The sequence below is a fragment of the Chishuiella changwenlii genome (assembly GCF_900142565.1).
GTDB lineage: Bacteria > Bacteroidota > Bacteroidia > Flavobacteriales > Weeksellaceae > Empedobacter > Empedobacter changwenlii.
In genome coordinates this window covers 173,015-230,685 of sequence record NZ_FRBH01000004.1, presented here as the reverse complement: position 1 = coordinate 230,685, position 57,671 = coordinate 173,015, and the positions used below count along the sequence as shown (strand labels likewise).

The window sequence follows — 57,671 nt, the reverse complement described above, 5'->3', positions numbered from 1 at the left end:
AATTTATTAGCGAAATATTTAAAAAAAAGTGTAAAAAAGGCTTGGAAAATTAAATTGTTTCCACTTATATTTGCACTCACAACGCGGGAATAGCTCAATTGGTAGAGCGTCAGCCTTCCAAGCTGAATGTTGCGAGTTCGAGTCTCGTTTCCCGCTCCAAAGAAAAAGCCAAAGATTAAATCTTTGGCTTTTTTATTTTCTAAACGTTATAGAAAAAATTATTTTTCTTCTGATAACAGTTGCTTATATTTTTTTCCTTCTATAAACTTTTTCTCAGCCCAAATTGTTCCTCCAGGAATTATTGCTGCTACAAAGAATATCCAAAAAATAGTCATACTCCAATTGTATTTATCTTTTAAGATGTAAAGAATAACCACATAAAGTACAAATAATCCTCCGTGCACTCTTCCGGCATGAGTAACCCATGTAGGATCTTCCCAAATATATTTTAATGGCATTGCGATAAAAAATAATACAATCGCAGAAATAGCTTCTAAATAGCCAATGATTTTAAAAAACTTCAACATTTACCTTAAATTTGACCGTAAAAATAATTTTTAAAATTAACACTATTGCTAATAGTTATCATTAATTGAGATACTTAACATAAAAATTATACGTTATTAGAGCTTATGATGCGTTTTTGGATTTATATATTTTTCTGTTTTTTGACCAATTTATTTGTTTTTGGTCAAGAAAAAACGTTTCATTTTTATCGTTTTAATGAGGATACAAATACTTATGTCAAAGATTTTGAAAATAGTAATCTTAAAACAACCTTAGATTCTTTACAAAAAATAGGTTATTATACCTTAACACTAGATTCTATACAAGACGAAAATGTTTATCTAAACAAAGGAAAACTTTACCAAAATATTTGGGTAAAAGACAACCAATTATTCAATAATAAAAACAATTTTTTCCCAACAAATAATCTCGATTCTATTTTAAGTTCTATTTCTAAAAAGAACATTCAGGAAGGATTTACTTTTGCTCAGATTAAAATTATACCAAACGGTTATTTGGAAAACGAACCTAAAGTTGAGTTAGTTTTAGATAAAGGAAATCAACGAAAGGTAGACGGTGTTCGCGCAGTTGGATATGATAAATTATCAAAAGGATATATTAAACATGGTTTAAACATTAAAAAAGGAGAAATCTTTAATGAAGAAAAGCTACAGAATATATCTTCGTTAATGCAACAAACACGTTTTATTGCAGAAGTACAGAAACCCAAAACATTATTTAAACAAGATTCTACCATTGTTTATTTATACCCTAAAAAAGTAAATTCAAATTATTTTGATGGAGTTCTTGGTTTTGGAACAGATGATAATGGTGATTTTAGATTAAATGGAAATATTCAACTTTCATTAAATAATGTGTTTAATAATTTTGAGGAAATAAAATTAAATTGGATTGGTACGGCAAATAAGAATACATCATTAGACATTGCTGTAAAAGTTCCATATTTATTTAAATCTGCAATTGGTTCCGAGACTAATTTTAAATTATTTAAACAAGACTCAGTTTTTGTTAACCTTAATTTTTCTGAACGATTGTATTACAATCTCAATTTAAACTCATCAATTGGTGTAAGTGGAATTATACAATCTTCAAACTTTCTGTTAGACGATAACGAATCTTTAAGAGCAAATTATGACGACTTTTCTAAGATGGGAGTTGGTTTAAATTATCAATACCTTTTACATCATCCATTTTTATTAATGGAAGGAAAATCGATGTTGAATGTTTTTGTAAATTCTATTCGTAAAAAAGAAAAGAATTTTTCTTGGACAGAGGATCTCGAGAATAAAAAAGTAAATCAGATAGAAGTTGGGTTGAAAACTTTTCGTTTGTTCGAATTAAGTTCTAAGCATTTCCTAAAAACATCGGCAGAGTTTACAGGGTTATTAACAAAAGACAACGATTTTTCGGAAAATGAATTATACCGCATTGGTGGTTTTGGAAGTTTTAGAGGATTTAATGAACAAAGTATTGTAGCCAATATGTACGGATTTCTTAGTGTAGATTATCGTTTTGTGCCCAACGAAGCATTTTACATAGGTCTGTTTTCCGACTATGGTTTCATAGAAAATAAACGAGCAAACATAAATACATCTTTATTAAGTTTCGGAACAGGAATTTCTTTTTTAACTAAATTAGGAATCTTTAATCTTAGTTATGCAGTAGGAAAAACAGACAATACCTCTTTTGATTTTAAAGAATCTAAAATCCATTTCGGAATATTAAGTCAATTCTAAATAAACCAACATTAAAAAAAAATCAAATTTATATAGGTTTATTGTTAACATTTTTTAGAAATTAGCTACTCATTATTTACTCACACAAAATTAAATTATAATGCGTAAAATATTTTACCCAATATTTGCAGCTTCAATCTTATTTGGAGGTGCACAATTGGCATCGGCACAAGACAACTTGGTTAACTCGTTAAATAAAAATGTTAGTGAAAACAGTAAAGAAGCATTTAAGTTTACAGATGTAATCAATTTAGTAAATACTTCAGTAAAAAATCAAGGATCTTCAGGAACATGTTGGTCATATTCTGGTAACTCTTTCTTCGAATCAGAAATGTTAAGAATGGGAAAACAACCAGTTCAGTTATCTCCAATTTTTAATGCAAGAAATACATATGTAGAAAAAGGAAGACAATATGTACGTATGCATGGAGCAACAACTCTTGGAGATGGAGGAGGATTTTTTGATGTTTTAAATACAATTAAAAAATACGGAGCAGTTCCAACAGATGTTTACACAGGATTAAACTACGGAACAAAGAACAATCAGTTCGGAGAAATGGCTGCTATCCAAGAAGGAGTTTTAAAAGCGGTAGTTTCTAATCCAAATGGAAAACTTACTCCAAACTGGGAAAAAGCCTACACTGCTGTTATTGATAGTTATTTAGGAGAATATCCAAAAGAATTTACTTACAACGGTAAAAAATATACACCTCGTACATTTGCAGATCAAGTCGTAGGAATTAATCCTAACGATTATGTTGCAATTACATCTTTCAAAGAACACACATATTATAAACCATTTGTATTAGCTATTCCAGATAACTGGTCGTACGAATCTTTTTACAATGTTCCAATGACAGAGTTAACAGATAATATAGATTATGCTTTGAAAAACGGTTATACTGTAGCTTGGGCAACAGATGTTTCTGAAAAAGGATTTAGCTGGAAAAATGGTGTTGCTTATGTACCAGAAGTAGATTTTGCGGATATGAATGCTCAACAAAAAGCAGATATGTTTAAAGGTCCAAAACCAGAAAAAGTAATTACAGAAGATTTACGCCAAGCTGCTTTTGATGATTATCAAACAACAGACGATCACGGAATGCACATTGTTGGTTTAGCAAAAGATCAAAACGGTAAAGAATACTATATTGTTAAAAACTCTTGGGGATTAACAAACGATTACGAAGGGTATTTATATGTTACAAAAGCTTTTGTACAATATAAAACAACAAATATTTTGATTCACAAAAATGGTGTTCAAAAACAAACATTAAAAAAATTGGGATTATAATTTAAATCTCATAACATTATAAAAAAGCTGTTTCTTCAATTTTAAGGAACAGCTTTTTATTTTTTGGGGCGAACTAACGGGCTTTCTCGCTTTATCTTTTGTTCGCTAGAACGCTCCACAAAAGGATGCCGCTTCAATCCCTGTCGCGATTTTAAAAACTGAAACAAAGAATAACCTCATAATCTAAAAACTTAATTCAAAATATTAATGTAATTTTGCAACTCATTTTTTAGTCAATAAACATGCCTCAAAATATCACTATTCGTATCTCTCCAAGAGAAGCAGCAAACGAAAAAATCTTAAAACAACGTTTAGCTTCTGCTGTAAAAACGAAACCAGAAAATATTAATTCCTATCAAATTATTCGTAGGTCTTTAGACGCAAGAAGTAAAAACATTGTAACACAATTACAAGTAAATGTTTTTATAAACGAAGAATTTTACGATGCTTTCGAGTTTAATCCTAATTTACAAAACGTAGAAAACCAACACGAAGTATATATTGCTGGAGCAGGTCCTGCTGGTCTTTTTGCTGCCTTAGAATTGATAGAACAAGGTCTAAAACCTATTATCATAGAGAGAGGAAAAAATGTTAGAGACCGTCGTCGCGATTTAGCAGGAATGAACAAAGAAGGAATTGTAAATCCAGAATCTAACTATTGTTTCGGAGAAGGAGGAGCAGGAACTTATTCTGACGGAAAATTATATACACGTTCTACAAAACGAGGAAATATTTTAAAGTCGTTGCAATGGTTTGTTCATTTTGGTGCAACAGAACGAATTTTACAAGAAGCTCACCCACATATCGGAACGAATAAGTTACCGGGAATTATCGCAAAAATGCGCGAAACAATTATCGAATGTGGAGGTGAAGTTTGGTTTGATACAAAATTAACTGATATTCTTATTGAGAACAATCAAATAAAAGGAATTGAAATCAATCACGATAAAAAAATAAAAACATCTTCTCTTATTCTTGCAACGGGACATTCGGCTCGTGATATTTTTAGAATGCTAGACGAGAAAAAAGTATTAATAGAGGCTAAACCATTTGCTTTAGGTGTTCGTGTAGAGCATCATCAAAGTTTAATAGATGCAGCACAATACCATTGTCCAATTGGAACAGAACGTAACGAACTTTTACCACCTGCATCTTATTCATTAGTTTCACAAGAAGCTGGTCGTGGTGTTTTTTCTTTCTGTATGTGTCCAGGAGGAATAATTGCTCCTGCTTCTACAGACGAAGGAGAATTAGTTGTAAATGGTTGGTCACCTTCTAAACGAGATGGGTTTTTTGCAAACTCTGGAATGGTTGTAACGGTAGATGAAAATGATTTTGCAAAATATGGTTTTACAGGACCATTGGCTGGAATGAAATTTCAACAAATGGTAGAACAAAAAGCGTGGCAAGTTGGTGGAGGAAAGTTAAAAGCTCCTGCACAACGTATGACTGATTTTGTTTCTGGAAAATTATCTAATTCATTAAATGATTGTTCGTATTTACCAGGTTTAACATCAGGTTTATTAAGTGACGTTCTTCCAAAAGAAATACATCAATCATTAAAACAAGGTTTTCAAACTTTTGGTAAAAAGATGAATGGTTATTTTACAGAAAATGCAAATGTTGTAGCAACAGAATCGAGAACTTCTTCACCTGTTCGTATACCACGAAACGAAGAAACGTTAGAGCATGTACAAGTTGCTGGGTTATTTCCTTGTGCCGAAGGTGCGGGTTATGCTGGCGGAATTATTTCTGCAGCAATGGACGGTGCGAAAGTAGCAATTGCTGTGAAGAGTTTTATTGAAAAGTAATAAGGTGTTTTTATTGAATTTAGAGACCTTTAATTAATAGTGCAACAAAATAATATCAACAATCTAGAAACTAATGGATATACACTTTAAGTATAAATATGACGATTTATTTAATCCAACATTAAAAGCACTTAAAAACTTAGGAAATTCAGGTTCAACTTCAGAAATAGAAGATGAAGTAATTAAAATCCTTAATTTGAGTGAAGATTCTATAAATGAAATCCATAGAGAAAGTACAACAAAACTAGCTTATAGACTTGCATGGGCAAGAAATTATTTGAAGAAGTATGGTTTAGTTGAAAATTCTTCAAGAGGAATTTGGGCATTAACTGAAAATGGTCAAAAAAATAATGAAGTAAATAAAGATAAAGTTAAAAAGTTTGTTGTTAAAAAAGATAAAGAAGAGAGATTAGAAAAAAGTACTAAAACTAAAGATTCTAATATTCCTAATATTGAAGAGATAACTGAAGAGATAGAAGAATTTTCTTGGCAAGATAAATTATTGGAAACGATAAGAAATATTGAGCCATCACAGTTTGAAAGACTTTGTCAAAGGCTTTTAAGAGAATTAGGTTTTATAAATGTAGAAGTTACTGGAAAAACAAATGATGGAGGAATTGACGGAAAAGGAATTTTAAAGATAGGTCAAGTTCTCTCTTTTCATGTTGTCTTTCAGGCTAAAAGATATCAAGGTACAGTTTCTTCCTCAGTAATACGTGATTTTAGAGGTGCAATGGATGGAAGAGCAGAAAAAGGCTTAATAATGACAACAGGAAATTTTAGCCGTGAAGCTCGTAAAGAAGCTCAAAGAGATGGAGCAAAACAAATAGATCTAATTGATGGAAATGAATTTGCTGAAAAATTAAAAGATTTAAGACTTGGTGTTAATATAGAACTTGTGGAAGAAGTGAAAATAAAAAATGATTGGTTTAGAAGCCTCTAAAAGATTCTTATTGTAATAATTTGGCAAATAATTACGTTTAAAAATTTAAAATAGTTAACTACTGATTACAGTCTATTTAAGAAATAAAAACTATTTTTGTGATACTATCATTTGATACTATCATAAAATGAAACCACCTTACGAAATAACAACAGAAATATTAAAGTTCATTACTTCAATTTCAGAAAAAATTGGAGAAATTAATGCAAAACATTTAATAAAAACCAATCCTACTTTAAGAAAACAAAATCAAATTAAAACGATTCATTCCTCTTTAAGTATAGAAGGAAATACTTTAACAGAAGAGCAAATAACTGCCATTTTGGAGAATAAGCGAGTTATTGGTCCACAGAAAGATATTCTTGAAGTTATAAACGCTTTAGATGTTTATAAAAATATCAATAAATTAAAACCTCATAGCGAAAAAGATTTCCTAAAGGCTCATAAACTTTTACTTCAAAAACTAATAGAAAACCCTGGAAGATATAGAAATCAAGGTGTGGGAATTGTTAAAGGTTCAAAAGTAGAACATATAGCTCCTCCATTTGGAAATGTACCATACTTAATGAAAGATTTGTTTGAATATTTAAAAGATAAATCTGAATTAACATTAATTAAAAGTTGTGTTTTCCATTACGAAATGGAGTTTATTCATCCTTTTTTAGATGGAAATGGACGAATGGGTAGATTATGGCAAACTTTAATTTTAATGCAAGATTATTCAATTTTTGAGTTTTTACCATTTGAAAATTTGATTTCGAAAAATCAAGAGGAATACTATAATGCTTTATCATTGTCAGACAAAGAAGGTAAATCAACAAAATTCATTGAATATATGTTGAAAATAATTGATCATTCATTAAGTGAATTACTTGAGAATTCAGGTAAAAAACTTTCAGAAGAAGACAGAATCAATATTTTTGTTGAAAACAATGTAAGTGAATTTACTCGTAAAGATTATATGAATTATTTCAAAGATATTTCATCAGCAACAGCAAGCCGTGATTTAAAAAATGCTGTTGAAATTGATTTAATATCGAAAACAGGAGATAAAAAAACAACTAAATACAAGAAAAGATAATTTATAGATACTATTTAATTAATATACCAATATTTGGTATATTTGAATATAAATAAAATGCTATGGCTAAAAATACATCAATTTTGTTAGGCGATTATTTTGATGATTTTATTAATAAGCAAGTGAAGAAAGGAAAATATTCTTCTGCAAGTGAAGTTATTAGAGCAGCATTACGCATGTTTGAGCATGAAGAAGCTAAAAAAGCAGAATTAATAAATGAGCTTAAGAAAGGAGAAAATTCTGGAATTGTAGAAAATTTTGATAGAAATTCTTTTCTTGAAGATTTACATAAGAAATATTCTGATAAATAATGAACTATATAATCAGTAAAGAAGCTTCTAAAGATTTAGAAAAAATTTGGTTATATACTTTTGAAAATTGGTCAATTCAACAAGCTGATCGATATATTAATTTAATTATTGACGAGATAGAATATTTAACTAATAATCCTAAATCTGGAAAAAATTATAATGAAATTAGGAAAGGATATTTTTGTTCTCGTGTAAAATCTCACTTTATTTTTATAAAATCAATTCCAAACTTAATCAAATTCAGGTTATGAGGATTCTTCATCAATCTATGAATATAGAATCGAGATTGAGCTAAAAACTTTACTCGTCATTAAAGCTTTACAGCAGATCATATTCTCCACGCAATTAATTTATTTTCTACTAATTTCCACTAATAAGATAGTAAATTAGTAAAATGACTTTTATTCTCTTATTGTTTATTTTAATTCACTATTTTTAAAGAATTAAAATTATCACACATGAGGAAATCTATTCTTGTATGCGGAATTCTTTTCAATTCCGTTTTAACTTATGCACAACTAAATACATTGAAGAAAACAGATAGTAAAGGATATACCTATGAAATGGTTGAAAACGATCCTTCAAATACTCGAATTTATACCCTAAAAAATGGGTTAAAAATATACTTAGCGCAATTAAAAGACGAACCAAGAATCCAAACGCATATTGCTGTAAAAACGGGTTCTAATAATGATCCAGAAGATAATACTGGATTAGCTCATTATTTAGAGCACATGGTTTTTAAAGGAACTTCTAAGATAGGAACGCAAGATTGGGCAAAAGAAAAACCATTAATCAAACAAATATCTGATTTATATGAGCAACACAAAGTAGAAAAAGATCCTGCTAAAAAAGTTGCACTTTATAAGAAGATAGATGAGGTTTCGCAAGAAGCATCAAAATATGCTGTAGCAAATGAATATGATAAATTAATTTCATCTTTAGGTGCATCTGGAACAAATGCGCATACATCTTTAGAAGAGACAATTTATCACAATAATATTCCTAATAATGAATTAGAGAAATGGTTAAAAGTAGAATCTGAGCGTTTTAGTGAATTAGTATTAAGACTTTTTCATACAGAATTAGAAGCTGTTTACGAAGAATTTAACCGTTCACAGGATAATGATGGTCGTTTAGTTTATTACAAAATAATGGAGACATTATTTCCAAAATCTCATTACGGAACACAAACTACAATTGGAACTTCAGAGCATTTGAAGAATCCTTCTATGGTTGCAATACATAATTATTTTGATAAATATTATGTGCCAAACAATATGGCTGTAATGTTAATTGGAGATTTTGATTTTGATACAGCTGTTCCATTAATTGACAAATATTTTGGATCATACGCAGCAAAACCTCAACCTGCACAATATGTTGCAAAAGAAGAACCTGTAAAGAAAATCGTTACAAGTGAAGTATCAAGTCCATCATCGGAGCGTGTACAATTTGCTTATCGTTTTGATGGTGCAAAAAGTGAAGATGCTAAATATGTTACTTTAATTGATTATATTTTAAGTAATTCTACAGCTGGTTTAATTGATTTAAATATTAATCAACAACAAAAAACATTAGGTGCTGGAAGTGGATCATCTTTCTTTAGAGATTATGGAATGCATTCTTTTTATGGTTCTCCAAAAGAAGGACAAAGTTTAGAGGAAGTTCGTGATTTAATTTTAGCACAAATAGAAAATATCAAACAAGGGAAGTTTGAAGATTGGATGATTGATGCTGTTGTAAATGATTTAAAAAAATCTCGTTTACAAAGTTGGGATAATTCTCGTGCTTTAGCTGCAAGTCTTTACAAATCTTATATCAACGATATGCCATGGGCACAAGTTGTTGATCAGTACGATGAAATGGGACGTGTAACAAAGCAAGAGTTAATGGATTTTGCTAAGAAACATTACAATCAAGATAACTATGTAATTGTTTTTAAACGTCAAGGAGAGAACAAAGATTTAGTTCGTGTTTCTAATCCAGGGATTACTCCAATTCAATTAAACCGTAGTGCTGAATCAGATTTTTATAAAGATTTTATGAAAATCGAAGTAAAAGACATTGCGCCAGTTTTTGTTGATTTCAAAAAAGAATTGAAAGAAGGAAAAATTAAAAATGCAAAATTTACTTCTATCGAAAATAAAACGAATGATTTAAGTTCTATTTACTATATCTCTGATATGGGATCTGATCACAGTAAGAAATTAGGCTTAGCAATTAATTATTTAGATTATTTAGGAACTTCTAAATATTCTCCAGAAAACTTGAAAAAAGAGTTTTATAAAATTGGAGTAGAATATGGTGTAAATGCAGGTACAGATAGAACGTATGTTTATTTAACTGGTTTACAGAAAAATTTACCTGACGGTATAAAATTATTTGAACATTTAATTAATGATGCTGTTGCAAACAACGATTCGTACCAAGAATATGTAAAAACAATCTTGAAATCGAGAGTTAATGCAAAGAAAAATAAGAATGCTATTGCAGTTGCATTAAATAATTATGCACAATATGGTGAAGATAATCGTTTTAGAGATATCATATCTGAAGAAGAATTAAAAGCAATTAATCCAAGCGAATTAACGCAAATAATTAAAGATTTCTTTAATTATAAACATCAAGTTTTCTATTTCGGAAATAATGTTGATGAAACGAAAAAGTTAATTGAAAAAAATCACAATTTTGGTAAAGGTTTAGCTTATCCTAAGAAGAAAGATTTTCCTCAACCAGTAACAGATGGGAAGGTATATTTTGCACCATATGATATGGTACAAGCAGAAATTAATTTTGTTGCTCGTGATACAAAATATGATCCAACAGTTTTAACACCATCTGGAATTTTTAACGAATACTTCGGAGGAGGTTTATCTTCTATCGTATTTCAGGAAATTCGTGAGTCTAAATCTTTAGCTTATTCGGCAAGATCAAACTATTCTAATGCTACTAAGAAAGATTTATATAACTATGTAAGAGCAAATATTGGAACACAAGCCAATAAATTACCTCAAGCAGTTGATGCTATGAATGAGTTGATGAATGATATGCCAAAAGCACCAAATCAATTTGAGAATTCTAAACAAGCCGCTTTAAAACAAATCGCAACTAAGCGTTATACAAAAGCAAATATCTTTTTCTACTGGTTGTCTTTACAAGATAAAGGTTTAAACTATGATATTAATAAAGATATTTATTCTCAAACATCTACATTAACATTAGATCAATTAAATAGCTTTTTCAATAAGCACATTAAAGGTCAGAAATTTAATGTTGGTTTAATAGGAAATAAAGAAAACCTAGATTGGAATGCTGTTCAGAAATTAGGTACAATAAAAGAATTAACGTTAGAGGATTTATTTAATTACTAAAATTAAAATCTTATAACTTTATAAAAATAATAAACGCGTTCTAGAAAAATCTATTACGCGTTTATTTAAATAACTAAACCATGAATGAACTTACTTCCTTAATCGAAAATTAAAAAAGGCTGTATTTCTTTGTATTTTTCGTCGCTAATTGCATAACATTTTTTTAGCGTTTTTATATTGAATTTTCCACCTAAGGATTTCTTATAATTAAATATTGTATTCACTTGTTTTTCTGTAAATCCTAATTTCAGCCATTCATCTCTTGTTAAATCATTTGGATTAAACTTCTCGGTTAAATTAACTTTCTGCTTAACAATTTCATTTTCTTCAATAGGTTTAATATCAGAGAAAAATAAATATGGTTCCATTTCTAGAAACTTCTCATCAGAAATCATATAACATTTTCGTAATTGATCTTTCGATTTAAATCTGCCTCCTAATATTTTTTTATAATTAAGTATAGATTCCGCTTGTTTAGAAGAAAAACCAATGTTTTTCCAATCTTTTATCGAAAAATCATTCGGATCAAATCTCTTATAAATTATAGGTTGATTAGCTTGTTTTTTATCAAGCTTTATATCTTGTTTAGATTTATTTGGTAATAGAATATAGGTATGCATTTCTGCATATTTAGTATCATCAATCACATAACACTTTCTCAATTGTTCTTTACTGGTAAATTTTCCTCCAACAATTTGTTTATATTTCATTATAACCTCTGCCTGTTTAGTAGAGAAGCCTAATTTTTCCCAACCTTGTTGAGGTAAATCATTTGGATTAAAATTTTTATAAACTTTTACTGATTTATTATTTGAATTAACTTCATTACTTTTTACAGCTTGATTGGGTAGAAATAAATAAGGTTCTAATTCTAAATATTTAGCATCATCAATCACATAACATTTTTTCAGTTGCTCTTTTGATGTGAACTCTCCTCCAACAATTTGTTTATATTTTAATATAACGTCAGCTTGTTTGGCAGAAAAACCTAATTTAATCCAATCATCTTTAGAATAGTCATTCGGATTAAATGATTCAATAGAATCTTTATAACTTGATTGAGGTTTATCTTTGTACTCAGCCAATAAAATTCTGTCAGCTTCATTTAATTCAAATAGCTGTTTTTTAAATGAAAAATTCTGAAAAATTTCAAATAAAATAATTAAAACAAACAATAAATACAAACCAAATCGTTGTGATTTATTGAGATAAAAAAATGACTTTTTTAAATATTTCATTGCATTTAGGTATTTATAGAGAGCAACAATGCAAATGTCTTTATTACTAAAAATAGTAATATAACTGTCAAATATTTAGCAAGTTATGAACAAAAAAATAAAGAAAAGGTTTTAAATATTTGTAATTGTTTTTTATAAATCAAAGACAGATTTTCTTTTGATAATAAAACAATCTTTTACCCAAAAAAAGAATAACATCATGAAGTATCCAACAAACGCTAAACCGAATGTGGCAAATGATAAATAAATAAAAATTAATCGTAGCATAGAAACTCTAACTCCCAGTTTATCTGCGAATCTAGAAATAACATTAAACCATTCAGTTTCGGTAAAGTTTCTAATTTGATCTTTCATTTTTTATCGTAAAATTTGATGTCCGATAGCGCAATTTAAACATTTTTTTTCGGAGCAATATCTTTTTTTCAGTTGAATTAATTGTTGAGAATCTTTTGCCGATTTATTTTTAAACCCAATTCTTTCATATTCATCTAAAATGGAATTACTTTCTGCTTTTATTTGATCTAATAATTCTAAGTAAAAGTCTATTTCTACCTCATCATTACTTCTTTCGTATGCATATCGTAAAGGAATAATTGTATTGATTAAAAGATTATTAATTTTATCTTTTGATATCGTTTTAATAAGAAACTTCGACTCATTTTTAAATGTATAATGATTTTCCCAAAATGGATTTAATTGTATTTTTTCGAAAGTTTGATAAAATGATTTCAAATCATTTTGCTTAATTATTAACGAAAATAAGTTTTGATAATTAGAGTAAATAGCTGACAATTGAGCTAACCGAATTGTAGGAAAACCAATTGGTCGCATTTTAGAAAATCTAAAAATTTGATTTGAAACAGCTTCTAATTTATATTTATTTTTTAGGAAATGGTATTCTGTTTTTAATACTTTATAATAATCATTTTCGATATTATCTTCTAAAAATCCTGCTTGACCAAAAAATAAAGCTTCAACTTTTAGAGGATTAAATTGTATTTTTTGTAAGATTTTAAAATCAAAAGAATTCGACCAAATTTCGAAAGCTTCTACATTAACTTTTAAACCAAAATTTGTAGCTAGACTTTTAAATAATGTTTCTTCCCAATTATTTTTATTCTTGGCTAAAACGTCTAAAATAACAGTTGTTTTTTCTTCAAAACGTTCAATTAACAAGCGTTCAAACCAAAAAGAAAACTGATTTAAATCTATTTCAGATAATAAATTTTCGCAATGGATAAGTTTTATTTTAGATTGAATAATATTTTGATAATTAAAGACAATTTCTGGTTTAACGAAATCTTGTAGAATTAAGGTTTGAACATTTCGTTGTCTAAGGATATCTATTTCGCAATCATGATTCCATACCACATGTAAGATGACATTTTGATAAGCTAAATTATCAGTATGTTGATGTAAATTCCAATCAGAAGAATTAACGTGCATTTCTACAGAGCCAATCCAAAGTTTATCACCAATTATAATTTCTGCTTCTGTAAAATCTGGTCCAGCATTAGAATTGATCTTTCCTACTTTTAAAATATCAAGGAAATCTCCATGAAAAGTCTGTAAATCTTCCCTAGAAAACAGGTTAAACTTCCATATATAATGCAAAAAAAACTCTTTCATAAATTAAAAGTAAAAACTTATTTAGAAAATATTTTAAAAATAAATACTTAAAAAATTTTAAATTAATTAAACGTTTGTTTAACTTTGCATCGTCAATTTTAAAAACTATGGAATTATCTGAAAAACAAATAGCTATTTTACAAGCCGCTGAAAAAATTTTTGCCAAAAGAGGAATTGATGCAGCAAGTGTAAGAGAAATAGCAAAAGAAGCAAAGATTAACATAGCGATGATTAGTTATTACTTCGGATCTAAAGAAAAGCTAGTTGATCATTTGTTTGGTTACAGAATAAAAAGTTTTCATTCACAATTAGAACAAATTATTCAAAATACAACAATGACATCTTTCGAGAAGTTGAGAGAAGTATTGAGATCATATTTAGATAGAATTTTAGAAAAACCAGAATTCCACCGAATCATGGTAAGAGAGTTTTCTAAACGTGAATCTATATCTGATATAGAAGAAAAAGTACACGAATTAAAATTAAAAAACCTTTTTTATATCAATCAAATTATAAATGAAGGTTATGAAAAAGGAGAATTTAAAAGAAAAGTTCCAGCAGAAGCCGTAATAATGGTTGTAATTGGTGGAACATCTTATTTAATACTAAATGAAAAAATATACTTAAAACAATGGGGATTAAAAACGCATGAAGAGTTTGCAAAATATGTTCATGCAGAATATTATCCTTATTTAATAGATTCTTTAAAAGCAATTATACAATACGATGAAAAATAAATTTTTCTTCCCGATTTGTTTGGTTATTGCATCTTTAGCTCATGCACAGGAAAATAATGTGTCGTTACAAGAAGTTATTCAACAAAGTTTACAGAATAATAAATCTGTAAAAGTTGCTGAAGCAACTAAAAGTACTAGTGAGTATAAAGTACAAAGTGCAAAAAATAATCGTCTACCAAACATCTCATTAAGTGGGCAATACATGCATTTGTTTCCAACAACAAATGTAGATTTAAAATTACCAACACAAAATTCTGGTAATGGAAGTGGAAATGCGATTGAACCAAGTCATTTACTTTTTGGACAAGCAAATGCATCTGTTCCTGTTTTTGGTGGTTTTAAAATAAAAAACGCAGTAAAGAATAGCGAATTAATGGTTGATTTATCTAACCTAGAAATTGAAGCAACAAAAGAAAGTGTTGCTTGGCAAGCTATTAATTTTTACTTCGGATTATATAAAACACAACGCTCAATAGAAGTTTTAAATGAAAACTTAGTAAGAGCAAATCAACGTGTAAAAGATTTTCAGAATTTCTTAGATAATGGAATTATTCCTAGAAATGATTTATTAAGAGCAAAATTGCAAGCTTCTAATGTGAAAATAGCGATTGAAGAAGCAGAAACTCAATACAAGAATATCAATTACAGATTAAATATTTTAACAGGACAAGATGAAAATAAAGTTGTTCATGTAGAAAATATAGACGGTTTAACAAGTATCGATCAGAATACTCAAAACTATCAAAACAGAAAAGATGTAAAAAGCTTTGATGTAAAAGAACAAATTGTAGATAATCAAATAAAAATTGCTCGTTCGGCTTATTATCCTCAATTATCTCTTTCTGCTGGATACATAGCAATGGAGATTGATAAATTAGCATCTGTTACTAATGCTACAAATGTTGGAGTAGGATTAAAGTATGATTTATCTTCTTTGTATAAAAACAAAGCAGAAGTTGATATTGCTAAATCTCAGAAGTTAGAAAATGAGTTACAAAGAGAAACTACAATAGATAACGCAAAGGTTGAGATGAATGAAGCTTATCAGAAATATGATTTAGCAAAAAAGAAAAATTTAGTTTACAAAGAAGCTGTAGAACAAGCGAATGAAAATTATCGTATTGTAAAAGACAAAAACGAAAATGGTTTAGCTGATACGAATGATTTATTAATAGCAGATGTTGAACAATTACAAGCTAAAATAAACCAAGTAGTTGGTGATGCTGATGAGCAATTATCAATTTACGAATACTATTATACAACAGGAATTTTATTAGAAAATATACAATAAGACACGCATAAAATGGAAGAAAATAATCAACAAAAGAAAAAGATAAACATAAAGTTTATTATTATTCTAGGAGCTCTTGTTATTCTTGGTGGAGGATATGGAGTTTATAAATATTTACATGGATTAGCTCACGAAACTACAGACGATGCACAGGTAGAAGCAAAAATAACACCTGTAATTCCTAAAGTTTCTGGTTACATTCAGAAAATTTTAGTTGAAGATAACCAAATGGTTCATAAAGGAGATACGTTAGTTGTTTTAGATGGATCTGAATTTGCGTTAAAATTACAACAATCTAATGATGCTTTGTTACAAGCAGAAGGACAATTGGGAGTTGCCAATGCAGGTGTTACAACAGCGGGTGCTTCTATTGGAGTTTCTGAAGCTGGTGCAGTTGCTGCAAATACAACAATAGAAACAGCACAAGCAAATATTAATACAGCACAAGCAAATGTAGAAGCTGCAAAAGTACAAGTTTGGAGAACAAATAATGATTTTGATAGATACAATAAATTATACCAAAATCAATCTATTACTAAACAACAGTATGAACAAGCTTTAGCTGCAAAAGAAACTGCAGATAAACAATTACGTGTTGTACAAGAACAATTAGGTGTTGCAAAAGCTCAATATGCTGCTACTTCTAAACAAGCACAAGCTACAGCTAAACAAGTTAATACATCTAAAGCACAAGCAGATGCTTCTAGAGCTCAAATAAAAATTGCTGAAGCTACAATTGGTCAAAGCAAAACGAATATAGATAATGCTAAATTATTCTTGTCTTATACGTATGTAATTGCGGCAGAAGATGGACAAGTTTCTAAAATTAATTTACAACCAGGTCAATTAGTACAAGCTGGTCAATCGTTATTTAATATAGTTAAAGTAAATAATCTTTGGATTGTTGCTAATTATAAAGAAACTCAATTAGAGAAAATTAGAGTAGGGCAGGATGCGGTTATAAAAGTAGATGCATATCCTCATCATGAGTTTAAAGCAAAAGTAACGTCTTTATCTCCAGCAACAGGAGCTAAATTCGCATTATTACCTCCAGACAATGCTTCTGGTAACTTTGTTAAAACAGTTCAACGTTTACCAATTAAAATTGAGTTTGTTGATAAAAACGACGAAATGTTAAAACTAATTCGTCCAGGTATGAATGTAGAGGCTGATATCCTTATAAAATCAAACTCAACAGAAAAATAATCAACCATAGAGCCTTGTTTAAAGAGGCTCTTATTCAAAAAATATTATGGAAGATAATAATTTAGTTGAATATGGTGCAAAACGTGTAATACTAACGATTACTGCCATTATGTGTGCGTTATTAGAAATTGTAGATACTACAATTGTTAATGTAGCCATGAATGACATGAAAGGTAGTTTAGGTGTTTCTTTAACAGATATTGCTTGGGTAGTTACTGCTTATGCAATTGCCAATGTAATTGTTGTTCCAATGACAAGTTGGCTTTCTCAGCAATTTGGTAGAAGAAATTATTTTGCGGCGTCTATTATCATATTTACAATATCCTCATTTCTTTGTGGAAATGCGACAACCTTGTGGGAAATTATTTTATTCCGCTTTATACAAGGACTAGGAGGTGGAGCTTTATTGGTAACTTCTCAAACAATTATTACAGAAAGTTATCCGCCAGAAAAACGTGGTTTAGCCCAAGCTATTTATGGGATGGGTGTTATTGTTGGACCAACACTTGGCCCACCATTAGGTGGTTATATTATAGATAATTGGTCTTGGCCTTATATATTTTATATTAATATTCCGATTGGAATTATAGCTACGTTATTGGCTATTTCGTTTGTAAAAAGTCCAAAATATGCTGAGAAATCAAAACTTAGTCAAGTCGATTTTCTAGGAATTATTTTATTAGCAATTGCAGTAGGATCTTTACAATATGTATTAGAACATGGGCAACAAGATGATTGGTTTTCGGATAGCACGATTGTTACATTAAGTATTACAAGTTTCTTTGGTTTTATTTTATTTATATGGCGAGAGATGGTTTTTGCTCATCCAATTGTAAACTTAAAAGTATTAAAAGATAATAATCTTGCAATAGGAACAATATTATCCTTTGTCTTAGGATTTGGACTTTATGGCTCTACATTCGTTATTCCGATTTATACACAATCTATTTTAGGTTGGACAGCAACAGATGCAGGTTTACTATTAATTCCATCATCTATAATGACAGCCTTTATGATGCCAATTATTGGTACATTATTACAAAGAGGTTTTGAACCGAAATATTTAGTAGCAGGAGGATTTTTTGTATTCTTTTGTTACAGTTTATGGTCTTATAATATTTTAACACCAGATACAGGATCAGAACATTTCTTTTGGCCATTAGTTGTTCGTGGAGTAGGTTTAGGATTATTGTTTGTACCAATTACAACTTTATCTCTTTCTAGTCTAAAAGGACAGCAAATTGGAGAAGGAGCTGCTTTTACAGGAATGATGAGACAATTAGGAGGATCTTTTGGTATTGCAATTATCACAACATTTATTTCACGTTGGACTGTAGATCATCGTAAAAATTTAGTGACACATTTAGATAGCTCAGATTATGATGTTCAAAGTTATATAGAACAAATGAAAATGAGTTTTATAGGAAAAGGATTTGCACCAAATGAGGCGTTAAATAAAGCTTATAACTTGTTAGATATGCAAGTTACAAAACAAGCAACAGTTCTTACTTATATGGATGTATTCTTATATTTAGGTGTAATGTTCCTTATTTGTATTCCATTTATCTTATTCTTTATTAAGAAAGGAGCAGGTAAAGTAATTAGTGCAGGACATTAAAAAATAAGTTGTTTTATTACAAACTATAATTATACTTACAAACTAAAAATCCGAAGAGAATTAATTCTTTTCGGATTTTTTTATTCAATTAAGATAGATTTAAATGTAATTTTATTAAATTAGAACTTTAAACAATATACTATGAATCGTAAAGGTTGTCTTCCTCCTCCAATTATTTAATTATTTCTTACTGATGTAGAAATATGAAAATCTGACTTTTATTAAAGCCGGTGTATTTCTGTGTCTAAAAACAAACAATTAAATAGTAATATAATAAAGGTATTTGTTCCAAGTCTTGGAACGAATAAGACAATTTTTTATGAAAAAATCATATTGGTTATTACACTTCGCTGTAATACTAGCCGGATTCACAGGTGTTTTCGGTAAACTAATCTCTTTAAACGAAGTATTATTAACATGGTATAGATTATTTTTCTCTGCCATCTTCCTTTTTATTCTTTTAAAAATTCTGAAAGTTGAGAAACTTAAAAATTCCAAAGAGAAATTAAGTATTGCAAAAGTAGGATTGTTAATTACAGCTCACTGGATTTTTTTCTATGCGAGTATCAAATATTCAACGATATCTATTGGTGTAATTTGTTATTGTTTAACAAGTTTTTTTACAGCATTATTTAAACCACTTATTAATAAAAAGCCATTTGTTGTATCAGAAATGATTTTAAGTGGAATTACATTAATAGGAATTAGTTTAATATTTCACTTTGATACTTCTTATCAATTAGGAATTGCATTTGGAGTTATATCTTCGGCTATAGGAGCTCTTTATACGATTTATAATGAACGTTTAGCAAAAAGTAACTATGATAGTAAAATTATAAATTACTATCAAATGATAGGAGGAACAATTGGTCTTGGAGTTTTATTACCAATTTATCTTTTTGTGTTTCCTACTTCTTATATAATTCCTAATGTAGAAGATATTATTTACTTAATATTATTATCCATCTTCTGTACAGTAGGTTTATATGTAGCAGTAACAGAAGTTTTAAGTAAGATTTCTGCGTTTACGGTTAATTTATCTTTTAATCTAGAGCCTATCTATTCGATAATTATAGCTTTCTTGTTTTTTAATGAAGGAAAAAATGTTCTTCCTTCGTTTTATGTTGGCGTATGCTGTGTAATACTTTCTGTAGTATTACAATCTTTATTCTTTGTAAAAAGAAGTAAATAAAAATGATAATAATAAAAAAATCCATTTCATTAGAAATGGATTTTTTGTATTTATTTTAAAGCAGCTTGATTCTAGAAATCTTCTTCAGCTCCTTTTAATTTTTCTGCATTTTCTGCCATTTTAAGTGCATCAATCATTTCATTAATATCTCCATTCATAAAATTATCTAAATTATAAATAGATTTATTAATACGGTGATCTGTTACACGACCTTGCGGGTAATTATACGTTCTAATTTTTGCAGAACGGTCACCAGTAGAAACCAATGATTTACGTTGAGCAGAACGTTCCGAATGTTTCTTTTCGAATTCTATTTCGTATAACTTAGTACGTAATAATTGTAAAGCTTTTTCTCTGTTTTTTAACTGAGAACGCGCTTCTTGACAAACAATTACAATACCAGAAGGTTTATGTGTTAATTGAACTTTCGTTTCAACTTTATTTACATTTTGCCCTCCAGCTCCAGATGAACGAGATGTTTGGTATTCTAAATCAGCAGGATTTATAACTACATCTACTTCCTCTGCTTCTGGTAAAACAGCAACAGTAATTGCTGAAGTATGCACACGTCCTTGAGATTCTGTTTCTGGAACACGTTGTACACGGTGAACACCAGACTCATATTTCATAGTTCCGTAAACAGCGTTACCTTCTACTTGCATTACCAATTCTTTGTATCCTTTTCCAGATGCTTCGGACATGTTTAAAACCTCATGTTTCCAACCTTTTTCTTTGAAATACATTGTATACATACGGTAAACATCTTCCACAAAAATAGCAGCTTCGTCTCCTCCAGTTCCTGAACGTAGCTCAACTACAACGTTTTTATCATCTTCAGGATCTTTTGGGATTAACATCATTTTTATTTCATCTTCTAATGGAGGAATCGCATTAATTGCTTCATCTTTTTCCATTTTAGCCAATTCAACCATTTCAGCATCAGAACCATCCGCTATAATTTCGTCTGCTTCTTCTATTGCATTAATGTAACCTTCGTAGGTTTTCTGAATTTCTACAAAATCTTTAAGATCAGAATATTCTTTATTTAATTTTGCATAACGAGCTTGATCCGTTACAATGTCTGGCTGGATGATTAAATCTGCCACCTCATCGAAACGCTGTTTAATTGCTCTTAATTTATCTAATAGACCTAAATCTGCCATAATCAATTATTGGTTTGCAAAGATACGATATATCAAGGGATTCAGAAAATTTGAACTAAAAAAAACCGATGATTATATCACCGGTTTATTTTTAGAATTGTCAAAAAAATTATTTTTTAATAATTTTCTTCACTGTTTTCGTTTTTCCATCATTTATTTCTAGAACGTATATTCCTGCTGGTAACGAAGAAATATCGTAGCTATTTGCATTTTTAAATGATTTTACTTTCACTCCATTCATGTTAAATAAATCTAATGAAAGTTTTGATTTATCTACACTTGTACCAAAATCTACTTTAAACGAATCTTGAACTGGATTAGGGTAAACCTTTGTTACATTTTTAATATTTGTCTCAGAAGTTGATAATGTAGATCCATCTACTGTAAAATCATCAACTATAAATCCGAACTGATCGTTAGAAATAGATTGAATAGCAATATGAATGTTTTGTCCATTGTAAGCAGATAAATCATATTTATATTCTGCAAATTGTACACTAGAGTCTATTGCTTCGCTTGCTATTTCTGTAAAACTTGCTAATTCTGTATCTGTTGTAGAAATTAATACTTTAAATTCTTCATAACCGTAATCAACATCTGCAGCTTTAGCATAAAAAGTTAATACATTATCAGAGCTTCCTAATGCAATGTTTGGTGAAATTAACCAATTATTGTTAACACCATTTACAGAAGAAAAAGATGTCATTGTTTTATCTCCAGTTCTTGCAGTCCAATTAGAATCAGCTGAAGGTGTTAATGCTGGTGTTGTAGCCTTAGAATTAAATACAATAAAAGATTGTGTAGCTCCAGCGTTAGGGAATGTTGAACCTTCAAAACCATAAGTAAATAGTCCGTCCATATCAACAAGTGTCCATTCTCCAATTTTTCCAGTATTAACAGTTTCTGTAATTCCACCAATATCAAAGTTGTTATAAGTTTCGAAACCATCATAGAATAAATGATCACCATTACCTCCCTCATCTGATACTCCAGCTACCACAGAAACATTATCAATATTAATACGGTACATGTCTGTAACATCAAAATGTCTAAATGTGATGTAAATTTTTTGTCCAGCATAGGTAGATAAATCAACAGTTCTTTCAGTTTCTAATCCTGGTAAGTCGAACTCTGTAAATAAAAGTGTAAAATCACTTTCATTTGTTGGATTATTTGTTGTTGAAACGTAAACTGCATAATTTTCTTGATTCCAATCTGGATCCGATGCAAAAACACCATATTTTAAAGTAACTGGACCTTCAGTAACAGCAGATAAATCAATCTCTGGAGATATAATCCAGTTATCTGGAGTTAAAGGACCTACATTATTAATATATGAAGCCGATGTAATAAGCGGACTTCCACTTGGATTTCCTACATCATCTACAGATTGTACTGCAGACCATAAATATCCATCACCATCTTTATCATATACTGTCCAATCAGATACATCTAAATCATTAAAATCATCCGACCATATTACAGTTGCATTAGCTTTAGCATATGTATGATTATTTGGATGAGAATTAGCGACAGATTTCGATCTCTTGAATTTTGAACTATTAGAATTCGATTGTTTAGAATTTAAGTTCTTAACGTTTTTTAATTGGCTAGAAGTTTTGTTGTTATTTAATTGACTTTTACCTACTTGGGCTGATAAAGTTGTAACAGCAAATACCATTAATAATGAGTATAAGTTTTTCTTCATAAAAAAGTTTTAATGTTAATTAATTATTAAATCTAATAAAAAATAAATTAACAATAACACTATTGTGTAATAAAATTTATGAATTATGTATTATGATACAATATTTTGTGAATATTTTCTTAGATTCATAAAATATAATAACAATAATTATTAATGGTTAAAATCGTAGTGTTTTTCTTTAAAAAACTATATATACAATTGGTGTATTCTTTATTATTGGTTTATAGTAACCTAGATTTTAAATTTAATAAAATGATTAATAGATAATAAAATGTAATACATATGCTTAGGAAAAAAGTGTTCAAGAAAATATTATCGATTTTAATGGTTACTATAATTCCCCTAATCTTAATTAATTTGTTTCTAACAAGCTGTTATAAAAATGAATTTGAAAGTAAAATAACTGAGAATAACTCTTTTTGGTATATATATGAATATGAAAGTATGAATAGCTCATATAAAAATATTAACTATGGTTATAAATTTTTACCCAATGGAGAATATAGATATATGCATTTTTGATTTTTCTACGAATAAACTATCTGAGTTTAAAGATGTCATAAATGATGTAAAGATGACAAATGAATGGACTTTTAATAAAGAAAGTAATTTATTTATTTTTAATAATTGGAAGTATAAAGTTGTTTATAACTCAAAGGATACTATAATAATTGAATATATAAATAATTCAAAAAAAGAAGTGCTTATTAATTTAGGGAAAAAGAATCCAGAAAGTTTTAAAAATTATAAGAAACTTAATTAAATAAAAAAAGCCTTCAATTTTGAGAACTATTTTTATATATAACTATAATTACAAATTATCTTGTAAATAACATTTCACGGTATTTTGATGGAGAGGAAATTAAACATTAATAATTATGAAGTACTTTTTTTATACATTAATATTTTTTTTATTTAGCTGTAATAAATATAAGGATGCCAAAATAAAAGAACAACTACAAGGATATTGGTATAATGATTTTAGTGACATAAGTCAATTTTCATACACTTCTTTTACAGATGATTGTAGAACATGTAATGTGGTTTTTGAAAATGATAGTCTGTTATTTTATAATGCGTTTTTCGATAAAAAAAATAAGTTTATAACTAATAAAGTTAATTTTAAAATTGAAAGTAAAAAGGTTATGTATTTTAATCCTATAAAACATCATCATGAATTTTACTTTGAGTTTAATCGTATTTCAAATGATACATTATATGTAAAAGATTCATTAAATAACAATTTTTATTTTTTAAAATCTAGTACTAAAAAATTAAATAATTTTGACGCTATAGTATATACAACATTTATAAATGAAACTGAATATTTTTCAAGTACAATTGTTTTAAATGATACGTCATATTATATAGATTTTAAAAATAATGAAGTATTAAAAGGATCTATAAATAAAAAATTTAATATGTACTTATTTAATAAGATTAATTATGAGGATCATTCTTTTATTAATGAAGAAAATATTCTTAGTGAACAAGAATCTGATTCAAGAGTAGAATTCTCAATGATTAATAAAAAAGAAGTGAAATCTACTAATACAATTAGTCTAGTTGGTTATCCTGTGATTGCTTATGTAATTCCAACTTTTTTATATAATATTTATAATGATATGGATAAAGTAAAGTATAATATTGATAATATTAAATCCTATAAAATTTACAAGAAAAAAGGCGTTTATTTATTGAAAAGCTCAAATAGTATAATTAATACTGATACAAGGAATGAAAGAGATTTAATAAAATATTTATATTCAATGTAATATTTAAGATATATTGTTTTTATATCAGTGATTTTATATAATTCAGAAAATTTGAACTAAAAAAAACCGATGAGATAATCATCGGTTTTTAATTTTTATAAATAATATTACAAATTATCTTGTAAATAACATTTCACGGTATTTTGTTAATGGCCATAAATTGTTGTCGATTAATTCCTCTAATTCATCAGAGTTATAACGAATATCATCAAATAATGGCTTAACTTTTTTGCTAAATGCTTCTGCTTGTTTCTGATGATTAGTAGTAGCTTTTGCTTTTTGCAATTCTTTTACTAATTTATCAGTTGCAGATTTAATAGAATTAATATGGGTAGATAATAACTTAATTAAATCAATTTGATCTTTAGCTAATTCTTTAAACTCGTCTCCAAAAATATCTTTTAAACCTTGTACGTTTTTCACCAATACATTTTGATAATTAACAGCAGCAGGAATAATCTGAGATAAAGCTAAATCTACATAAACATCTGCCTCAATAGCAATTTTAGTAGAATATTTTTCTAATTTAATCTCGTTACGAGCTTCAACCTCACGTGCAGAAAGTACACCAGTCGATTCGTAAATAGAAATATATTTAGGATCTAATTCTAATTTTAAAGCCTCTGGAGTTGTTTTATAGTTACTTAAACCTCTTCCTTCTGCTTCTTTAACCCAGTCGTCAGAATATCCATCACCTTCAAATAAAATATGACGAGAAGATTTTACATACTCACGTAAAACATTAAAAATAGCTTCATCTTTAGATAAACCACCAGAAATTAATCCATCTACCTCAACTTTAAAATCTCTTAATTGTTTTGCAACAATTGTATTAATTACAGTCATTGGCTCAGCACAGTTAGCAGAAGAACCAACAGCACGAATTTCGAATTTATTTCCTGTAAAGGCGAATGGAGAAGTTCTATTACGATCTGTATTATCTAATAAAATTTCTGGAATTTTGCCTACAACATTTAATTTTAGTTCAGTTTTTTCTTCTGGAGATAATTTGCCTTTTGTTACTTTTTCTAATTCATCTAAAACTCTAGATAATTGAGAACCAATAAAAATAGAAATAATCGCAGGAGGTGCTTCGTTAGCTCCTAAACGGTGATCGTTACCAGCTTCTGCAATTGCAGAACGTAACATATCTCCATATTCAGAAACAGCTTTAATTGTATTAACGAAGAACGTTAAGAACTGTAAATTTTTCTTTGGATTTTTACCAGGAGATAATAAATTCTCACCAGTATCAGTAGATAAAGACCAGTTATTATGTTTTCCAGAACCGTTTACACCAGCAAATGGTTTCTCGTGTAAAAGAACTTTAAAATCGTGTTTCTTAGCAATACGTCCCATTAAATCCATTAATAATGAATTGTGGTCAACCGCTTGGTTTGCTTCCTCAAACATTGGCGCACACTCAAACTGATTTGGTGCAACCTCGTTGTGACGAGTAGTAATTGGAATACCTAATTTCATAGATTCTACTTCCAATTCTTGCATAAATGACATTACACGCATAGGAATAGCTCCAAAGTAATGGTCATCTAATTGTTGTCCTTTAGCTGGAGAGTGTCCTACTAATGTACGACCAGTTAATTGTAAATCTGGACGAGAATTATATAAATTTAAATCAACTAAAAAGTACTCTTGTTCCCACCCTAAAGTAGATTGTACTTTTGTTACATTTTTATCAAAATATTTAGCAACTTCTGTAGCAGCATCATCAACAATTTGTAATGCTCTTAATAATGGAACTTTATAATCTAAAGTTTCTCCAGTATAAGAAATAAATACAGATGGAATAAATAATGTAGTTCCAATTATAAATGCATTCGATGTTGGATCCCATGCAGTATAACCACGAGCTTCGAATGTATTACGAATACCTCCATTAGGAAAAGAAGAAGCATCTGGCTCTTGTTGAACCAATGCAGAACCTTCAAAAGTATCCATTGCACGACCATCTTCTATAGGGCGAAAAAACGAATCGTGTTTTTCTGCTGTTGTTCCTGTTAATGGTTGAAACCAGTGTGTAAAGTGAGTTGCTCCTTTAGAAATAGCCCAATCTTTCATTGCAGTTGCAACCTGATCGGCAAATTCACGAGGTATTTTAGTTCCTTTTTCTTTTGCTGAAATAATAGCTTTAAAAGCTAATTTTGGTAAATATTCTCTCATTGTGTTATAAGAAAATACGTTTTGATTGAATAGAGTAGATAATTTTTCTTCTATAACAATCTTTTCAGCTTGTTTGTTTACAGTTTTCTCTAACGCTTTAAATCTTAAAGTAGACATTAAGTTAATTGTTTTTTTGTTTGACAACACAAAAATATAATAAAAAATATTACTAGCCCCTATTTTTTTAGGGGTTAACGAATATTTTTATTAATCTTAACTTTAAGATGGCTTTTTATGAGGGTTGGATTCTATTAAAATAATAAAATTTTATATTTATTATGTTTAATTAATGTTATTCTTTGGGCGATCCCTTCGGGCTGGGCTTTTTATTACAATCTTTTTACTTCGCTAGCACGCTACGTAAAAAGGATTTCCATTTCAATCCCTATCGCGTGATGTAGGTAAAATAAAAAAACTTGAAACTTTATAATGTAAAAAGTATAATGTAAAAAGTATAGAGTTTATTAGATACTATAAGATCACATATCATAATTTGAAATTAAGCATAAAAAAAAGCAGTTTCAACTAGTTGAAACTGCTTTTAGACACTCATAATATAAAAAGTTTTTGGTCTATCTGAAACGGTCTACCGATTTTACAAGATCGTCATCCTTCTTAATCAAACGATTGGCAATTGACAGAAGCACAATCGAAGCTAAAGGAACTAACGCCCAAATACCCTTCTCAGAATTATTTTCTCCAGGTAATGTTAGTAAACTATAAACAAAAGAACCAATTAATAAAACATTCAATATAATATTTAACCAATCTAGTTTTATTTGTAAACTACGCTTTTTGTAAAGCATAATGGTTAAAAATGAAATTAAAGCTGAAAAGAAAAAGGCTAATGAAAAAACATAATCTCCTTTTTCTGGATTAGATAACCATTGTAATTGTATATCAAACAGTTTGTCAAAATTCATGGCGAATATACTCGAAATTATCCCGCTTAGGAATAAATATATACTTTGCTTTCTTTGAATCATTTCTTTTATTTCAGTTACAAATGTAAAGTTTTTTTTTGAGTTTTTATAATTATTCGTAGTATTGCATTATTAAATCTCAAATTTATACGCTTTATAACAATTCTATTGTTATGATTCCCAATTACTTTACTGAATAATAAAAAAATAACATATTTAATACCTTACCAATAGGATTATGTTTGATATCGAAAAATTAAAATCGTTCAAATTACCAGATTTGCAGGAAGTTGCTGAGCAATTAAAAATCGACGGGTATAAGAAATTAAAAAAAGGTGAATTACTTAATGCAGTTTTAGCATTTATAGATAATCAACCAAAAGTTGTAGAGAAAGAAGAAGTAAAATCTTCTCCTTCTGAATCCAATGAGAATCAGCCAAAAGAAAATAAGAAACGTAAACGTGTTTCTACTCCAGAGGCTGAAGAACAAAAAGAGGTTATTACAGAAGAAAAGAAAGTAGAAGCAGAGCCTACTGAAAAGAAGGAAGAAAATAATCCTCGACAAAATAAATTTCAAGATAGATCCAATAAAGGACAAGATCTTAGAAAAAACAATCAAAACAATCAGCAGAAGAAGAACAACAATAATAATCAAGCTGAACAACGTCATCAAAATAATGACAACAATAACAACAACCATCACAATCAAAAAAATAAATACCGCGCTGCGAATTATGAATTTGATGGAATTATCAGTACAGAAGGTGTTTTAGAGATTTTACCAGATAACAATTACGGTTTTTTACGTTCTTCAGACTTTAATTATTTATCATCTCCAGATGATGTTTATGTATCTCAATCTCAAATTCGTTTATTCGGTTTAAAAACTGGAGATACAATAACAGGAGAAGTAAGACCTCCTAAAGAAGGAGAAAAGTATTTTCCTTTAATCAAAATAAAAGAAATTAATGGTCGTACACCAGACTACGTTAGAGATCGTATTTCTTTTGAGCATTTAACTCCTCTTTTTCCAAACGAAAAATTTAATTTAAGTAATTCTAAAGCGTTATCAAACCGTGTAATAGATCTTTTTACTCCAATTGGTAAAGGACAACGTGGAATGATTGTAGCACAGCCTAAAACGGGTAAAACATCGCTTTTAAAAGATATTGCAAACGGAATTGCACAAAACCACCCAGAAGTTTATTTAATTGTTTTATTAATTGATGAGCGTCCAGAGGAGGTTACAGATATGAAACGTTCTGTAAACGGAGAGGTAATTGCTTCTACTTTTGATGAAGAAGCAAATCGTCATGTAAAAGTTGCTAACATTGTTTTAGAAAAAGCAAAACGTATGGTAGAATGTGGACATGATGTAGTAATTCTTTTAGATTCTATTACACGTTTAGCACGTGCATACAATACAGTTTCTCCAGCTTCTGGTAAAGTTTTATCTGGAGGTGTTGATGCGAATGCATTACACAAACCAAAACGTTTCTTTGGAGCAGCTCGTAATATAGAAAATGGAGGATCATTAACAATTATTGCAACTGCATTAATTGATACTGGATCTAAAATGGATGAGGTAATTTTCGAAGAATTTAAAGGAACAGGAAACATGGAATTACAATTAGATCGTAAAATTGCGAATAAACGTATTTTCCCTGCTATTGATCTTGTTAATTCTTCTACTCGTAAAGATGATTTATTATTAGACGATAAAACACAGCAACGTATGTGGGTTTTAAGAAACCATTTATCGGATATGAATCCTGTAGAGGCAATGGAATTTTTACACAACAGAATTAAAAATACACGTAATAACGATGAGTTTTTAATTTCTATGAACGGATAAGATTTTAATTATAATATTTAAATAGCCATCTAAAGTGATTTAGATGGCTATTTTTTTATAGATGAATAATTTCTAAAATATATTTTAGAAATTATTTTAGGATTGTTTTAAATAATATTCGCTCTAAACTTTATAAAGCTAAAGCTTTTTTATATTTATCATGTTCAGATAAAAAACCTCTATCTGTAAAATCACCTCTTAGTATATTATCGCTTCCTATGTCAAAGGAAATTTCTAAATACCTATTATTTTTAAAGAGTGTTATGATTGCTTTTTTCCCATTATAACCATTACTACTTTCTGTTGCGGCATCTATGTCTGCTACAAAATATTCTGAACGATCTACAGGAGAACCCATTAAATTAAAAAATGTTTGAAGTGTTATTGGTCCATTTCTAAAAGGACGTTTTAATGCGTCTGGTATATTACTATCACTATGAATCATGATTTCATTACTTTTTATAAAAAAGTACAGGAAATAGTCTTTTTGAGCAACAACAAAAGCTGCATCTATATCTTTTGAAAATTTTGGATAAGGCGCTAACATTTTAAATTCTTCTACTATAGGTTTTAATCCTTCATAATATTTTGGAAACCAACCATTTTTATATTTAGTATCAATTTTAACACATTGACTGCCCTTAAAAATCCACATTTTTCCTCCTGAACTTGATGATGCAGCTGCATCTATATCACTCCAGTTAAGACCATTTTTACCTAATGTTGATGGAAAACCTATTGGAGAGTCAATAAGCTTTTTTGTAGGGTTATCATCAATAATAAAATTTTTACCATTAAATAATATAGATGTTTGTGCTGAGTTATAAATATCAAAATTTACAGCTGCTCCAATATACTTTTTATTGTACAAAAACTCATTTTTATAAAGATTATAATACTCTTCAGCATATTGTTGATTTGTTCTTTGAGGGCTACATTGGTCATTACTCTTATTTTGGTTCATATGTGATCTGCGCCAGCTACCGCCGCCGCCAATGGAAAATGCGTTCCAAGGAAATTGACACCATGCTGGATCTCCTTCTGGGAATCCAGCTAATTGAGGTTGAACTCCACCCGCATTAGTTAAATCAAATCTTGCATCATATTCTGGATTTCTCTCAAATGGTCCCATTCTTCCAAAATCAATTCTATGCCATCCAATAATTTGTTGGAATTGAATTCGACCTAAAGCAGCCCATTCTCTTTCTTGAGGATATGGATTATAATGTAACAAAGTCCCATCTACATCAATAAAATTAGCAGAAGGTCTAATAGCGTAAATATATCCATTTCCTCCATATCTATTTGCAATACGATTGATGGCATCTGTAATTATTTCAGTAGTGGCTACATACCCAGAATTATCTTGTGTATTTCCTGTACTTGATCCCCTTACATGGTTAAGTAGACTAATATCTGGTAAAATACCAGGTCTTGATGCATCTACTCCGTGTGCTACAATACCATTGCGTATTTCATCGGGACTTTCTCCTACGCCTACTGCACGATATACAATTCGAGGTGGAGGATTGTGACGTCTATTCATATTATTATGTGAAACATTACTCTCTGTTTCATTAGTAATAAAATTTTCTTCATCATTGCATGAAAATAGCAATATGAAAATACTAGGTAATAGAAATTTTTTCATGTTTTTTTAATTTTATAAATTTATTTTAAATGTAAAAAGGTTGAAGAGAATTATCAGATTTGAATTACCAAAAAAATAAATAATAATCTTAAACTTGTTAACTAATATAAGATAAAAAAAAAATGATTTATTGTTAGTTAAGTATAATTAAATGAATGGTTAATGGTGTGTTTTGTTTAGTAAAAGTAAGCACAGTTAATTTTAAAACGTTTAAAAAACAGGTTGTGAATGAGACAAGTTTTCAGTTAATCAGGTTTAAGTTGTTTACTACTATTTTAATAAATTGAGTAAAGACGGGCTCTTCCTTTAAAGTTTGGAAAAATTTATTATTAGCAAAAAAAGAAATTATTGGATATAGAAGTATTCAGCTTGAAGTAGGTTGTACTTGTTATCGATTATAGATGAAGAAATTTTCTTATTTTTTTAAAGTTGTGATAAGGATTATAGTGTTATAACATTTGCAAAACTTTCTAACTGACAAAAAATCCAGCAAAAATCCTGTAAAATATAAAGTAATAAAAAAAGCTCAAGAAATAAATTCTTGAGCTTTTAGTACCTCAGGCGGGACTTGAACCCGCACGTCCTAATGGACACAGGATTTTAAGTCCTGCGTGTCTACCAATTCCACCACCAAGGCAATCCAACTTATAAAAGTTAGAGCGAGAAACGGGACTCGAACCCGCGACCCCGACCTTGGCAAGGTCGTGCTCTACCAGCTGAGCTATTCTCGCAATAGGAGTGCAAATATATAAAATCAATTTTTAATAATCCAAATCAAATTTGGATAAAATCTACAGAATATATTTGCACTTTATTATAATTAGTTGATAGGCATTAACATATCAGCTACTTCCTTAATTTTGTCTTTCATTTTTTTACGATGAACAATCATATCAACAAAACCTTTTTCTAGTAAAAACTCAGAAGTTTGGAACCCTTCTGGTAAATCTCTACCAATAGTTTCTTTGATAACACGTGGTCCAGCGAATCCAATTAAAGCACCTGGTTCAGCCATAATAACGTCACCAATAGATCCAAATGAAGCTGTAATTCCTCCAAAAGAAGGATTAGTAAGAATTGTAATATAAGGAATGTTATTATCTGCTAAATGAATTAATTTAGCTTCAACTTTTGCTAATTGCATTAATGATATAGCAGCTTCCATCATACGAGCTCCACCAGATTGAGAAATAATAACAAAAGGTGTTTTATGTTTGATAGAATAATCTATTGCACGTGCAATTTTTTCTCCCATTACAGATCCTAATGAACCTCCAATAAATTTAAAATCCATACAAGAAATAGTAATATCTCTACCGTGTATTTTACCAGTAGCATTACGAACAGAATCTGTAAGACCTGTTTTTTTCTTGATTTCTTTTAAACGATCTTTGTATGGTTTTGTATCGGTCCAATTTAATGGATCTTTACTTTCTACTTTAGCATCTAATTCTGTGAATTTTCCTTCATCGAATAGGATATCGAAGTATTCTTGAGAACCAATTTGTACATGATGATCGTCTTCTGGACTAACATATGCATTTGCTTTTAGTTCTTCAGTTTCAATAATTTTTCCCGATGGTGTTTTATACCATAAACCTTTCTTTACGTCTTTTTTAGACTCTGTAGGTGTTGTAATATTTTTCTTGCTTCTAATAAACCAAGGCATACTATCTGTTTTTATTTGACTAGGAAAATCTTAAAAAAGATTATCCTAAAGTATTAACATTATTTAAATCGTGGCAAGCTTGGATTAATCTGTCTTTAAAAGTAACTTCTCCTGCTCTTAACCACACACGTGGATCGTAATATTTTTTGTTAGGAGATTCAGGTCCTTCTGGATTACCAATTTGTGCTTGTAAATAATCTGCATTTGCATCAAAATATTTACGGATACCTTCCATAAATGCAAATTGTAAATCTGTATCAATATTCATTTTGATAACTCCGTAGCTAATAGCTTCTCTAATTTCTTCTAAAGTAGAACCAGAACCACCGTGGAATACAAAGTTTACAGCATTGTCTACTCCGTATTTCTCGTTAATGTATTTCTGTGAGTTATCTAAAATTGTAGGAGTTAAAACAACATTACCTGGTTTGTAAACTCCGTGTACGTTACCAAAAGCTGCTGCAATCCAGAAATTATCTGAAACAGATTTTAAGTTTTCGTAAACATAAGCTACTTCTTCTGGTTGTGTATATAATAAAGAATTATCAACATTAGAGTTGTCTACACCATCTTCTTCACCACCTGTGATACCTAATTCCATTTCTAAAGTCATACCAACTTTAGACATTCTTTCTAAATATCTTTTACAAACCTCAACATTTTCTTCTAATGGCTCTTCAGATAAATCTAACATGTGAGAACTAAATAAAGTTTTACCATATTTATTGAAATGTTCTTCATTAGCGTCCATTACACCATCAATCCAAGGTAATAATTTCTTTGCACAATGGTCTGTATGTAAAATAACAGTAGCTCCGTAAGCTTCTGCTAAAGTATGTACGTGTTTTGCACCAGCAATCGCACCTTTAATGGCAGATAATTGGTTGTCACCTTTTAAACCTTTTCCAGCGTTGAAAGAAGCTCCTCCGTTAGAAAATTGTACAATTAATGGAGAGTTAACCTCAACTGCAGCTTCTAGTGCAGCATTTATTGTGTCAGAACCTATAACATTACATGCAGGTAAAGCATATTGATTTGCTTTTGCATCGTTGATGATATCTTGAACTAATGAACCGGTAGCAACACCGGCTGGAAATTTTCTGCTCATTATCTTAGTATTTTTGTGGAAACAAATATAGTTGTTTTTTTAGAAAGGATAATTAATTCCGAAATGTATTCTTGGTTTAAGGATATTAAAGTTATCAAATTGCCAACGTTTTCCTTCTTGATATGAAGGGTCATATATTTTATAACCAAAATCAAATCTTACAATTGCAAAAGTACCAATGTGATAACGAATACCTAATCCAGATCCTACACCAAATTCTTTATAAAAATCTTTAAATTGAAAAAGAGTCTCTTGTCTTTCTTTATTTGTTCCCCAAATATTTCCAGCATCAATAAAGTACGCTCCTTCTAAGCTTCCAAACATATTAAAACGGTATTCAGCATTAAAAAGTAACTTTAAACTTTCGAATTCTAAACTTTGTGTTCCAGAATTTACACGAGGTTTACTTCCTGGCCCTAAAGTTAAAGGTGCCCAACCACGTACATCGTTTGCACCACCAGCAGAATAACTACGTACAAATGGTGCAGCATCAGAATTTCCGTAAGGTTGTATAATACCAAATAAGAATCTTGCAGCAAAACTAGAATTAGAATCTATTTTAAACTTTCTTCTAACATCAACATCAAACTTAACAAACTGAGAGTAAGGAATACCAAAAATTAATCCTGTACTATGTCCTAAATTATCTTCGGAACGATTAAAACCAAATGTTTTATCTAATACTCTCAATAAATTTCCCGCTAACTCTATTCTTGCTTGTATAAACCAAGGGTTACTTCTTGTACGAAAAGAATTTTCTTGATTATATGTAAATTGATAGATGAACGAGTTAATTAATACATTTTGAGAAATGTTTGCTTTTCGATATAACATATTTTCAAAGTCAACAAACAAACGTGCATTTTCTCCGCTTAAAGAATTTTGAAAGCCACTGTCAGCAACAATTGCATTTGTTAATTCATCATCTGTAACATAAACAGGAGCTGATGGATTATATTCATAATATAAATTCTTAACACCATCTTTTAAATCTCTATCACGTGTAAAAACATCATAGTATCGATCTCTTTGACGGTTGTTGATAAATTCTGTATTAAACAATGAAACTTTATGTTGAAATTCTGAACTGGAAATATCCATATCATAACCAAAACCATAAGTTGTTTTATCTAAACCAACATTTTTTTGTGTACTAATATTTGTACGTATGGCAGATTCTGCCACAAAACGTTTAGGTAAAATATTTTCTAAATTAATAGGAGTTAGAAGATAAGGGAATTTTAATTTTGTTTCTAAAGCAATTTCGTAAGCATTTAAGAAACTTTGGTTAATAGAAAAATCTTTGTTGACAGACCCTAATGTTGCTTTAAGTGTTGTTTCTAAATTCTCTCCTCCTCCAAATAAATTTCTTGAAGTTAAAGTTGCTCCAGGAGATATAGCAAAATTCATATATCGAGAAGCATAACTTTCTACGAATAGATTTAAATCGTATCTCTTTTTAGGTGTAAAAAAAACATCAACATCTAAAATAGAATCTTGTTTGTTAATTTTAAAACCATGTAAATTGATATTTTCTCTTTTAAAAATATTACGTTTTGTTTGTATTTCTTGTCTTTGACGGTATAATTGCCCTGGACGAATTACAAAAGCATCTGTAAAATATGCAGGTTTATATTCAGGTTCTTGCGTATAAAAAACGTTATAATCTTTGTATTCTTTTTTTATTAATTTGCTTTCATCATCAACTTGAGATCTAGAATCTGCATAGATATTAATTTTTCCGAAGCGATATTGTGTAAATGGAGTTACAGTGTCTTTCTTTATTGTATCTTGAATATATTTATCGATATACATCGAAATATCTAAGCGCTTATTACTTTTTGTAGTGTCAGCTTCAAAATATAAATCTTCTCCAGAGTCATTAAAATCGTAATAACCTAAATTCTTTAATAAATCTATTACACGATCTCTTTCTTGTTCAAATTTACTAAAGTCATACTGATCTCCAGAATTAACAAGAGGGTGCTGAGCAAAAGGGCTATTTAAATACTCTTCTATTTTACTGTCAGAAATTTTTTGAGAATAAGTTTCGATATAAGAAGGTTCTCCAAGTTTAATACTATATAAAGTTTCAGCTTTTTTTGCTGTAGAATCTTTATCATAGGTTACATTTACTTTAGAGTCAAAATATCCTTTATCATGAAATAATCGATTTAAATTTTTTGCAGAAAATTCAGATTGTTTTTCATCTAGTAAAACTGGTGCTTCACCTTGGTTATAATATAACCTGTCTAACCATAGAGATTTACCTTTATATTCTTCTAAATTATTTTTAACTAATAAACTATCCAATAGTTTTTGATTACGCATAGAAGCGTCAACACGATAATATTCTTGAAAGGTTTCATCAAATTTCGGATTAGACCAATTGTAAACCCATTGCCAAAGAGGAAAAAAACCTAAAAACTTTGCCGCAGGCTTTTGTTTTACGTAATTTGATAAATCTTTATCAATAAATTTTTTCTTTTTCTTTATATCTGGATCCTCTTTATCGTACTCAAAATTGTTTTTTACAAACAAATACTCACCCTCAGGAACTTTTTTTGTTGTACTACAGCTGTAAAAAACTAATCCTAAACAGGAGATAAGTGCTATATTTGTTGTAATTTTTCTTTGCATAAATTATGTTATCAAATAATGTTATAAAAATAATAACATCTCTAAGTTCTAAAAAATATAGACAAAAATATAATTTGTTTGTCGTAGAAGGTGTTAAAAATATTGGTGAAGTTATAAAAAGTTCTATAAAAATTAAAGAATTATTTATAACAGAGGACTTTTGGCCAGATGAAAATTCTATTAAAAAAACGTATATAGATGAAAAAGAGCTTAAAAAAATAAGTTTTCTTTCAACTCCAAATGTAGGTTTAGCTTTATGTGAATTGCCAAGTAATGATGAAAATATAAAATTAAACGGTTTAACGATTGCTTTAGACGATATTAGAGATCCTGGGAATTTAGGTACTATTATAAGGTTGGCCGATTGGTTTGGTGTAGAAAATATTTTATGTACAAAAGAATCTGTCGATTTGTACAATCCAAAAGTGGTTATGTCTACTATGGGGTCTTTTACGAGAGTAAAAGTTCATTATATAGAGCTTGAATCGTTTTTATCTACTTATGAAGGGAATATTTTCGGGACTTTTATGGAAGGAGAATCCATATATGAACAAAAATTACCACAAGAAGGAATTTTGGTCATGGGAAATGAAGCTAATGGCATCTCTAAACCAATAGAAAATCTAACAACGAATAAATTAAGTATTCCTTTTTTTGGTAAAAATGGTTCTACAGAAAGTCTTAATGTTGCTGTTGCTACAAGTGTTATTTTAGGAGAGTTTAAATCTCAAATATCTAATAAATCATAAAAAAAACTTAATATTGAGAATGAAGCTAACTCATTTTTAAATTAATTTTTACTTTAGTGCGGCAAACAAAAGAATACAAATATAAATGAAGTATATAGGACTTATTCTTACTTCAGCAATACTAACATTAACAAGCTGTAGTAAGGAGAGTGAGAAAGTAATTGAAACAAGAAAGAAAGATCCGTTTGCTTTACGATACGATTCATTGGATTGGAGAGCAGATTTTAAAGCTAAAAAATCAAGACCAGAAGAAATTAATCAATACAAAAATCAAGTTGCAAAATTTTACAAAGATTTTTGGGTAGATGGTAAAGTAAGTGGTGGATTTTTAGTTGCAAAAAATGGAGAGATTATTTTTGAACAATACCAAGGAATGGCAGATTTACGCCATAATAGAGAAATAAAACAAAATACTCCAATTCATATAGCGTCAATTTCTAAGGTTTTTACTTCTATGGCAATTCTAAAATTAGTCGAGAAGAAAAAAATTAAACTTGATCAGAAAGTAAATACCATTTTAGAAGGTTTTCCATACGATGATATTACAATAAGAAATTTATTGAATCATAGAAGTGGATTACCAAATTATGCAAATGTTCTATGGAATGGTAGAAAAGCAATGATGGATCGTGAAAAACCGATCTCTAACCAAGATGTGTTGAATATTTTTGCAGAACATAATGTAAAACAGATTCGTCCTGCAGATAAAGGATTCTATTATTCGAACACAAATTTTGCTTTTTTGGCTTTAGTGATAGAAAAAATAACAAAAATGCCTTATCCAAAAGCAATGAAATACATGGTTTTTGATCCGTTAGAAATGGAGAATACATTTGTTTTTGAGTATGATAGAGATAAAGATACTGTTGCAAGATCTTACAAATACAATGGATACGAATGGGCTTGGGACGATTTTGATAGAACGTACGGAGATAAAAATATTTATTCAACACCAAGAGATTTATTTAAGCTTGATATAGCAATGTATTCGGACGATTTTTTACCTCGTAAAATTAAAAAAGAAGCTTTTAAAGGATACAGTTACGAGCAAAAAGGTTACAAGAATTATGGTCTTGGAATGCGTATGTTGGAATATGATAATGGTAAAAAACTATTGTACCACAATGGTTGGTGGCACGGGAACAATACCGTATTTGTTCACGATGTAAATAATCAGTTTACAGTAATTGCTTTAGGTAATAAACAAAATAAAAATATTTATGCAGCTTTTAGATTGGCTGGTTTAACAGGAACTTATCCAATGAAAGTTCCATCTAAAGATTCGTTGAGAATCCGTTAGTAAAAAATCCTTCATTTTATAATGAAGGATTTTTTTATTCCTCATAATTAAATTATTTCAAAATTTAAAAAATCGTTAATTATAAATTATTATTCAATTTGTTTGATAGTTAAGTGATTTATGTATTCAAAAAGATTGTAAACTTGCAAAAAAATAATTAACGATGAAAAAAATCTACTTACTATTAAGCTTATTAACAAGCTTTTCATTTGCTCAAAATACACAAACAAAAGATGATGCTGGAGCTAGTGGAGGTAACAGCGGTTTTTATGAAACTTTATATCCTAATTCAAATTATCCTTCTGGAGCATCTTCTTGGTGGCATTTATTAGATGTTAGACATAGTAGTAGTGATAATAATTATGCTATGCAATTTTCAGGAAGTTTTTTTGATCAAAATCTTTGGTTTAGAAAAACGAATAATGTCGCTAATCAAGCTTGGAATAAAGTTGTTTTAGAAAATCCTCAAGGAAATGTAGGAATAGGAATTTCTAATCCTACAGAAAAGTTTCAAGTACTTAATGGTAACATTTTAGTAGGTAATGATAATTTACAAGGTGGAGCTTTATATTTTGGAAATCCTAATCATGGATTTAAAAGAGATTATAATACTGTAACAATGTATACAGCAGGTAATTCTGAAAGTGCATTAACTTTTAATGGAGCTTCAGGTGAACAAATGAGAATTGACTATAAAGGAAATATAGGAATTGGAGTTTCTAATCCTCAAAATAAATTAGATGTTAATGGAGTAATTCACTCCAAAGAAGTAAAAGTAGATATGGAAGGTTGGGCTGATTATGTTTTTAAAAAAGAATATAATTTACCTACATTAGAAGAAGTTGAACAACATATTCAAGAAAAAGGACATCTTCCAAGTGTTCCTTCTGAGAAAGAAGTTGTTGAAAATGGTTTGTCGCTTGGTGAAAATCAAAAACTATTACTTCAAAAAATAGAAGAGTTAACGCTTTATATCATTGAATTAAATAAAGAGATTAAAGAATTAAAAAAGAATTAATCTTAGATTAAAGAGGTAAAGTAATATAAAAAAGAATCCCATTATCTATAGATAATGGGATTCTTTTTTATACTTTAATTAGTAATATTCTTAACTCTTAATATCCATAATATCTCGTAGAACGTTTCCGAAAATATTAAATCCGAGTACTAATAACATAATTGCTAAACCAGGAAAAATAGCTAAATGCTGTTTCCCTAAAATAATATGACTATAATGTTCTTTAATGATATTTCCCCAAGATGGAGTAGGAGGTTGAGCTCCAATTCCAAGGAAACTTAAACCGCTTTCTACTAAAATCGCAGAAGCAAAATTAGCAGCAGAAATAACAATAATTGGCGCTACAACATTTGGTAATATTTGATTGAATATAATTCTCATATCGGAAAAACCTAATGCTTTTGCAGCTTCAACAAATTCTTTTTCTCTATAAGAAAGAAATTGACCACGAACAACACGAGCAACTTCAACCCACATAGTTAATCCAACAGCAATAAAAATTTGCCAAAACCCTTTTCCAATGGCTAATGTTATTGCAATAACTAATAATAATGTAGGAATAGACCACACAACATTAATTAACCACATAATAAAATCATCTACTTTACCTTTATAGTATCCAGCAATTGCACCTAAAGTTACACCTACAAGTAAAGAAATAAATACAGCTATAAAACCAATTAGAAATGATATTCTTGTTCCGATAATTAAACGTGAATAAAAATCACGACCATAAGAATCTGTACCAAGAAGATATGTTTTGGTATAAACAAATTCTTTTTCAATTTCAGAAAAAGGAATATTATGTTTTGTCCAAGTTGAAGTAGCTATTTTTACAGGCTCTCCACTTAATCCATTTCCTAAATAAGGCGTGTATTCTACAAAATCCTGATTAATTTTTGCAGCAGTAATACTAATTTGTTCAGAATCGATTTCTTTACCAAAAAGATAATCAGCAAAACCAGTTTTACCAGTATAATTTGGTAATGGAATTTCTATTGTTTTTTGTTGATATCCAATAGGAGCAAAAGCAATTGTTACATCTTGTCTATTTGCATTTTCTGTTTTATCTGATGCAAATAAATAAGAAAAAATAGAAATAATTGCTGCTATTATTATAACGCAAAAAGAAAGAACACCAAGTGTGTTCTTTCTTAATTTATTGAATACGATTTGTGAAAATGAACCGTTTTCTTGTTTCATTATTTTATATCTCTTAAAACGTTAACCGCTTCGTTTAAATAAAAATCTTTTTGTAATCCTTTGAACCAGTTGTTACGTTTAGCTTTTAAAACTGTATCAGTTTTTGTTGTAACTAAATCGTTTTGATTCATCGAGATTTTAAAGCTATTCTTGTATTTATCTAAAGCTTCAAATTTTTTGATTTTATCTTCACGTGTTTTACGATAAACTTTATAATCTTCTAAATTTAATGGAATTTCTTTTACATCTTCTAATGATTTGATGAATTTGTAACTGTCATTCATTAAGTTTAAATGAGCATTATTTGCTAAACGCGCTTTACTGTTTGCTTTAATTTTTTCTAAATCAAATGATTTTGGCCATTTTGCAATTACTAATGGTTTAATTTGATCCCAGTTTAAAGCTTCTGGTCTAGCACCTTCGTTAATATCTTCGTACGTATATTGATCAACCATAGAAATGTCAGACTGAACTCCTTTTAATTGAGTAGAACCTCCATTTACACGATAGAATTTTTGAATTGTTAATTTAACAGCTCCGTATTCATCGCTTCCAGATTGACGATCTAATGGTAAAATAGTTTGTACAGTTCCTTTTCCAAATGTTTGTGGAGAACCAACAATAACTGCTCTTCCATAATCTTGCATTGCAGCAGCAAAAATCTCAGATGCAGATGCAGAAAGTTCGTTTACCATAACCACTAAAGGACCATCATAAGAAATAGCAGGGTCTTTATCTTCATGTATTTTTAACATTCCGTCGCTACGTCTTACTTGTACAACAGGACCTTGGTTGATGAATAATCCAGAAATTTTAATTACTTCTTCTAATGACCCTCCACCATTGTTACGCACATCAAAAATAAGCCCTTTGATATTTTCTTTCTTCAAGATTTCAATCTCTTTTTTGATATCTTCAGATGGGTAACGACCATTATCTTTTCCAAGTGGCGTATAAAATTCTGGTAAATAAATCATTCCATATTTATCACCTTTTTCGTCTGTAATTACAGATGAGCGAGCAAATACTTCATCGTACTCAATAACATCACGAATTAATGAAATTGTTTGTTGAGAACCATCTTTTTTCTTTACTGTTAAAACAACCTCAGTTCCTTTTTTACCACGAATTAAACGAATGGCATCGCTTAAAAGCATTCCAACAATATTTTTAGCTTCTCCTTTTTTACCTTGAGCAACTTTTATAATTTGATCTCCAACTTCTAATTTACCATCTTTCCAAGCAGGTCCACCAATTACTAATTCTGCAATTGTAGCATATCCTTTCTTGTCTTGTAATTTTGCTCCAATTCCTTCTAATTGTCCAGACATTTCGAATTCGAAATCTTCTTTACTTGTAGGAGAAAAATAAGTAGTGTGTGGATCATACTGCTCTGTAATAGCATTCATGTAAATAGAGAAATAATTTTCTCTTTTAGTTTGTTTAATTCTTCTGAAATAATCAGAGATTAAATCTTTCGTTTCTTCACGAGCTATTTTTTCAACCTCAGGGAATGGAGTGTCTTTTTGTATCTTTTTCTTTACATCAGCTAAAGGATCCTTTGGAGCTTTTTTCGCTAAAGAATCTTTTTTATCACCTTTTAATTCATCTTGTAAAGAAATAATTTCTAACATTACATTGTATTTAAGGTATTTTCTCCATAAATCTTTTGCTTCAGTTTTATCTTTTGCATATTTAGATGTTTTATAATCAATGCTAAAGTTTTCTTTTTTATTGAAATCAATAGGTTTTGACAAAACTTCCATAGAATATTTCTCAGCTTCTTCAATACGTTTGTAAATTGTATCTACAGTAGAATTGTAAAAGCTTAAATTTTCTGTTTTATAGTAATCATCTAGATTATGGTAATCTTTTTTGAATAAGTCATAATCAGATTGTAATAAAAAACGTTTACTTGGATCAATAAATTCTAAATATTTATTGAATACATTTTCAGAAAATTTATCATCTATCGTTGCAGGTTTGTAGTGAAGATAAGTTAATGTATTTCTTGTATTTTTTACAATTAATTTTTCTTTGTCATCACCGTTATCTAACATAGGTTTACAAAAGCAAAAAGCAAGTAAACTCATTGATAAAAACGATAATAAAACATACGTTTTTTTAATTAACATATTACGTTGTTGTTATTGAATTAATAATTTTAAGCGTCCTTCAAATATAAAACAAAAAAGAAATTAGAAGGAAGTTTTTTACATTTGTAAAAAACATAAATAAAAGTAATCATAAAATATGGAAAAACCGCTAATATTAGTCACAAATGATGATGGTATAACTGCACCAGGAATCAGAGCTTTAATTGATATTGCAAAAGAATTTGGAGAAGTTTATGTTGTTGCACCAGATAGTCCGCAAAGTGGAATGGGACATGCTGTAACATTAAATTCTACTCTTTTTTGCGATGAAATAGAAGTTGACGAAGGAATAAAAGAATATGCGTGTTCTGGAACACCAGTAGATTGCGTAAAATTAGCTGTTTCTCAGATACTACCTCGTAAACCAGATTTATGTATTTCTGGAATTAATCACGGTTCTAATTCTTCTGTAAATGTTATTTATTCGGGAACAATGTCTGCAGCTGTAGAGGCAGGTATAGAAGGTATTTCTGCAATTGGATTTTCTTTAGCAGATTTTTCTTACAATGCAGATTTTAATGCATCAGAAAAATTTATAAAAACAATTATTGCGCAAGTTTTAGAGCATAAATTACCAAAAGGGATTGTGCTTAATGTAAATATTCCTAAGCTAAAAGAATTTGATATTAAAGGAATAAAAGTATGTAGACAAGCTGATGCTAAATGGGAAGAAAAATTTGATAAGCGAGAAGATCCTCGTGGAAGAGTTTATTATTGGATGAGCGGAGAGTTTAAAAATCTTGATAAAGGTGAAGATACAGACGAAAAAGCACTTGCAGATGGATATATTTCTATTGTTCCAGTTCGTTATGATTTAACAGCACATCATTTTTTACCAGATTTAAGAAATTGGAATTTCTAGAATTTTTATTTAATTAGAGAAATTAAAGTAAAATAAAAAAAAGCTGCTTTCATTTTATGAAAGCAGCTTTTTAATTTATGTGATAATAACTTTATTTTACTGATTTTTTCTCAGCTTCACGATAGAAAGTTTCTTTTTTATCGTCTCCTAAAGTTTTATTTGCTTGAATTAAGTTACGAATTACAACACGATTAGTTGGTTCTATTTCGTACATTTTCTCAAGATAAGGAATTGCTTCAGAGAAAATAGCTTTACGTTTTGCTTCGTTAGCATTGTAAATTTCTTTTTCTTTTTTAGAGCTTCCTAAGTTATTGTTCATTACTTCAACAATATCTTTGTCTGGTCTTAAGATAGCTAAAACTAAGTTATTGTAAGCTTCTAAATGTTTTGGATTTAATTCAATCGCTTTTTTAAACATCTTTTTAGCTTCCTCAGCTTTTGAAGCATCATCTAAATATAAAACACCTAAGTTATAATAGTTTTGACCATCGTTAGGGTTGATTTTGATCGCTTCTTCAATACGTTGACGCATTTTATCTCCATTTCCAGAAACTTGGTAAATTCCTGTAGCAATAGAGTTAATATCTGCATCATTTGGATATTTAGCAGTCGCTTCTTCTACAATAGGATCATATTTTTTAGCAGTATATAAACCATTTAAAGCTAAAACATATAAATCTCTGTTATAGTTTTTTGTTTGATTTGCAGAAACTCCTGTAAAATCTTTTGCAGCTAATTCTTTTAAGATTGTTAATGATTTATCGAAATCATTTGCATTGTAAAAACAAATAGCAGCCTGATATTTATAGATTTCTTCTTTTGTACCTAAAGCCTCAACTAAGCTATAAACATTTAAGAATTTTGCACCAGCTTCTTGGAATTTTTTAGCTTCCATAGCTTTATTAGCACCTTCTAATTCTTTGTTTGCCAAGTTAGAAACTTCTGATTGTAAAAGAAAACCGTATTTTGGTTGTAAATCAACTTGTTTTGGTTTTGCATAATTACCTCCAGCAACAGCTTTATCTACATCTGCTTGAGAGTAGTAAAACTCATCTTTTTTAGAATCTTTATTTTTTACTTGCCAAACTTTTCCGTTTTCGTATTTAGCTAATTTAGCTAAATCTTGACTAGCTTTTGTTACATCACCTTTTGCTAAATTTTCTTTTGCTGATTTGTTATATTTTTCAGCTAAAGCAGATGGTTCTGTTGTTAATTCTTCTGTATTTGTTTGAGCGAATGAAGTTGTCATTGCTAAAACTAAACCTAAACTAAATAATAATTTTTTCATGATTATTCATTATTTGGATCCTCAGCTATGTTTTCTTCAGCTTGAGTTTCTTTGTTTTCGTTTTCGATTATAATTGGATTCCCTTCTTCATCAAGTTCTACTTCGTCCTCTAATTCTTCTTCGACAGCGATTTTTGCAACGGCAGCAATTTCATCATTCTTTTTCAAGTTGATTAATCTTACACCTTGTGTTGCACGTCCCATTACACGAATTTCATCAAGACCAGTTCTAATTGCAACACCAGATTTATTGATAATCATTAAATCATCTTCATCTGTTACAGCTTGTATTGCGATTAATTTACCAGTTTTATCTGTAATATTTAATGTTGTTACACCTTTACCACCACGGTTAGTTTCGCGATAATCTTCAATAGAAGAACGTTTTCCGTATCCTTGTTCAGAAACCACTAAAACTGTTTCTTGTTCAACATCAGAAACAACAATCATTCCGATTACTTCGTTATCTTCTGCATCACCTAAATTAATACCACGAACTCCAGAAGCAGTACGTCCCATTGGGCGAACTTTTTCATCTTCGAAACGAATTGCTTTACCATAACGAGAAGCAATCATAATTTGTGATTTACCATCCGTTAATAACGCTTCTAATAAAGTATCACCTTCACGAACAGTAATCGCATTAATACCGTTTGAACGAGGTCTTGAATATGCTTCTAAAGATGTTTTCTTAATGATACCATTTTTAGTAACCATAATTACGTAATGGTTATTTACGTATTCTTCGTCCATTAAATCGTGTGTACGGATATAAGCTTTTACTTTATCGTCTGGCTCAATATTAATTAAGTTTTGTATTGCACGACCTTTAGAAGTTTTAGAACCTTCTGGTATTTCGTACACTCTCATCCAATAACATTTTCCTTTCTCTGTAAAGAATAACATATATTGGTGATTAGATGCAGAAACGATATATTCTAAGAAATCTTCGTCACGTGTTGTGGCAGCTTTATTACCTACACCTCCTCTAGATTGTTTACGGTATTCAGAAAGTGGTGTACGTTTAATATATCCCATGTGAGAAATTGTTAACACAACATTTTCATCAGGAATTAAATCTTCAATATTTAAATCACCACCAGCATAATTAATATCTGTACGGCGTTCGTCACCATATTTTTTACGAACTTCTAACAACTCATCTTTGATAATTTGCATACGCAAATCTTCGTTTGCTAAAATCTCATTTAAATGATTAATCATTTTCATGATTTCTTCGTATTCTTCACGGATCTTATCTATTTCAAGACCAGTTAAAGTACGTAAACGTAAATCTAGAATTGCACGTGCTTGAATTTCTGATAAGCCAAAAGCTTCCATTAATCCAGAACGAGCTTCATCTGGTGTTGCAGACTCACGAATAATTCTTATTGCACGATCCAAGTCATCTTGTGTTCCGATTACTTTCATGTAACCTTCTAAGATATGTGCTCTTTCTTGTGCTTTTCTCAATTCGTATTCCGTACGACGAACAATTACTTCGTGACGGTGTTCTACGAAATGATAAATCATATCTTTTAGGTTTAACTGTTCTGGTCTTCCTTTAACCAAAGCAATGTTATTTACACTAAAAGATGATTGTAATTGAGTATATTTAAATAACTTGTTTAATACTACATTAGGAACAGCGTCCATTTTAAGAACATAAACAATACGCATTCCTTTACGGTCAGATTCATCACGAATTTCAGAAATACCATCTAATTTACCATCTTTTACCAATTCAGCAGTTTTAGCAATCATGTCTGCTTTATTTACTTGGTAAGGAATTTCTGTTGCAATAATACAGTCGCGTCCGTGTACTTCTTCGAAATTTGTTTTAGCACGTAAAACTACACGTCCACGTCCAGTTTCGAATGCTTGTTTTACACCGTCGTAACCATAGATTGTTCCTCCAGTTGGGAAATCTGGTGCTTTAATATATTGCATTAATTCGTCAATCATAATATCACGATTGTCGATGTAAGCAATTGTACCGTCAATAACTTCTGTTAAGTTATGTGGCGCCATATTAGTAGCCATACCAACAGCGATACCAGAAGCTCCATTAACTAATAAGTTAGGTACACGAGTAGGTAATACAGTTGGTTCCTGAATTGTATCGTCAAAATTTAATTGAAAATCGACAGTTTCTTTATCTAAATCAGCTAATAGCTCATCTGATATTTTTTGAAGCTTAGCTTCAGTATAACGCATTGCAGCTGGTGGATCACCATCTACAGATCCGTAGTTACCTTGTCCGTCCACTAGTAAGTAACGTAATGACCAAGGTTGCGCCATACGTACCATTGTATCGTAAACTGAACTGTCACCGTGAGGGTGGAATTTACCTAAAACTTCTCCTACAATACGTGCAGATTTTTTATAAGTTCGATTAGAAAAAACACCTAATTCATACATTCCGAATAAAACTCTACGGTGTACAGGTTTTAAACCATCACGTACATCCGGAAGCGCACGAGATACGATTACCGACATCGAATAATCGATGTAAGCGGATTTCATTTCATCCTCAATATTTATTGGGATTAGTCTTTCTCCTTCAGTCATATTGTTTTGATATAATAAGGTGGCTAATATACAAATTTTAAGCTAAAAAAAGAGTGATAAATACAAGATATTTGATGTTTTATGAAACTTTTAAGTATTATTTTTGCCTTTAATTAACCTATATTTAAAAGTGTTGATAAGTTTAGGAACTTATTGTTTTAATTTATCTTGTTTAACAGAAAAAAGTTTTTATATTTGCACTTCGAAAATTACAAATTGTAGAACGGACACGGTTTACTATTAATTCATTTTTTTTGTAATTTTCTAAATTTGATTTTTGAATTAATAATATTAACTGTATATTTGCAACCCCATTCGAGTAATGGATAAAACTTTGTAAAGATGAGTAAAAGAACATTTCAACCAAGTAACAGAAAGAAAAGAAACAAACACGGATTCCGTGAGCGTATGGCTTCAAAAAACGGACGTAAAGTATTAGCGTCTCGTAGAAAGAAAGGAAGAAAAGCATTAACTGTTAGTGCCGTAAGAGCTAAGAGATAATCGCTACAATTCATAAAAAATAAGCTTGAAGGTCTTTCTTTCAAGCTTTTTTTTTACATTTGTTCTAAAGACTGTAAAAAAGTATGGAAGCTAAAAATGTAATTGAGTTAACTCAGTCATCTATATATCAAAGAAATCATTTAGTATTATCGAATGTTAATTTTTCATTGGGACAAGGTGAATTTGTTTATCTTATTGGGAAAACGGGAAGTGGAAAAAGTAGTTTATTAAAAGTACTTTATGGAGATTTACCATTACAATCTGGTCAAGGTGCTGTTGTTGGAATGGATTTAAAATCTCTAAAAACAAGCAAAATTCCTGATTTGAGAAGACATTTAGGGATTGTTTTTCAAGATTTTCAATTATTAACTGATCGTACAGTTGAACAAAATCTAACTTTTGTTTTAAAAGCAACAGGTTGGAAAGATAAAGCATCAATAGAAAAACGTATTGATGAAGTTTTAGATTCTGTAGGAATGTTATCTAAAAAGAAAATGATGCCTTTTAGACTTTCTGGTGGAGAACAACAACGTGTTTCTATTGCTAGAGCCCTATTAAATCATCCTGAATTAATTTTAGCAGATGAGCCAACAGGAAATTTAGATCCAGAAACTTCTAATGATATTATGGATTTATTGTTGTCTGTCTCAAAACAAAATAATTGTGCAGTTGTAATGGCAACGCATGATTATGATATTATTCGTCGTTATCCTGCTCGTAAAGTTAGATGCGAGGAAGGTAGATTGTTCGAAGTAACAGAAGCAATTACTGAATAAAAATATGACCTATCTTAAGTGTAATTTTTTAATAAATTATCTTAAATTATCCTTCATTACAATATAATCAAATAATATGTATCAAGGTAAAGACCTCCATTTTGTTAGTATGGATGTTCCTTATCCTCCTAATTATGGAGGTATTATAGATGTTTTTTATAAGTTAAAAGCATTTAGTCATTTTGATGTTGAAATTCATTTGCATTTGTTTGGTTTTAAAGAGTGTGATGTTGATATTTTTAAAAAATATGCTAAAAATGTCTACTTTTATCCTATACATCAAAAACCACATTATATTTTTCAAAAATATCCCTTATCTGTAAGATCAAGGGATAGTAAACTGTTTTATGAGAGAATAAAAAGTTTAAAAGCACCTATTTTTTTCGAAAGCTTAAAAACTACTTTTATATTGAATAAATATAGCTTAGATGACTATCCAAAGTATCTGAGATTGCACAATATAGAGCAAAATTACTTTTCTGGTTTAGCTAGAAGTGAAAAAAATATTATAAAAAAAGCATTGTATAATATTGAGTCGAAAAAATACATTGATTACGAAAAAATAATTCATCAGTTCGATGAAGTTTTTACAATCTCTAAATTTGAACAAAATTATACCAAAGAAAAATTTAATAAAGGAAAGTTTATACCTGTTTTTCATGGAAATAAAGAATTTCAATTATTAAGTGAAGAAGGGAAATTTGCTCTGTATCATGGTGACTTAAGAACTTCAGATAATCGTAAGGTTGTAAGTTTTCTAATAGATGTTTTTAAAGAAATTGATTATCCATTTGTTATTGCATCAGGGACTAAAGAAGAATGGGTGAAATCTAAAATCCAAAATTTTGATCATATAAAATTTGTCAAATTAAAAGATTTTGATCATTTGAAAGAACTTTTCGGAGATGCGCATCTTAACGTATCTTGGTCTTTTCAAGAATCTGGAACAAAGCTCAAAATAATTAATGCTTTATTTAATAGTCGCTTCTCGATAATTAATAAAAATGTAATAGATGACGAGGTAATTAGTAGTCTATGTACAAAAGTTTCGAATAAATCTGAGTTAATTGAAGCTATTAATAAATTAAAAGATCAACCTTTTACAGTTTCAAATGAATATATTAATACTCTTGAGCATTATTTGAATAATAAATTGAATGCAGAAATTATTTTGAAACAAATTTTTAGTAAATTATAAAATAAAGATTATAAGCATACGATTCACTTTAAGGTATTGTTTTTAATAAATTATATTTTAAAGTGAATTGTAATTTTATCTACTTTTTAATTTGTTCAAAAATAGCTTTTAATTTCATTTCTTCATTTTCCCAACAAAGCTCTTTAGCAGCTATGGCTAAATTTTCTTGGTAACTGATTTTTCCTTCAGCTAGCATTTCTTGTAGTTTAATAGCAAGATGTTGTGGCGTATGATTATCAATTACTTTTCCTATTTTATAATCCAAAACAGTTTGTTTTATCTCAGGTAAATTTGTCGCTAGTACTGGAGCCTTTGCTTGTACAAAATCAAATAATTTATTAGGTAATGCATATCGATAGCTTAAACCTAAATCTTCTTCTAAGCTCATTCCAACTTCAGCTAAAGGGGTAATTGTTTTTAACGTTTTTGGCGGGATATTTCCTAAAAAATGAATGCGATCAGTTAAATTTAAATCCTTTACCAACTGTTCATATTCTTGTTTTTTAGGACCATCTCCAGCTATCCAAAATTGACAATTGTTAATAGAAGTAAATGCTTCAATCATTTTATCAATTCCACGACTAAGACTAATAGCTCCTTGATATAAAAGAATTTTTTCGTTATTTGGATTTTCTGGTAATTGAAAGAATATAAAATCTTGATTTTCGTTGAATTTTATGCGATTAGGAACATTTCTAATAACCGATGGGTTAACATTATATTCTTTTTTAAACCAATTCGCATAACCATCGCTAACAGTATAAAAATATTTAATCTTAGGAAGAAGAAATTTTTCTAAGATTTTCCATACTTTTTTAGTTTTTGGACGATCGTGCAAAGAAGGTAATTCCGAATAAATTTCGTGACTATCAAAAACAAGAGGTAGCTTTTTTATTTTACTAATCAAATAAAAAGGTAATAAACTATCTAAATCATTCGCAAGCAAAATAGTTTTTTTGTCAGCTTTTTTTAATAAAGTAAAAAATAATTTAAAGTTGAATTCTATATACTTTTTCATGGTTGATTGATTTCTCATTTCAATCAAATGTGTCGCATATAATTTGTTTAAAACTGGTTTACTATATAAAGTTGCACCAATTAATTCGACATCATATCCAAATTTTAATAATGAGTTACAAACTTTATCTAATCGTTGATCGGTCTCGATATTATTTAGAACTGCAGATAGAATTTTCAATTTAAAATGTTTTTAAATTACTTTCCAGGTTTAAATACAAGGTAATAAGCTTGTACTAAAAATAAAATTGCATTTGGTATAAGAACTGGCCAAGCTTCTATCATAGAAGCATAAACAACAAAGCAAATACAACCAATTCCATTAATAATACGTATTACTGTAATTTTAGAAAAAAAGAATCCTAAAATAATAAATATCGATGCTAAATAACCGAAAATATCGGCAAAACCTATGTTTGATAAAAAATCCATAGAATGATAAATAAGAATGATAAAGTATTGGCAAAATTATAAAAAATAAGTCGATAACTTTGTGTAAATTTGCACAATGATAGAAACTTTATCAAAAATAAAACACAAAGATTCGTCAAATTTCTTCTTAATAGCCGGTCCATGTGCTATTGAAAATGAAGATATGGCTTTAAGAATTGCTGAAAGAGTAGTGGAAATTACGAATAAATTAGAGATTCCTTATATATTTAAAGGATCTTTTAAGAAGGCAAATCGTTCTCGTATTGATAGTTTTACAGGAATTGGAGATGAAAAAGCATTAAAAATTATTCAGAAAGTTGGAGAAACATTTGATGTTCCTACAACAACTGATATTCATGAGCCTTTTCATGCCGAACTTGCAGCTGCTTATGTAGATGTTTTACAAATTCCTGCGTTTTTAGTTCGTCAAACAGATTTAGTTGTTGCTGCGGCTAAAACAGGTAAACATGTAACATTAAAAAAAGGACAATTCCTTTCTCCTGAAGCAATGAAGTTTCCAGTAGAAAAGGTAATTGATTCTGGTAATAAAAATGTTGCCATCATAGAAAGAGGAACTATGTTAGGTTACGGAGATTTAGTAGTTGATTATAGAGGAATTCCTGTAATGCAAAATTATGCACCAGTTATTTTAGATACAACTCACTCTCTTCAACAACCAAATCAAGCATCTGGTGTTACTGGAGGTAAACCAGAATTAATTGAAACAATTGCTAAAGCAGGTATTGCTGTTGGTGCAGATGGTATTTTTATTGAAACTCATCCAGATCCAAAAAATGCAAAAAGCGACGGGGCAAATATGCTACAATTAGATTTATTAGAAGGATTGATGACTAAATTAGTTAGAGTACGTCAAGCAATTTTATAAAAAAAAATAATAATTTATTAATGATACTTAATCTAATGATTAAGTATTTTTAATTTTTTAGATATGAATAATTTAATTCAGAAATATAATATTCCAGGACCACGTTATACAAGTTATCCAACTGTACCATTTTGGGACAATGATAGCTTTTCTAAACAACGATGGATAGAAACCTTTCAACAATCATTTGATGAAAGTAATGAAGAAGAGGGAATATCACTTTATATACATTTACCATTTTGTGAGGCTTTATGTACTTTTTGTGCATGTAACAAAAGAATTACAAAACAACATTCTGTAGAGGTACCATATATTGATACTGTTCTAAAAGAATGGAAATTGTATATAGATTTATTTTCATCTCGACCAAAAATAAAAGAAATTCACTTAGGAGGAGGTACGCCAACTTTCTTCTCACCAGAAAATTTGAAAAAATTAATGGATGGAATTTTTGAATATGCAGATGTTGCAGATGGATACGAATTTAGCTTAGAAGGTCATCCTAATAATACAACAAGAGAACATTTACAAATGTTGTATGATTTAGGGTTTAGACGTATTTCTTATGGTGTACAAGATTATGATCTAAAAGTACAGAAAGCAATTAATCGCGTTCAACCATTCGAAAATGTAAAGCAAGCGACAGAAGAAGCACGCGAAATAGGTTTTACTTCGGTTTCTCACGATTTAATTTTCGGATTACCTCATCAAACATTAGAAGGTATGACGGAAACAATTAATCTAACAAAAGCATTAAACCCAGATCGTATTTCATTTTACAGTTATGCACATGTGCCTTGGATAAAAGGAGTTGGTCAACGCGGTTTTCAAGATGAAGATTTACCTTCACCAGAGCAAAAAAGAGAATTATACGAAGAAGGGAAAAGAATGTTCGAGGAAATGGGATATTTCGAAATAGGAATGGATCATTTTGCATTAGAACACGATTCTATGTACCAATCTATGAAGAACCATACTTTACACCGTAATTTTATGGGTTACTCTTCATCTAAAACTCAATTAATGGTTGGGTTAGGAGTTTCTTCTATTAGTGATTCTTGGTATAGTTTTGCTCAAAATGAAAAAACTGTAGAAGAATATGAAAAATCAATTCATAGTGGAGAATTATCTGTTTTTAAAGGACATATATTATCCGAAGAAGATTTGATTATGCGTAAACATATTCTAAACTTGATGTGTAATTTAGAAACATCTTGGGAAGGAGAAAAAATGCAAATTAATAATATTGAACGAATCAAAATAATGTTAGAAGACATGATTGATGATGGTTTAATAGAGTTTAAAGAAAACGGTTTAATAGTTAAGGAAGAGGGGCGTCCATACGTTCGTAACGTATGTATGACGTTCGATAAAAGGATGATAGACAATCAACCAGAAACTCGAATTTTCTCGATGACGATTTAAGAAATTGATAAAGTTATTAGACATTATCAAAAAAAAGTATATATTTGAATATCTCAAACAATGAAAGAAATAGAAATTAACGGTAAAAAATTCGTGCCGTACATCGCTTTTGAAGAAATAGAACAAGCCATTAAAAATATGGCAAACGAAGTTTATGAAGAATATAAAGATGAAAGACCAATTTTTGTCGGTGTTCTAAATGGAGTTGTAATGTTTTTCAGCGATTTCTTAAAACAATATCAAGGTGAATGTGAAATTTCATTTTTAAAACTAAAATCTTACGAAGGTACAGAATCAACAGGAAGTGTTCAAATTGAGATGGACATACCAATGAGTGTTGAAGGTCGTCATGTGATTATTTTAGAAGATATTGTTGATACAGGTAATACTTTAGTAGAATTGCACCGAATTTTAAAAGAGAAAAAGGTAAAGTCTTTAAAAGTTGCAACATTATTATTTAAACCAGATGCTTATAACAAAGACTTAAAAGTTGATTTAGTAGGAATTTCGATTCCTGATAAATTTGTTGTTGGTTATGGATTAGATTATGATGGACTTGGAAGAAATTTACCAGATATTTATCAAATAAAACATTAAAACAAAATGCTAAACATTGTATTGTTCGGCCCTCCTGGAAGTGGTAAAGGAACACAAGCTAAATTCTTAGAAGAAAAATATCAAACTCCGCAAATCTCTACAGGAGATTTATTTCGTTACAATTTAAAAAACGAAACTGAATTAGGTGCTTTGGTAAAATCTTATATGGATAAAGGGCATTTAGTTCCAGATGAGGTGACAACAAATATGTTGATCGATCATTTGGATAATAATCCTAATACAAACGGATATATTTTTGATGGTTATCCACGCACAACAGCTCAAGCGGAAGCATTAGATAAAATCTTGGCAGAAAAATACGATAACGAAGTTTCTATTACATTAGCATTAGTTGTTGATGATGAGATTTTAGTTGAACGTTTATTAGAAAGAGGTAAAACTTCTGGACGTGCTGATGATATTGATGAAAAAATTATCAGAGATCGTATTACAGAATATTACGAAAAAACTGCAATTGTAGCTGAACACTACAAAAAACAAGGAAAATGGATTGAAATTGATGGAGTTGGTTCTATTGATGAGATTACAGAAAAATTGAACGCAGCAATAAGAGAAGTATTATAATTTTCTTATTATATCATAAACAAAAAGGTTTCTAATTAGAAACCTTTTTGTTTATTTATTAGTTTTTATATCAATTAAATAAGGTTTTAAGTGATAATTAGTCGTGCTTCTAAAACCTTTATCAATAATTAATTGAAGTTGCTTGTTTGGTTCTAAACTAACTTCTAGACTTAAACTCTTTCCGTCTTCAGAATAACCAATTACTTTAGTAATTCTTATTAAATTTTTTTCACCCAATGGACCTAATTCAAAACTTCGGAAGTTTTTATTCATGGGTTGAGAAAAATGTATCGTTAATTGTTTAATTGAAGAATCAACGTTTTGATTACCGTTTTCAAATTGTTCAATTTTTGTTACATATGGTCTATTATTCTCATACTCATTCTTATAATTTATAACAGATTTATCAAAATAATTTGCCTTGTCAACAAGTGATATCAAATCATTCTCATTATTATAATCCAGCTCTATTAAATTTTTTATAGCTTGTTTTTTATTATCTGCTTGCTCATAATATTTTTTACAAATAGCATAACCAACAAAATAACCTAAATCTCGCATTTTAAATTGGTTGTCAGGATTATTCCATAACCAATTGTAAACATTAGGCGAAAACATTTCTTTAGAATATTCCTGTTTTATCTTTTCTTCATTCTTAAAACCGAATTCAATTTGTGGATTTGGAGATTTAGTTTTAAGTGTTACCTCAGTTAAAAATTCTGCAACACCTTCCATCATTGTTTGTGCTAAAAGGGAATTACCTATTGTTGATTTTTGTTGTGTATGAATATATTCATGAACATTTAAAAACTCTAAATCATTTATAGGATTTGTATTGAAATAATTAATTAAATAAGGAAAGTCTTTTTTAATTTCCTCTGTATAAGTTTTGGTATCCGTCATTGCTATTTCAGCACCAATTAAAACTTTATCTTGCATTGTTGTACCATTAGTTCTTAAAGCACCAATAGTAAAATATATTTTTGCAGGTTTAGCTTCGGGATAAATTTTAGTAAATTTCTTTAATCCTTTTTCAATCTTCTTAGCATAATTATTAGCAGATAATGTGTTATTTCTAACAGAATTCCAAAATTTAGGGTAATTACGAATGGCATAAATATAACTTTCAGCGGTATAATTTCTTGCTTGCATAATAGCTGATAAGCCAGGAGTTCCTTTCGATATGTACATTTCTTTGATATGCTCAATTTGTTTTATAGAATCTTTTTCTTGTATAATAACATCGTAGGTATTCCAAAATCGCTGAATATCATCAGTAACTACCAGTTTTTTAGATTGACAAAAAGCAAACATGCTTAGAAATAAAGCACATAAATAAAATATTTTCTGCATATAAGTGTTAATTTAGTAATTAACGCAATATACAATTAGATATTATTGTAAAAATAAAACGGTTCCGAAATTTACGAAACCGTTTATATATGTATTATTACATTTTGAATTTTATAGTTTTTCAACTAAGCCTTTACAGATATTTTTTACAATACTTGGACCTTCATAAATAAACCCTGTATAAACTTGTAATAAACTTGCGCCAGCTTCTAATTTTTCTATCGCATCTTCTGTTGTATGTATACCTCCAACTCCAATAATAGGAAAAGCTTTGTTAGATTTTTCTGAAAGATATCTAATAACTTCTGTTGAACGGTTTGTTAATGGTTTTCCAGAAACACCACCAGTTTCTTTTATAATTTCTGGATCAGATTTTAATCCCTCTCTAGAGATTGTAGTGTTAGTTGCTATAACTCCAGCTATCTTAGATTCTAAAACAATTTCGATAATATCATCTAATTGAGAATCCGTTAAATCTGGTGCAATCTTTAATAGAATAGGTTTTGGTTTCTCGTGTTGTTGATTGTATTGTTGTAGATAATTTAATATGTATAAAAGTGGTTCTTTCTCTTGTAAATCTCTTAATCCAGGAGTATTTGGAGAACTTACATTAACTACAAAGTAATCTACATAATCAAATAAAGCATTAAAACATTTTATATAATCATCTACAGCATCTTCATTTGGTGTAAGTTTATTTTTCCCGATGTTTCCACCAATAATATATCGTTCTCTATGTTTTAATTCTTGAATTTTTTTTACAGCAAAATCAGCACCTTTATTATTAAATCCCATTCGGTTAATAACAGCTTCATCTTCTACTAAACGAAACATTCTTGGAGCATCATTACCAGGTTGTGGTTTTGGAGTAACAGTTCCTATTTCTATAAAACCAAATCCGAAGTGGTTCAATTCTTCTATGAATTCAGCATTTTTGTCGAAACCAGCGGCTAATCCGATAGGATTTTTAAATTTTATTCCAAAAACTTCTCTCTCTAAACTAGGATGATTGAATTGATAATTCTTATCTAATAGTTTTCCAACACCAGGAAAAGAAGTATAATTTTTTAAGTTTCTCATCACAAAATGATGA

At 29.3% G+C, this 57,671-nt stretch carries 47 protein-coding genes and 3 tRNA genes (1 of these 50 cut by a window edge); 28 read left to right on the top strand and 22 right to left on the bottom strand.

What is annotated here, in order from left to right:
• The first annotated feature begins 83 nt into the window (after window positions 1-83).
• Window positions 84-159 (top strand) — tRNA-Gly (locus BUA86_RS05910).
• Window positions 160-218: 59 nt separating this feature from the next.
• On the opposite strand, the gene BUA86_RS05905 is transcribed toward BUA86_RS05910, so the two are convergent.
• Complete coding sequence (locus BUA86_RS05905) at window positions 219-527, bottom strand: DUF3817 domain-containing protein (protein WP_072930748.1); 309 nt, start codon at window positions 525-527, stop codon at window positions 219-221.
• Window positions 528-668: 141 nt separating this feature from the next.
• Between BUA86_RS05905 and BUA86_RS05900 the strand changes: the two genes are divergently transcribed.
• From BUA86_RS05900 to BUA86_RS05865, 8 genes are all read left to right on the top strand, one after another.
• Window positions 669-2,264 (top strand): ShlB/FhaC/HecB family hemolysin secretion/activation protein, encoded by a 1,596-nt coding sequence (locus BUA86_RS05900; protein ID WP_229731908.1) that lies wholly within the window; start codon window positions 669-671, stop codon window positions 2,262-2,264.
• A gap of 100 nt (window positions 2,265-2,364) precedes the next feature.
• Window positions 2,365-3,558 (top strand): C1 family peptidase, encoded by a 1,194-nt coding sequence (locus BUA86_RS05895; RefSeq protein WP_072930746.1) that lies wholly within the window; start codon window positions 2,365-2,367, stop codon window positions 3,556-3,558.
• Window positions 3,559-3,800: 242 nt separating this feature from the next.
• Window positions 3,801-5,369: an NAD(P)/FAD-dependent oxidoreductase gene (locus BUA86_RS05890; RefSeq protein WP_072930744.1), complete on the top strand. Its 1,569-nt coding sequence runs from the start codon at window positions 3,801-3,803 to the stop codon at window positions 5,367-5,369.
• Between the two features lie 73 nt (window positions 5,370-5,442).
• Window positions 5,443-6,312, top strand: coding sequence for a restriction endonuclease (locus tag BUA86_RS05885; RefSeq protein ID WP_072930742.1), 870 nt, complete (start codon window positions 5,443-5,445; stop codon window positions 6,310-6,312).
• A gap of 127 nt (window positions 6,313-6,439) precedes the next feature.
• On the top strand, window positions 6,440-7,393 hold the full coding sequence (locus BUA86_RS05880; protein ID WP_072930740.1) for a Fic family protein: 954 nt from the start codon (window positions 6,440-6,442) through the stop codon (window positions 7,391-7,393).
• 62 nt (window positions 7,394-7,455) lie between these two features.
• Window positions 7,456-7,704 (top strand): type II toxin-antitoxin system ParD family antitoxin, encoded by a 249-nt coding sequence (locus BUA86_RS05875; RefSeq protein ID WP_072930738.1) that lies wholly within the window; start codon window positions 7,456-7,458, stop codon window positions 7,702-7,704.
• Window positions 7,704-7,955, top strand: coding sequence for a type II toxin-antitoxin system RelE/ParE family toxin (locus tag BUA86_RS05870; RefSeq protein WP_229731910.1), 252 nt, complete (start codon window positions 7,704-7,706; stop codon window positions 7,953-7,955). The genes BUA86_RS05875 and BUA86_RS05870 overlap by 1 nt, the downstream gene beginning before the upstream one ends.
• 207 nt (window positions 7,956-8,162) lie before the next feature.
• Window positions 8,163-11,078 carry a M16 family metallopeptidase gene (locus BUA86_RS05865; protein ID WP_072930736.1) on the top strand — a complete coding sequence of 972 codons (2,916 nt, stop codon included), beginning with the start codon at window positions 8,163-8,165 and terminating at the stop codon, window positions 11,076-11,078.
• A 98-nt stretch (window positions 11,079-11,176) separates the two neighbouring features.
• Here BUA86_RS05865 and BUA86_RS05860 read toward each other — a convergent pair whose 3' ends face one another.
• The 3 genes from BUA86_RS05860 to BUA86_RS05850 all read right to left on the bottom strand — a co-directional run bounded on the left by BUA86_RS05860 (window position 11,177) and on the right by BUA86_RS05850 (window position 13,945).
• Window positions 11,177-12,316: a ComEA family DNA-binding protein gene (locus BUA86_RS05860; protein WP_143147251.1), complete on the bottom strand. Its 1,140-nt coding sequence runs from the start codon at window positions 12,314-12,316 to the stop codon at window positions 11,177-11,179.
• Window positions 12,317-12,448: 132 nt separating this feature from the next.
• The gene (locus BUA86_RS05855) at window positions 12,449-12,670 is read right to left on the bottom strand and encodes a PspC family transcriptional regulator (RefSeq protein ID WP_072930732.1); all 222 of its coding nucleotides are present in this window, start codon (window positions 12,668-12,670) and stop codon (window positions 12,449-12,451) included.
• 3 nt (window positions 12,671-12,673) lie between these two features.
• The gene (locus BUA86_RS05850; RefSeq protein ID WP_072930730.1) at window positions 12,674-13,945 is read right to left on the bottom strand and encodes a DUF2851 family protein; all 1,272 of its coding nucleotides are present in this window, start codon (window positions 13,943-13,945) and stop codon (window positions 12,674-12,676) included.
• 107 nt (window positions 13,946-14,052) lie between these two features.
• Here BUA86_RS05850 and BUA86_RS05845 point away from each other — a divergent pair, with 107 nt between their 5' ends.
• The 5 genes from BUA86_RS05845 to BUA86_RS05825 all read left to right on the top strand — a co-directional run bounded on the left by BUA86_RS05845 (window position 14,053) and on the right by BUA86_RS05825 (window position 19,989).
• Window positions 14,053-14,682: a TetR/AcrR family transcriptional regulator gene (locus BUA86_RS05845; RefSeq protein ID WP_072930728.1), complete on the top strand. Its 630-nt coding sequence runs from the start codon at window positions 14,053-14,055 to the stop codon at window positions 14,680-14,682.
• On the top strand, window positions 14,672-15,973 hold the full coding sequence (locus BUA86_RS05840; RefSeq protein ID WP_072930726.1) for a TolC family protein: 1,302 nt from the start codon (window positions 14,672-14,674) through the stop codon (window positions 15,971-15,973). The genes BUA86_RS05845 and BUA86_RS05840 overlap by 11 nt, the downstream gene beginning before the upstream one ends.
• Before the next feature lie 12 nt (window positions 15,974-15,985).
• Window positions 15,986-17,179 carry an HlyD family secretion protein gene (locus BUA86_RS05835; protein WP_072930724.1) on the top strand — a complete coding sequence of 398 codons (1,194 nt, stop codon included), beginning with the start codon at window positions 15,986-15,988 and terminating at the stop codon, window positions 17,177-17,179.
• Between the two features lie 46 nt (window positions 17,180-17,225).
• A complete protein-coding gene (locus BUA86_RS05830) occupies window positions 17,226-18,797 on the top strand; it encodes a DHA2 family efflux MFS transporter permease subunit (protein ID WP_072930722.1) in 1,572 nt (523 codons plus the stop codon).
• 319 nt (window positions 18,798-19,116) lie between these two features.
• Window positions 19,117-19,989: a DMT family transporter gene (locus BUA86_RS05825; protein ID WP_072930720.1), complete on the top strand. Its 873-nt coding sequence runs from the start codon at window positions 19,117-19,119 to the stop codon at window positions 19,987-19,989.
• A 71-nt stretch (window positions 19,990-20,060) separates the two neighbouring features.
• Here BUA86_RS05825 and prfA read toward each other — a convergent pair whose 3' ends face one another.
• Together prfA and BUA86_RS05815 are read right to left on the bottom strand one after the other, a co-directional pair.
• Window positions 20,061-21,152, bottom strand: coding sequence for a peptide chain release factor 1 (gene prfA / locus BUA86_RS05820; RefSeq protein ID WP_072930718.1), 1,092 nt, complete (start codon window positions 21,150-21,152; stop codon window positions 20,061-20,063).
• 109 nt (window positions 21,153-21,261) lie between these two features.
• Window positions 21,262-22,860, bottom strand: coding sequence for a T9SS-dependent choice-of-anchor J family protein (locus tag BUA86_RS05815; RefSeq protein WP_083580312.1), 1,599 nt, complete (start codon window positions 22,858-22,860; stop codon window positions 21,262-21,264).
• 493 nt (window positions 22,861-23,353) lie between these two features.
• On the opposite strand from BUA86_RS05815, the gene BUA86_RS05810 reads away from it, so the two are divergent.
• Together BUA86_RS05810 and BUA86_RS05805 are read left to right on the top strand one after the other, a co-directional pair.
• Window positions 23,354-23,623 (top strand): hypothetical protein, encoded by a 270-nt coding sequence (locus BUA86_RS05810; protein WP_072930714.1) that lies wholly within the window; start codon window positions 23,354-23,356, stop codon window positions 23,621-23,623.
• Between the two features lie 115 nt (window positions 23,624-23,738).
• Window positions 23,739-24,635, top strand: coding sequence for a hypothetical protein (locus tag BUA86_RS05805; RefSeq protein ID WP_072930713.1), 897 nt, complete (start codon window positions 23,739-23,741; stop codon window positions 24,633-24,635).
• Between the two features lie 114 nt (window positions 24,636-24,749).
• On the opposite strand, the gene BUA86_RS05800 is transcribed toward BUA86_RS05805, so the two are convergent.
• Entirely contained in the window at window positions 24,750-26,933 is a 2,184-nt protein-coding gene (locus BUA86_RS05800; RefSeq protein WP_072930712.1) for a glutamine synthetase III family protein, read from the bottom strand.
• A 455-nt stretch (window positions 26,934-27,388) separates the two neighbouring features.
• Window positions 27,389-27,802: a DUF4293 domain-containing protein gene (locus BUA86_RS05795; protein ID WP_072930711.1), complete on the bottom strand. Its 414-nt coding sequence runs from the start codon at window positions 27,800-27,802 to the stop codon at window positions 27,389-27,391.
• Window positions 27,803-27,977: 175 nt separating this feature from the next.
• On the opposite strand from BUA86_RS05795, the gene rho reads away from it, so the two are divergent.
• Complete coding sequence (gene rho / locus BUA86_RS05790; RefSeq protein ID WP_072930710.1) at window positions 27,978-29,594, top strand: transcription termination factor Rho; 1,617 nt, start codon at window positions 27,978-27,980, stop codon at window positions 29,592-29,594.
• A 130-nt stretch (window positions 29,595-29,724) separates the two neighbouring features.
• Here the strand turns inward: rho and BUA86_RS05785 are convergent, their stop codons facing one another.
• The 6 genes from BUA86_RS05785 to tamL all read right to left on the bottom strand — a co-directional run bounded on the left by BUA86_RS05785 (window position 29,725) and on the right by tamL (window position 36,662).
• The gene (locus BUA86_RS05785; protein WP_072930709.1) at window positions 29,725-31,245 is read right to left on the bottom strand and encodes an enterotoxin A family protein; all 1,521 of its coding nucleotides are present in this window, start codon (window positions 31,243-31,245) and stop codon (window positions 29,725-29,727) included.
• Window positions 31,246-31,798: 553 nt separating this feature from the next.
• Window positions 31,799-31,882, bottom strand: a tRNA-Leu gene (locus BUA86_RS05780).
• A 21-nt stretch (window positions 31,883-31,903) separates the two neighbouring features.
• Window positions 31,904-31,976, bottom strand: a tRNA-Gly gene (locus BUA86_RS05775).
• A gap of 89 nt (window positions 31,977-32,065) precedes the next feature.
• Entirely contained in the window at window positions 32,066-32,914 is an 849-nt protein-coding gene (gene accD, locus BUA86_RS05770; RefSeq protein WP_072930708.1) for an acetyl-CoA carboxylase, carboxyltransferase subunit beta, read from the bottom strand.
• Between the two features lie 40 nt (window positions 32,915-32,954).
• Entirely contained in the window at window positions 32,955-34,022 is a 1,068-nt protein-coding gene (gene fbaA / locus BUA86_RS05765) for a class II fructose-bisphosphate aldolase (protein WP_072930707.1), read from the bottom strand.
• 39 nt (window positions 34,023-34,061) lie between these two features.
• The gene (gene tamL / locus BUA86_RS05760; protein ID WP_072930706.1) at window positions 34,062-36,662 is read right to left on the bottom strand and encodes a translocation and assembly module lipoprotein TamL; all 2,601 of its coding nucleotides are present in this window, start codon (window positions 36,660-36,662) and stop codon (window positions 34,062-34,064) included.
• Between the two features lie 5 nt (window positions 36,663-36,667).
• Here tamL and BUA86_RS05755 point away from each other — a divergent pair, with 5 nt between their 5' ends.
• The 3 genes from BUA86_RS05755 to BUA86_RS16265 all read left to right on the top strand — a co-directional run bounded on the left by BUA86_RS05755 (window position 36,668) and on the right by BUA86_RS16265 (window position 39,729).
• Window positions 36,668-37,411 carry a TrmH family RNA methyltransferase gene (locus BUA86_RS05755; protein ID WP_072930704.1) on the top strand — a complete coding sequence of 248 codons (744 nt, stop codon included), beginning with the start codon at window positions 36,668-36,670 and terminating at the stop codon, window positions 37,409-37,411.
• An 85-nt stretch (window positions 37,412-37,496) separates the two neighbouring features.
• Complete coding sequence (locus tag BUA86_RS05750) at window positions 37,497-38,711, top strand: serine hydrolase domain-containing protein (RefSeq protein ID WP_072930702.1); 1,215 nt, start codon at window positions 37,497-37,499, stop codon at window positions 38,709-38,711.
• A 163-nt stretch (window positions 38,712-38,874) separates the two neighbouring features.
• A complete protein-coding gene (locus BUA86_RS16265) occupies window positions 38,875-39,729 on the top strand; it encodes a hypothetical protein (RefSeq protein ID WP_072930701.1) in 855 nt (284 codons plus the stop codon).
• Window positions 39,730-39,819: 90 nt separating this feature from the next.
• On the opposite strand, the gene BUA86_RS05740 is transcribed toward BUA86_RS16265, so the two are convergent.
• On the bottom strand, window positions 39,820-40,932 hold the full coding sequence (locus BUA86_RS05740) for an ABC transporter permease (RefSeq protein ID WP_072930699.1): 1,113 nt from the start codon (window positions 40,930-40,932) through the stop codon (window positions 39,820-39,822).
• Complete coding sequence (locus tag BUA86_RS05735) at window positions 40,932-42,992, bottom strand: carboxy terminal-processing peptidase (RefSeq protein WP_083580311.1); 2,061 nt, start codon at window positions 42,990-42,992, stop codon at window positions 40,932-40,934. The genes BUA86_RS05740 and BUA86_RS05735 overlap by 1 nt, the downstream gene beginning before the upstream one ends.
• A gap of 193 nt (window positions 42,993-43,185) precedes the next feature.
• Here BUA86_RS05735 and surE point away from each other — a divergent pair, with 193 nt between their 5' ends.
• Window positions 43,186-43,950 carry a 5'/3'-nucleotidase SurE gene (gene surE, locus BUA86_RS05730; protein WP_072930695.1) on the top strand — a complete coding sequence of 255 codons (765 nt, stop codon included), beginning with the start codon at window positions 43,186-43,188 and terminating at the stop codon, window positions 43,948-43,950.
• A 91-nt stretch (window positions 43,951-44,041) separates the two neighbouring features.
• Here the strand turns inward: surE and BUA86_RS05725 are convergent, their stop codons facing one another.
• The gene (locus BUA86_RS05725) at window positions 44,042-45,238 is read right to left on the bottom strand and encodes a tetratricopeptide repeat protein (protein WP_072930693.1); all 1,197 of its coding nucleotides are present in this window, start codon (window positions 45,236-45,238) and stop codon (window positions 44,042-44,044) included.
• 2 nt (window positions 45,239-45,240) lie between these two features.
• The gene (gene gyrA / locus BUA86_RS05720) at window positions 45,241-47,808 is read right to left on the bottom strand and encodes a DNA gyrase subunit A (RefSeq protein WP_072930692.1); all 2,568 of its coding nucleotides are present in this window, start codon (window positions 47,806-47,808) and stop codon (window positions 45,241-45,243) included.
• A gap of 342 nt (window positions 47,809-48,150) precedes the next feature.
• On the opposite strand from gyrA, the gene rpmH reads away from it, so the two are divergent.
• From rpmH to BUA86_RS05705, 3 genes are all read left to right on the top strand, one after another.
• Window positions 48,151-48,309 carry a 50S ribosomal protein L34 gene (gene rpmH, locus BUA86_RS05715; RefSeq protein ID WP_072930690.1) on the top strand — a complete coding sequence of 53 codons (159 nt, stop codon included), beginning with the start codon at window positions 48,151-48,153 and terminating at the stop codon, window positions 48,307-48,309.
• Window positions 48,310-48,392: 83 nt separating this feature from the next.
• Entirely contained in the window at window positions 48,393-49,085 is a 693-nt protein-coding gene (locus tag BUA86_RS05710; RefSeq protein WP_072930689.1) for a cell division ATP-binding protein FtsE, read from the top strand.
• A 76-nt stretch (window positions 49,086-49,161) separates the two neighbouring features.
• A complete protein-coding gene (locus tag BUA86_RS05705; protein ID WP_143147250.1) occupies window positions 49,162-50,283 on the top strand; it encodes a hypothetical protein in 1,122 nt (373 codons plus the stop codon).
• A gap of 79 nt (window positions 50,284-50,362) precedes the next feature.
• Here the strand turns inward: BUA86_RS05705 and BUA86_RS05700 are convergent, their stop codons facing one another.
• Both BUA86_RS05700 and BUA86_RS05695 read right to left on the bottom strand, forming a co-directional pair.
• Window positions 50,363-51,481, bottom strand: a complete 1,119-nt coding sequence (locus BUA86_RS05700; protein WP_072930685.1) for a glycosyltransferase — start codon at window positions 51,479-51,481, stop codon at window positions 50,363-50,365.
• A 17-nt stretch (window positions 51,482-51,498) separates the two neighbouring features.
• Window positions 51,499-51,732, bottom strand: a complete 234-nt coding sequence (locus BUA86_RS05695; protein ID WP_072930683.1) for a uroporphyrinogen decarboxylase — start codon at window positions 51,730-51,732, stop codon at window positions 51,499-51,501.
• A 76-nt stretch (window positions 51,733-51,808) separates the two neighbouring features.
• Between BUA86_RS05695 and kdsA the strand changes: the two genes are divergently transcribed.
• The 4 genes from kdsA (at window position 51,809) to BUA86_RS16255 (ending at window position 55,225) form a co-directional block, all read left to right on the top strand.
• Window positions 51,809-52,618 (top strand): 3-deoxy-8-phosphooctulonate synthase, encoded by an 810-nt coding sequence (kdsA, locus tag BUA86_RS05690; RefSeq protein ID WP_072930681.1) that lies wholly within the window; start codon window positions 51,809-51,811, stop codon window positions 52,616-52,618.
• A 63-nt stretch (window positions 52,619-52,681) separates the two neighbouring features.
• Window positions 52,682-54,043, top strand: coding sequence for an oxygen-independent coproporphyrinogen III oxidase (gene hemN, locus BUA86_RS05685; RefSeq protein WP_072930679.1), 1,362 nt, complete (start codon window positions 52,682-52,684; stop codon window positions 54,041-54,043).
• 60 nt (window positions 54,044-54,103) lie between these two features.
• Window positions 54,104-54,640, top strand: coding sequence for a hypoxanthine phosphoribosyltransferase (hpt, locus tag BUA86_RS16260; RefSeq protein WP_072930676.1), 537 nt, complete (start codon window positions 54,104-54,106; stop codon window positions 54,638-54,640).
• Between the two features lie 6 nt (window positions 54,641-54,646).
• On the top strand, window positions 54,647-55,225 hold the full coding sequence (locus BUA86_RS16255) for an adenylate kinase (protein ID WP_072930674.1): 579 nt from the start codon (window positions 54,647-54,649) through the stop codon (window positions 55,223-55,225).
• 51 nt (window positions 55,226-55,276) lie between these two features.
• Here the strand turns inward: BUA86_RS16255 and BUA86_RS05670 are convergent, their stop codons facing one another.
• Together BUA86_RS05670 and BUA86_RS05665 are read right to left on the bottom strand one after the other, a co-directional pair.
• Window positions 55,277-56,578: a DUF2268 domain-containing protein gene (locus BUA86_RS05670; RefSeq protein ID WP_229731738.1), complete on the bottom strand. Its 1,302-nt coding sequence runs from the start codon at window positions 56,576-56,578 to the stop codon at window positions 55,277-55,279.
• A 111-nt stretch (window positions 56,579-56,689) separates the two neighbouring features.
• A protein-coding gene (locus BUA86_RS05665; protein WP_072930670.1) for a quinone-dependent dihydroorotate dehydrogenase crosses the window boundary here: on the bottom strand, window positions 56,690-57,671 show its 3' portion. It continues 50 nt past the right edge of the window; 982 of the gene's 1,032 nt are visible here — the last part of the coding sequence; the start codon falls outside the window, past its right edge; it ends in the stop codon at window positions 56,690-56,692.

What these genes read in the sequence shown, in the direction of transcription:
- BUA86_RS05870 (WP_229731910.1), top strand. Translation starts at nt 7,704, where the DNA reads ATGAACTATATAATCAGTAAAGAAGCTTCTAAAGATTTAGAAAAAATT.
- BUA86_RS05890 (WP_072930744.1), top strand. Translation starts at nt 3,801, where the DNA reads ATGCCTCAAAATATCACTATTCGTATCTCTCCAAGAGAAGCAGCAAAC.
- BUA86_RS05800 (WP_072930712.1), bottom strand. Translation starts at nt 26,933, where the DNA reads ATGTCTACTTTAAGATTTAAAGCGTTAGAGAAAACTGTAAACAAACAA.
- BUA86_RS05750 (WP_072930702.1), top strand. Translation starts at nt 37,497, where the DNA reads ATGAAGTATATAGGACTTATTCTTACTTCAGCAATACTAACATTAACA.
- prfA (WP_072930718.1), bottom strand. Translation starts at nt 21,152, where the DNA reads ATGGCAGATTTAGGTCTATTAGATAAATTAAGAGCAATTAAACAGCGT.
- BUA86_RS05840 (WP_072930726.1), top strand. Translation starts at nt 14,672, where the DNA reads ATGAAAAATAAATTTTTCTTCCCGATTTGTTTGGTTATTGCATCTTTA.
- BUA86_RS05670 (WP_229731738.1), bottom strand. Translation starts at nt 56,578, where the DNA reads ATGCAGAAAATATTTTATTTATGTGCTTTATTTCTAAGCATGTTTGCT.
- BUA86_RS05755 (WP_072930704.1), top strand. Translation starts at nt 36,668, where the DNA reads ATGTTATCAAATAATGTTATAAAAATAATAACATCTCTAAGTTCTAAA.
- BUA86_RS05835 (WP_072930724.1), top strand. Translation starts at nt 15,986, where the DNA reads ATGGAAGAAAATAATCAACAAAAGAAAAAGATAAACATAAAGTTTATT.
- fbaA (WP_072930707.1), bottom strand. Translation starts at nt 34,022, where the DNA reads ATGAGCAGAAAATTTCCAGCCGGTGTTGCTACCGGTTCATTAGTTCAA.
- BUA86_RS05705 (WP_143147250.1), top strand. Translation starts at nt 49,162, where the DNA reads ATGTATCAAGGTAAAGACCTCCATTTTGTTAGTATGGATGTTCCTTAT.
- BUA86_RS05860 (WP_143147251.1), bottom strand. Translation starts at nt 12,316, where the DNA reads ATGAAATATTTAAAAAAGTCATTTTTTTATCTCAATAAATCACAACGA.
- BUA86_RS05875 (WP_072930738.1), top strand. Translation starts at nt 7,456, where the DNA reads ATGGCTAAAAATACATCAATTTTGTTAGGCGATTATTTTGATGATTTT.
- BUA86_RS16265 (WP_072930701.1), top strand. Translation starts at nt 38,875, where the DNA reads ATGAAAAAAATCTACTTACTATTAAGCTTATTAACAAGCTTTTCATTT.
- BUA86_RS05845 (WP_072930728.1), top strand. Translation starts at nt 14,053, where the DNA reads ATGGAATTATCTGAAAAACAAATAGCTATTTTACAAGCCGCTGAAAAA.
- BUA86_RS05795 (WP_072930711.1), bottom strand. Translation starts at nt 27,802, where the DNA reads ATGATTCAAAGAAAGCAAAGTATATATTTATTCCTAAGCGGGATAATT.
- BUA86_RS05885 (WP_072930742.1), top strand. Translation starts at nt 5,443, where the DNA reads ATGGATATACACTTTAAGTATAAATATGACGATTTATTTAATCCAACA.
- tamL (WP_072930706.1), bottom strand. Translation starts at nt 36,662, where the DNA reads ATGCAAAGAAAAATTACAACAAATATAGCACTTATCTCCTGTTTAGGA.
- accD (WP_072930708.1), bottom strand. Translation starts at nt 32,914, where the DNA reads ATGCCTTGGTTTATTAGAAGCAAGAAAAATATTACAACACCTACAGAG.
- gyrA (WP_072930692.1), bottom strand. Translation starts at nt 47,808, where the DNA reads ATGACTGAAGGAGAAAGACTAATCCCAATAAATATTGAGGATGAAATG.
- BUA86_RS05865 (WP_072930736.1), top strand. Translation starts at nt 8,163, where the DNA reads ATGAGGAAATCTATTCTTGTATGCGGAATTCTTTTCAATTCCGTTTTA.
- BUA86_RS05805 (WP_072930713.1), top strand. Translation starts at nt 23,739, where the DNA reads ATGAAGTACTTTTTTTATACATTAATATTTTTTTTATTTAGCTGTAAT.
- BUA86_RS05785 (WP_072930709.1), bottom strand. Translation starts at nt 31,245, where the DNA reads ATGAAAAAATTTCTATTACCTAGTATTTTCATATTGCTATTTTCATGC.
- rho (WP_072930710.1), top strand. Translation starts at nt 27,978, where the DNA reads ATGTTTGATATCGAAAAATTAAAATCGTTCAAATTACCAGATTTGCAG.
- hpt (WP_072930676.1), top strand. Translation starts at nt 54,104, where the DNA reads ATGAAAGAAATAGAAATTAACGGTAAAAAATTCGTGCCGTACATCGCT.
- BUA86_RS05710 (WP_072930689.1), top strand. Translation starts at nt 48,393, where the DNA reads ATGGAAGCTAAAAATGTAATTGAGTTAACTCAGTCATCTATATATCAA.
- BUA86_RS05880 (WP_072930740.1), top strand. Translation starts at nt 6,440, where the DNA reads ATGAAACCACCTTACGAAATAACAACAGAAATATTAAAGTTCATTACT.
- BUA86_RS05895 (WP_072930746.1), top strand. Translation starts at nt 2,365, where the DNA reads ATGCGTAAAATATTTTACCCAATATTTGCAGCTTCAATCTTATTTGGA.
- rpmH (WP_072930690.1), top strand. Translation starts at nt 48,151, where the DNA reads ATGAGTAAAAGAACATTTCAACCAAGTAACAGAAAGAAAAGAAACAAA.
- BUA86_RS05815 (WP_083580312.1), bottom strand. Translation starts at nt 22,860, where the DNA reads ATGAAGAAAAACTTATACTCATTATTAATGGTATTTGCTGTTACAACT.
- surE (WP_072930695.1), top strand. Translation starts at nt 43,186, where the DNA reads ATGGAAAAACCGCTAATATTAGTCACAAATGATGATGGTATAACTGCA.
- kdsA (WP_072930681.1), top strand. Translation starts at nt 51,809, where the DNA reads ATGATAGAAACTTTATCAAAAATAAAACACAAAGATTCGTCAAATTTC.
- BUA86_RS05850 (WP_072930730.1), bottom strand. Translation starts at nt 13,945, where the DNA reads ATGAAAGAGTTTTTTTTGCATTATATATGGAAGTTTAACCTGTTTTCT.
- BUA86_RS05905 (WP_072930748.1), bottom strand. Translation starts at nt 527, where the DNA reads ATGTTGAAGTTTTTTAAAATCATTGGCTATTTAGAAGCTATTTCTGCG.
- BUA86_RS05695 (WP_072930683.1), bottom strand. Translation starts at nt 51,732, where the DNA reads ATGGATTTTTTATCAAACATAGGTTTTGCCGATATTTTCGGTTATTTA.
- BUA86_RS05855 (WP_072930732.1), bottom strand. Translation starts at nt 12,670, where the DNA reads ATGAAAGATCAAATTAGAAACTTTACCGAAACTGAATGGTTTAATGTT.
- BUA86_RS16255 (WP_072930674.1), top strand. Translation starts at nt 54,647, where the DNA reads ATGCTAAACATTGTATTGTTCGGCCCTCCTGGAAGTGGTAAAGGAACA.
- BUA86_RS05830 (WP_072930722.1), top strand. Translation starts at nt 17,226, where the DNA reads ATGGAAGATAATAATTTAGTTGAATATGGTGCAAAACGTGTAATACTA.
- BUA86_RS05825 (WP_072930720.1), top strand. Translation starts at nt 19,117, where the DNA reads ATGAAAAAATCATATTGGTTATTACACTTCGCTGTAATACTAGCCGGA.
- BUA86_RS05735 (WP_083580311.1), bottom strand. Translation starts at nt 42,992, where the DNA reads ATGTTAGATAACGGTGATGACAAAGAAAAATTAATTGTAAAAAATACA.
- BUA86_RS05810 (WP_072930714.1), top strand. Translation starts at nt 23,354, where the DNA reads ATGGAGAATATAGATATATGCATTTTTGATTTTTCTACGAATAAACTA.
- BUA86_RS05740 (WP_072930699.1), bottom strand. Translation starts at nt 40,932, where the DNA reads ATGAAACAAGAAAACGGTTCATTTTCACAAATCGTATTCAATAAATTA.
- hemN (WP_072930679.1), top strand. Translation starts at nt 52,682, where the DNA reads ATGAATAATTTAATTCAGAAATATAATATTCCAGGACCACGTTATACA.
- BUA86_RS05725 (WP_072930693.1), bottom strand. Translation starts at nt 45,238, where the DNA reads ATGAAAAAATTATTATTTAGTTTAGGTTTAGTTTTAGCAATGACAACT.